52 protein-coding genes, 1 tRNA gene and 1 pseudogene (1 of these 54 only partly in view) are annotated in these 55,881 nt (G+C 72.9%); 10 read left to right on the top strand and 44 right to left on the bottom strand.

The genetic code is table 11. From position 1 onward, the window contains the following. From ACFWP2_RS26135 to arc, 23 genes and pseudogenes are all read right to left on the bottom strand, one after another. Positions 1–87: the 5' end (the start) of a proline racemase family protein gene (locus tag ACFWP2_RS26135; protein WP_380455552.1), read on the bottom strand. It extends 942 nt beyond the left edge of the window; the window shows 87 of its 1,029 coding nt (coding positions 1–87); its start codon is at positions 85–87; the stop codon falls past the left edge of the window. Continuing rightward, positions 87–1,445, bottom strand: coding sequence for an aldehyde dehydrogenase family protein (locus tag ACFWP2_RS26130; protein ID WP_380455550.1), 1,359 nt, complete (start codon positions 1,443–1,445; stop codon positions 87–89). The genes ACFWP2_RS26135 and ACFWP2_RS26130 overlap by 1 nt, the downstream gene beginning before the upstream one ends. A 50-nt stretch (positions 1,446–1,495) precedes the next feature. Beyond that, complete coding sequence (locus tag ACFWP2_RS26125; RefSeq protein WP_380455548.1) at positions 1,496–2,500, bottom strand: proline racemase family protein; 1,005 nt, start codon at positions 2,498–2,500, stop codon at positions 1,496–1,498. A 92-nt stretch (positions 2,501–2,592) separates the two neighbouring features. Continuing rightward, a complete protein-coding gene (locus tag ACFWP2_RS26120) occupies positions 2,593–3,456 on the bottom strand; it encodes a dihydrodipicolinate synthase family protein (protein WP_380455668.1) in 864 nt (287 codons plus the stop codon). A 190-nt stretch (positions 3,457–3,646) separates the two neighbouring features. Further along, positions 3,647–5,047 carry an NAD(P)/FAD-dependent oxidoreductase gene (locus ACFWP2_RS26115; RefSeq protein WP_380455546.1) on the bottom strand — a complete coding sequence of 467 codons (1,401 nt, stop codon included), beginning with the start codon at positions 5,045–5,047 and terminating at the stop codon, positions 3,647–3,649. Further along, positions 5,028–5,345, bottom strand: coding sequence for a (2Fe-2S)-binding protein (locus ACFWP2_RS26110; protein WP_355250421.1), 318 nt, complete (start codon positions 5,343–5,345; stop codon positions 5,028–5,030). The genes ACFWP2_RS26115 and ACFWP2_RS26110 overlap by 20 nt, the downstream gene beginning before the upstream one ends. A 56-nt stretch (positions 5,346–5,401) precedes the next feature. Next, the gene (locus ACFWP2_RS26105; RefSeq protein WP_380455543.1) at positions 5,402–6,577 is read right to left on the bottom strand and encodes an NAD(P)/FAD-dependent oxidoreductase; all 1,176 of its coding nucleotides are present in this window, start codon (positions 6,575–6,577) and stop codon (positions 5,402–5,404) included. A gap of 150 nt (positions 6,578–6,727) precedes the next feature. Next, positions 6,728–7,621 carry a twin-arginine translocase subunit TatC gene (gene tatC, locus ACFWP2_RS26100; protein ID WP_380455666.1) on the bottom strand — a complete coding sequence of 298 codons (894 nt, stop codon included), beginning with the start codon at positions 7,619–7,621 and terminating at the stop codon, positions 6,728–6,730. A 163-nt stretch (positions 7,622–7,784) separates the two neighbouring features. Next, positions 7,785–8,084, bottom strand: a complete 300-nt coding sequence (tatA, locus tag ACFWP2_RS26095) for a Sec-independent protein translocase subunit TatA (RefSeq protein WP_380455541.1) — start codon at positions 8,082–8,084, stop codon at positions 7,785–7,787. A 208-nt stretch (positions 8,085–8,292) separates the two neighbouring features. After that, positions 8,293–8,505 carry a hypothetical protein gene (locus ACFWP2_RS26090; protein ID WP_380455539.1) on the bottom strand — a complete coding sequence of 71 codons (213 nt, stop codon included), beginning with the start codon at positions 8,503–8,505 and terminating at the stop codon, positions 8,293–8,295. Between the two features lie 21 nt (positions 8,506–8,526). Continuing rightward, the gene (locus ACFWP2_RS26085; RefSeq protein ID WP_380455537.1) at positions 8,527–8,757 is read right to left on the bottom strand and encodes a hypothetical protein; all 231 of its coding nucleotides are present in this window, start codon (positions 8,755–8,757) and stop codon (positions 8,527–8,529) included. 2 nt (positions 8,758–8,759) lie between these two features. Then, positions 8,760–9,686, bottom strand: coding sequence for a helix-turn-helix transcriptional regulator (locus ACFWP2_RS26080; RefSeq protein ID WP_380455664.1), 927 nt, complete (start codon positions 9,684–9,686; stop codon positions 8,760–8,762). A gap of 26 nt (positions 9,687–9,712) precedes the next feature. Next, positions 9,713–10,687, bottom strand: coding sequence for a helix-turn-helix transcriptional regulator (locus ACFWP2_RS26075; RefSeq protein ID WP_380455535.1), 975 nt, complete (start codon positions 10,685–10,687; stop codon positions 9,713–9,715). Between the two features lie 177 nt (positions 10,688–10,864). After that, on the bottom strand, positions 10,865–11,281 hold the full coding sequence (locus ACFWP2_RS26070) for an FKBP-type peptidyl-prolyl cis-trans isomerase (RefSeq protein ID WP_380455533.1): 417 nt from the start codon (positions 11,279–11,281) through the stop codon (positions 10,865–10,867). 145 nt (positions 11,282–11,426) lie between these two features. After that, complete coding sequence (locus tag ACFWP2_RS26065; protein WP_380455531.1) at positions 11,427–12,740, bottom strand: FKBP-type peptidyl-prolyl cis-trans isomerase; 1,314 nt, start codon at positions 12,738–12,740, stop codon at positions 11,427–11,429. 202 nt (positions 12,741–12,942) lie between these two features. Continuing rightward, positions 12,943–13,932 carry an FKBP-type peptidyl-prolyl cis-trans isomerase gene (locus tag ACFWP2_RS26060; RefSeq protein ID WP_380455529.1) on the bottom strand — a complete coding sequence of 330 codons (990 nt, stop codon included), beginning with the start codon at positions 13,930–13,932 and terminating at the stop codon, positions 12,943–12,945. A gap of 169 nt (positions 13,933–14,101) precedes the next feature. Next, the gene (gene pafA, locus ACFWP2_RS26055) at positions 14,102–15,463 is read right to left on the bottom strand and encodes a Pup--protein ligase (RefSeq protein WP_380455527.1); all 1,362 of its coding nucleotides are present in this window, start codon (positions 15,461–15,463) and stop codon (positions 14,102–14,104) included. Between the two features lie 121 nt (positions 15,464–15,584). Beyond that, positions 15,585–16,340, bottom strand: coding sequence for a proteasome subunit alpha (gene prcA / locus ACFWP2_RS26050; RefSeq protein WP_380455525.1), 756 nt, complete (start codon positions 16,338–16,340; stop codon positions 15,585–15,587). Positions 16,341–16,371: 31 nt separating this feature from the next. Continuing rightward, on the bottom strand, positions 16,372–17,169 hold the full coding sequence (gene prcB, locus ACFWP2_RS26045; RefSeq protein ID WP_380455662.1) for a proteasome subunit beta: 798 nt from the start codon (positions 17,167–17,169) through the stop codon (positions 16,372–16,374). Further along, positions 17,166–17,243 (bottom strand): annotated as a pseudogene (locus tag ACFWP2_RS26040) (recombination endonuclease VII); the annotation flags it as partial. The gene prcB and the pseudogene ACFWP2_RS26040, both read right to left, overlap by 4 nt. Before the next feature lie 132 nt (positions 17,244–17,375). Beyond that, on the bottom strand, positions 17,376–17,594 hold the full coding sequence (locus ACFWP2_RS26035; RefSeq protein ID WP_049652012.1) for a ubiquitin-like protein Pup: 219 nt from the start codon (positions 17,592–17,594) through the stop codon (positions 17,376–17,378). A 174-nt stretch (positions 17,595–17,768) separates the two neighbouring features. Then, positions 17,769–19,280, bottom strand: coding sequence for a depupylase/deamidase Dop (gene dop, locus ACFWP2_RS26030; RefSeq protein WP_380455522.1), 1,512 nt, complete (start codon positions 19,278–19,280; stop codon positions 17,769–17,771). A gap of 228 nt (positions 19,281–19,508) precedes the next feature. Then, positions 19,509–21,275, bottom strand: coding sequence for a proteasome ATPase (gene arc, locus ACFWP2_RS26025; protein WP_380455519.1), 1,767 nt, complete (start codon positions 21,273–21,275; stop codon positions 19,509–19,511). Positions 21,276–21,561: 286 nt separating this feature from the next. On the opposite strand from arc, the gene ACFWP2_RS26020 reads away from it, so the two are divergent. Continuing rightward, a complete protein-coding gene (locus ACFWP2_RS26020) occupies positions 21,562–21,867 on the top strand; it encodes a ferredoxin (RefSeq protein ID WP_380455517.1) in 306 nt (101 codons plus the stop codon). A 22-nt stretch (positions 21,868–21,889) separates the two neighbouring features. On the opposite strand, the gene ACFWP2_RS26015 is transcribed toward ACFWP2_RS26020, so the two are convergent. The 3 genes from ACFWP2_RS26015 to ACFWP2_RS26005 all read right to left on the bottom strand — a co-directional run bounded on the left by ACFWP2_RS26015 (position 21,890) and on the right by ACFWP2_RS26005 (position 24,864). Next, positions 21,890–22,558: a hypothetical protein gene (locus ACFWP2_RS26015; protein ID WP_380455515.1), complete on the bottom strand. Its 669-nt coding sequence runs from the start codon at positions 22,556–22,558 to the stop codon at positions 21,890–21,892. Positions 22,559–22,640: 82 nt separating this feature from the next. Continuing rightward, entirely contained in the window at positions 22,641–23,600 is a 960-nt protein-coding gene (locus ACFWP2_RS26010; protein WP_380455513.1) for a tRNA (adenine-N1)-methyltransferase, read from the bottom strand. Between the two features lie 46 nt (positions 23,601–23,646). Continuing rightward, positions 23,647–24,864, bottom strand: a complete 1,218-nt coding sequence (locus ACFWP2_RS26005; protein ID WP_380455511.1) for a site-2 protease family protein — start codon at positions 24,862–24,864, stop codon at positions 23,647–23,649. 165 nt (positions 24,865–25,029) lie between these two features. Here ACFWP2_RS26005 and ACFWP2_RS26000 point away from each other — a divergent pair, with 165 nt between their 5' ends. Together ACFWP2_RS26000 and ACFWP2_RS25995 are read left to right on the top strand one after the other, a co-directional pair. After that, on the top strand, positions 25,030–25,929 hold the full coding sequence (locus tag ACFWP2_RS26000; RefSeq protein WP_380455509.1) for a RecB family exonuclease: 900 nt from the start codon (positions 25,030–25,032) through the stop codon (positions 25,927–25,929). Beyond that, positions 25,930–26,601: a response regulator transcription factor gene (locus ACFWP2_RS25995; protein WP_188299078.1), complete on the top strand. Its 672-nt coding sequence runs from the start codon at positions 25,930–25,932 to the stop codon at positions 26,599–26,601. It abuts the gene before it with no gap. Between the two features lie 117 nt (positions 26,602–26,718). Here the strand turns inward: ACFWP2_RS25995 and ACFWP2_RS25990 are convergent, their stop codons facing one another. The 3 genes from ACFWP2_RS25990 to metH all read right to left on the bottom strand — a co-directional run bounded on the left by ACFWP2_RS25990 (position 26,719) and on the right by metH (position 32,901). Next, the gene (locus ACFWP2_RS25990) at positions 26,719–28,323 is read right to left on the bottom strand and encodes an ABC transporter substrate-binding protein (RefSeq protein WP_380455506.1); all 1,605 of its coding nucleotides are present in this window, start codon (positions 28,321–28,323) and stop codon (positions 26,719–26,721) included. A 221-nt stretch (positions 28,324–28,544) separates the two neighbouring features. Continuing rightward, positions 28,545–29,249 carry an HAD family hydrolase gene (locus ACFWP2_RS25985; RefSeq protein ID WP_380455504.1) on the bottom strand — a complete coding sequence of 235 codons (705 nt, stop codon included), beginning with the start codon at positions 29,247–29,249 and terminating at the stop codon, positions 28,545–28,547. A gap of 139 nt (positions 29,250–29,388) precedes the next feature. Continuing rightward, positions 29,389–32,901: a methionine synthase gene (gene metH / locus ACFWP2_RS25980; RefSeq protein ID WP_380455502.1), complete on the bottom strand. Its 3,513-nt coding sequence runs from the start codon at positions 32,899–32,901 to the stop codon at positions 29,389–29,391. 143 nt (positions 32,902–33,044) lie between these two features. Between metH and ACFWP2_RS25975 the strand changes: the two genes are divergently transcribed. After that, entirely contained in the window at positions 33,045–34,139 is a 1,095-nt protein-coding gene (locus tag ACFWP2_RS25975; protein ID WP_380455500.1) for a hypothetical protein, read from the top strand. A gap of 341 nt (positions 34,140–34,480) precedes the next feature. Continuing rightward, complete coding sequence (locus ACFWP2_RS25970) at positions 34,481–35,434, top strand: PAC2 family protein (protein WP_380455498.1); 954 nt, start codon at positions 34,481–34,483, stop codon at positions 35,432–35,434. An 86-nt stretch (positions 35,435–35,520) separates the two neighbouring features. On the opposite strand, the gene mshC is transcribed toward ACFWP2_RS25970, so the two are convergent. From mshC to ACFWP2_RS25940, 6 genes are all read right to left on the bottom strand, one after another. Further along, on the bottom strand, positions 35,521–36,750 hold the full coding sequence (gene mshC / locus ACFWP2_RS25965; protein ID WP_380455496.1) for a cysteine--1-D-myo-inosityl 2-amino-2-deoxy-alpha-D-glucopyranoside ligase: 1,230 nt from the start codon (positions 36,748–36,750) through the stop codon (positions 35,521–35,523). A 295-nt stretch (positions 36,751–37,045) separates the two neighbouring features. After that, the gene (locus tag ACFWP2_RS25960) at positions 37,046–37,876 is read right to left on the bottom strand and encodes a carbohydrate-binding protein (RefSeq protein ID WP_380455494.1); all 831 of its coding nucleotides are present in this window, start codon (positions 37,874–37,876) and stop codon (positions 37,046–37,048) included. Positions 37,877–38,003: 127 nt separating this feature from the next. Then, positions 38,004–38,933: an AraC family transcriptional regulator gene (locus ACFWP2_RS25955; RefSeq protein ID WP_380455491.1), complete on the bottom strand. Its 930-nt coding sequence runs from the start codon at positions 38,931–38,933 to the stop codon at positions 38,004–38,006. Between the two features lie 177 nt (positions 38,934–39,110). Further along, on the bottom strand, positions 39,111–39,983 hold the full coding sequence (locus ACFWP2_RS25950) for an SCO1664 family protein (RefSeq protein ID WP_380455489.1): 873 nt from the start codon (positions 39,981–39,983) through the stop codon (positions 39,111–39,113). Then, positions 39,953–40,528, bottom strand: coding sequence for a DUF3090 domain-containing protein (locus tag ACFWP2_RS25945; protein WP_380455660.1), 576 nt, complete (start codon positions 40,526–40,528; stop codon positions 39,953–39,955). The genes ACFWP2_RS25950 and ACFWP2_RS25945 overlap by 31 nt, the downstream gene beginning before the upstream one ends. Before the next feature lie 182 nt (positions 40,529–40,710). Then, entirely contained in the window at positions 40,711–41,403 is a 693-nt protein-coding gene (locus ACFWP2_RS25940; protein WP_380455487.1) for a histidine phosphatase family protein, read from the bottom strand. 195 nt (positions 41,404–41,598) lie between these two features. On the opposite strand from ACFWP2_RS25940, the gene ACFWP2_RS25935 reads away from it, so the two are divergent. Next, on the top strand, positions 41,599–42,579 hold the full coding sequence (locus ACFWP2_RS25935) for a magnesium and cobalt transport protein CorA (RefSeq protein ID WP_380455485.1): 981 nt from the start codon (positions 41,599–41,601) through the stop codon (positions 42,577–42,579). Between the two features lie 66 nt (positions 42,580–42,645). Here the strand turns inward: ACFWP2_RS25935 and ACFWP2_RS25930 are convergent, their stop codons facing one another. Then, positions 42,646–43,692 (bottom strand): LLM class F420-dependent oxidoreductase, encoded by a 1,047-nt coding sequence (locus tag ACFWP2_RS25930; protein WP_380455483.1) that lies wholly within the window; start codon positions 43,690–43,692, stop codon positions 42,646–42,648. A 241-nt stretch (positions 43,693–43,933) separates the two neighbouring features. Between ACFWP2_RS25930 and ACFWP2_RS25925 the strand changes: the two genes are divergently transcribed. Together ACFWP2_RS25925 and ACFWP2_RS25920 are read left to right on the top strand one after the other, a co-directional pair. Next, positions 43,934–44,914 (top strand): aldo/keto reductase, encoded by a 981-nt coding sequence (locus ACFWP2_RS25925; protein ID WP_380455481.1) that lies wholly within the window; start codon positions 43,934–43,936, stop codon positions 44,912–44,914. A gap of 58 nt (positions 44,915–44,972) precedes the next feature. Next, a complete protein-coding gene (locus tag ACFWP2_RS25920; RefSeq protein WP_380455479.1) occupies positions 44,973–47,174 on the top strand; it encodes an ATP-binding domain-containing protein in 2,202 nt (733 codons plus the stop codon). Between the two features lie 102 nt (positions 47,175–47,276). On the opposite strand, the gene ACFWP2_RS25915 is transcribed toward ACFWP2_RS25920, so the two are convergent. Next, positions 47,277–47,882, bottom strand: coding sequence for a hypothetical protein (locus ACFWP2_RS25915; RefSeq protein ID WP_359829833.1), 606 nt, complete (start codon positions 47,880–47,882; stop codon positions 47,277–47,279). Between the two features lie 364 nt (positions 47,883–48,246). Here ACFWP2_RS25915 and ACFWP2_RS25910 point away from each other — a divergent pair, with 364 nt between their 5' ends. Next, the gene (locus tag ACFWP2_RS25910) at positions 48,247–48,456 is read left to right on the top strand and encodes a DUF5703 family protein (RefSeq protein ID WP_224285495.1); all 210 of its coding nucleotides are present in this window, start codon (positions 48,247–48,249) and stop codon (positions 48,454–48,456) included. 148 nt (positions 48,457–48,604) lie between these two features. Here ACFWP2_RS25910 and ACFWP2_RS25905 read toward each other — a convergent pair whose 3' ends face one another. From ACFWP2_RS25905 to ACFWP2_RS25895, 3 genes are all read right to left on the bottom strand, one after another. After that, the gene (locus ACFWP2_RS25905; RefSeq protein ID WP_380455472.1) at positions 48,605–49,510 is read right to left on the bottom strand and encodes a chaplin family protein; all 906 of its coding nucleotides are present in this window, start codon (positions 49,508–49,510) and stop codon (positions 48,605–48,607) included. 420 nt (positions 49,511–49,930) lie between these two features. Continuing rightward, complete coding sequence (locus tag ACFWP2_RS25900; protein WP_380455470.1) at positions 49,931–50,170, bottom strand: chaplin; 240 nt, start codon at positions 50,168–50,170, stop codon at positions 49,931–49,933. 256 nt (positions 50,171–50,426) lie between these two features. Then, positions 50,427–51,758 carry a M20/M25/M40 family metallo-hydrolase gene (locus ACFWP2_RS25895; RefSeq protein ID WP_380455468.1) on the bottom strand — a complete coding sequence of 444 codons (1,332 nt, stop codon included), beginning with the start codon at positions 51,756–51,758 and terminating at the stop codon, positions 50,427–50,429. A 291-nt stretch (positions 51,759–52,049) separates the two neighbouring features. Between ACFWP2_RS25895 and ACFWP2_RS25890 the strand changes: the two genes are divergently transcribed. Beyond that, positions 52,050–52,134: transfer RNA gene (locus ACFWP2_RS25890), tRNA-Leu, on the top strand. A gap of 132 nt (positions 52,135–52,266) precedes the next feature. Here the strand turns inward: ACFWP2_RS25890 and ACFWP2_RS25885 are convergent. From ACFWP2_RS25885 to ACFWP2_RS25870, 4 genes are all read right to left on the bottom strand, one after another. Further along, positions 52,267–52,818, bottom strand: coding sequence for a hypothetical protein (locus ACFWP2_RS25885; protein WP_380455466.1), 552 nt, complete (start codon positions 52,816–52,818; stop codon positions 52,267–52,269). Positions 52,819–53,356: 538 nt separating this feature from the next. Then, on the bottom strand, positions 53,357–54,718 hold the full coding sequence (locus tag ACFWP2_RS25880) for a chloride channel protein (RefSeq protein WP_380455464.1): 1,362 nt from the start codon (positions 54,716–54,718) through the stop codon (positions 53,357–53,359). A 255-nt stretch (positions 54,719–54,973) separates the two neighbouring features. Continuing rightward, positions 54,974–55,711: a TetR family transcriptional regulator gene (locus tag ACFWP2_RS25875; RefSeq protein WP_380455461.1), complete on the bottom strand. Its 738-nt coding sequence runs from the start codon at positions 55,709–55,711 to the stop codon at positions 54,974–54,976. A gap of 87 nt (positions 55,712–55,798) precedes the next feature. Next, positions 55,799–55,881 (bottom strand): acyl-CoA dehydrogenase family protein (locus ACFWP2_RS25870; protein WP_157882129.1); only part of this gene is annotated, 83 nt, incomplete at its 5' end.

Here is a 55,881-nt window from a genome sequence, read left to right as displayed (position 1 = left end):
GGTGTCGCCGGGGATCGGCGGCACGCCGTCCAGCACGATCCGGAACGGCTCGCCGGCCGTGTGGTAGTCGACCGTCCGCACGAACATCAGAGCGCACCTCCGCCCGGCAGCACGCTGACGGTCCGGCTGACGGTGTAGAAGTCCAGCGCGGCCTGGCCCTGTTCGCGCTCGCCGTGGCTCGCGCCCTTGGCCCCGCCGAAGGGCAGGTGGAAGTCGACGCCGCTGGAGGGGGCGTTGACCCGGATCATGCCCGCGTCCAGCCGGTCGGCGGCGGCCAGCGCCACGTCCAGGCTGCGGGTGTGCACGGAGGTGGAGAGGCTGTGCGGGGTGTCGTTGGCGAGCGCGATGGCCTCGTCCAGGTCGGCCGCGGCGTGCAGCACCGCGATCGGGCCGAAGAACTCCTCGCGGGCCAGCGGGTGTTCGGCCGACACCTCGGTGAGCAGGGTCGGTTCGACGTACCAGCCGACCCGCTCGGGCACCCGGCCGCCCGCCAGGACGACGGCCCCGGTCTCGACCGCCGAGGAGACGGCGCCGGTCAGCCGGTCCCGGGCGGCGGCGTTGATGACCGGCCCGCAGACCGCGTCGTCGACCGCCGCCAGCGCCTTGACCAGTGCCTCGCGCAGCGGCTCGTACGCGGCGCCGACCGCGATCACCCGGCTGGTGGCGGTGCACTTCTGCCCGGCGTACCCGGCGATCGCCGCGGCGATGTGCCCGGCGGCCTGCGCGATGTCGGCGTCCGGCAGCACCAGCGCGGCGTTCAGCCCGCCGAGTTCGGCCTGCACCGGCACCCCGCGCTCGGTCGCCGCCCGCACCACGGCCCGGCCGACGCCGGTCGAGCCGGTGAAGGAGATCACGTCCGCGGTCTCCACCAGCGCGGCGCCCTCCTCGGCCCCGCCGGGCAGCACCGTGAACACGTCCTCGGGCAGCCCGGCCAGCTCCGCCAGCCGCAACGCGCAGGCCGTCGCCTCGGGCGCCGGCTTCAGCACCACCGCGTTGCCGACGGCGAGGGCCGGTGCGGCCTTCCAGGTCGGGATCGCCAGCGGGAAGTTCCACGGCGCGATCAGCCCGGCGACCCCGTACGGGCGGCGCCGGGTGAGCAGCAGCCCGGGACCGGCGGCGGTCTCGTGCACCGCCCCGGAGGGCGCGTACGGCGCCTGCGCGTAGTAGCGCCAGATCGCCGCCGTGCGGGCGACCTCGCCGAGCGCCTCGGCCAGCGGCTTGCCGACCTCGCGCACGATCAGCGCGGCCAGCTCGTGGGCGTGCGCCTCCACGGCGTCCGCGATCCGGCCGAGCGCCGCCGAGCGGGCGCCCGCCCCGGCGGCGAGCCAGTCGCCCTGCGCCGCCCGGGCCCGCCCGACGGCGGCCCGCACGGCCTCGGCGCCGGGCTCCTCGACGGCGACCACGAGGTCGTCGGGGTCGGCGGGGTTGTACGAGGTGATGGTCACAGCCAGCAGCCCTTCGAGGGAGGTACGGGGAACGAAGGAGGAAGGAGGGGTCAGAGCAGGAAGCCCGCCGGGAACGGGTCGCTCGGGTCGAGGAAGTACTGGGCGGTGCCGGTGACCCAGGCCCGCCCGGTGACGGTGGGCACCACCGCGGGCCGTCCGGCCACCTCGGTCTCCTCGACCAGCCGCCCGGTGAAGGTGGTCCCGATGAAGGAGTCGTTGCGGAAGTCCCGGCCGAGGGGCAGTTCGCCGCGCGCGTGCAGCTGGGCCATCCGCGCCGAGGTGCCGGTGCCGCAGGGCGAGCGGTCGAACCAGCCGGGGTGAATGGCCATCGCGTGCCGGGAGTGCTCGGCGGTGGAGCCGGGGGCGAGCAGCTGGACGTGGTGGCAGCTGTGGATGGACGGGTTCTCCGGGTGCACCGGCCGGTCCGGGCTCGCGTTGATCGCGTCCATCATCGCCAGGCCGGCGTCCAGGATCTCCTGCTTGCGCTCGCGCTCGAAGGGCAGCCCGAACTCGGCGAGCGGCAGGATGGCGTAGAAGTTGCCGCCGTACGCGAGGTCGTAGGTGACCGTGCCGTAGCCGGGCACCTCGATCTTGCGGTCCAGGGCGACGGAGTAGGAGGGCACGTTGCGGATGGTCACCGCCTTGGCGGCACCGTCCTCGACGCGCACCTCGGCGACCACCAGTCCGGCCGGGGTGTCCAGCCGTACGGTGGTGACCGGCTCGACCACCGGGACCATCCCGGTCTCGACCAGCACGGTGGCGACCCCGATGGTGCCGTGCCCGCACATCGGCAGCAGTCCGGAGACCTCGATGTAGAGCACGCCGAAGTCGGCGTCCGGCCGGGTCGGCGGCTGGAGGATCGCGCCGCTCATGGCCGCGTGGCCGCGCGGCTCGTACATCAGCAGGGTGCGGAAGTGGTCCAGGTGCTCCTGGAAGTGCACCCGGCGCTCGGCCATGGTGGCGCCGGGGATGACGCCGAAGCCGCCGGTGATCACCCGGGTCGGCATGCCCTCGGTGTGCGAGTCGACGGCGTGGAACACGTGGCGGCTGCGCATGGGTCACAAACTCCCGTACAGGTTCGGATGGTGGGGGTGGGCCGGGCCGACTGCCGCCGCAGCCGGCCCGGAGGCCCGGAGTCGCGCGGCTGTCAGACCAGGCCGTCGGCCAGCGCCTTCTCGGTGGCCGCGCGGACGGCCGCCTCGATCTCCGGGGTGAGCGGCTGGCGCGGGGCGCGCACCGGGCCGCCGGGGCGCCCGGCGATGTCCATGGAGAGCTTGATGGCCTGGACGAACTCGGTCTTGGAGTCCCAGCGCAGCAGCGAGTGCAGCGACTTGTACAGCGGCAGCGCGGTCTCCAGGTCCTTGGAGACGGCGGCGTCGTAGAGCGCCACCGAGGCGGCCGGCAGGGCGTTCGGGTAGCCGGCGATCCAGCCGACCGCGCCCGCGAGCGCCAGCTCCAGCAGCACGTCGTCGGCGCCGATCAGCAGGTCCAGCCCGGGGGCCAGCTCGGCGATCTCGTACGCCCGGCGGACGTCGCCGCTGAACTCCTTGACCGCGACGATCGAGCCCTCGGCGTGCAGCTGGGCGAGCAGCGCGGGGACGAGGTCGACCTTGGTGTCGATCGGGTTGTTGTACGCCACGATCGGCAGGCCGGCCTTGGCGACCTCGGCGTAGTGGGCGCGCACCGAGGCGTGGTCGGCCCGGTAGGCGTTCGGCGGCAGCAGCAGGACGGAGCCGGCGCCGGCCTCGGCGGCCTGCTCGGCCCAGCGGCGGGACTCGCCGCTGCCGTAGGCGGCCACGCCGGGCATGACCCGGGAGCCGTCGCCGGCCGCCTCGACGGCGACCTCGACGACCTTGGCGCGCTCCTCGGCGGTCAGCGTCTGGTACTCGCCCAGCGAGCCGTTGGGGACGACGCCCTCGCAGCCGGAGTCGATCAGCCAGCGGACGTGCTCGGCGTAGGCGTCGTAGTCGACGGAGTGGTCCGCGCGCAGCGGAAGCGTGGTGGCGACCATGATGCCGCGCCAGGGACGGGTGGTGTCGTGCTGGGTGATGGACACATGAACTCCTTGATGAGGTGTGACATTTTATTAGAGCGGGCAGGCCGGAGACAAGGTCCCCGGCCCACCGTTCGACGACGGGCGTCCTGCTAGGGCGTGTCTGACGATTCGCGCCGGGTGCGCGACGCGAATCGTCAGACACGCCCTAGGACTCCGCGGTGGGCCCCGCCGCCAGCTGGGAGAGCGGCACCGGGCACCCCAGCGGGCGCCGGTCGGGCCCAGGCTCACCCGAGCCGGCCAGGCAGGCCACGGCCGGACCGCACATCCGGCCCTGGCACCAGCCCATCCCGGCCCGGGTGAGCAGCTTGACGGTGCGCGGATCGCCCGCGCCCAGCTCGTCGACGGCCTCCCGGATCGCCGCGACCGGCACCTCCTCGCACCGGCAGACGTCGGTGTCCGGGCGCAGCCAGCCGGTCCAGCCGGGGCCCGGCCGGTGGGCGGCGGCCATCAGGTCGGCGAAGGCCCGCAGCCGCGAGCGGCGGCGCAGCAGCGCGGCCGCGGGCCGCTGCCCGGCCACCGCATGCGCGGCCAGCTCGCCCTCGGCGAGCGCGAGGTCCGCGCCGCCGACGCCGTTGGTCTCCCCCGCGGACCACAGGCCGGGCACGCTGGTGCGCAGCCGGGCGTCGACCTCCAGCGCGACCGCGCCGTCCGGCCCGGTCACGGTCCTCGCCCCCAGTTCGGTGGCCAGGTCGATCTGCGGCAGCAGGCCGTGGCCGACGGCGAGCGCGTCGCAGTCGATCCGCCGCTCCGTGCCGGGCACCGGCCGCCAGTCGGCGTCCAGCCGGGCCACCGTGACGCCGGTGACCCGGTCCGTCCCGTGCGCCTCGACCACCGCGCTGCGCGGGCGCAGCCGCACGCCGTGGCGCAGCAGCGCGCCGCCGTGCCCGGCACCCTCGACCAGCTTGCCGGGCACGCCCGCCAGCACGCCGGGGCGCCGCGCGTACCCGAGGTAGGCGGTGGCCTCGACGACGGCGGGCACCTCGGCCCCGGCGGTGACCAGCGAGGAGGCCGCCGCGAGCAGCAGCGGGCCGCTGCCGGCCACCACGATCCGCTTCCCGGGCAGCACCAGCCCGGCCTTGAGCATGGCCTGGGCGCCGCCCGCGGTGACCACGCCGGGCAGGGTCCAGCCGGGGAACGGCAGCTGCCGCTCGTACGCGCCGGTGGCCAGCAGCACCGACCGGGACCGGACGGTGGCCCGGTCGGTGCTCTCCGGCCCGCGGGTGACGTGCACCGCGAAGCCGTCGTCGGTGCGCTCCAGCGCCCAGACCTGGTACCCGGCCCGGAAGGCGGCCCGCCCGGCGCGCTCGTGCGCGTCGAGCCGGCCGGCCAGCCCGGTGTAGGCGGACCAGTGGTGGTGCAGCCGGTCCGGCCGGGCCGCGCCGAGGCCGGGCGCCGGGTGCCGGTAGTACTGCCCGCCGGTGTGCTGTCCGCCGTCCAGCAGGGCGCAGCTCAGCCCGAGGTCGGCGGCGGTGACGGCGGCGGCCAGCCCGGCCGGGCCGGCGCCGACCACCACGAGGTCGAAGGTCTCAGACGGCGAGGTCGGCACGGCCGTGGCCCTCCTGGGTGGTGACGGTGGTCCCGGGCTCCGCGGGGAGCAGGCAGGTGCGCTGGTTGGGGCGGCCGTCGACGGTGGCCAGGCAGTCGAAGCAGGCGCCGATCCCGCAGAACGCCCCGCGCGGCCTGCCGCCGACCCGGGTGGTGCGCCAGGCGAGCACGCCGTCGGCCCAGAGCGCGGCGGCGATCGACTGCCCGGGCAGCGCGGGGACGGGCCGCCCGTCGAACTCGATGTGGTGGGCGGGCCCTGGCTCGGCCTCGACCAGCCCGGCGGGGGTGCGGCGGCGCATCGGCGGCTTCTCCAATCCTGGACGGAATCTCGGGTGTGGCGGTCGCGGGCGGGGGCTCACCGGGCCGGGCTGTCACTCGAAGGGAACCGGTCCGCCCGGAACGGCGCGAGGTCCAGCTCCGGCTGCTTGCCGGTGAGCTGCTCGCTGATCAGCAGTCCGGTCGCCGGGGCCAGCCCGATGCCGGCCCCCTCGTGCCCGCAGGCGTGGTACAGCCCGGGCACCCGGGGGTCCGCGCCGATGGCCGGCAGGTGGTCCGGCAGGTACGGGCGGAAGCCCCGGTAGGTGCGCATCACGGTGACGCCGGCGAGTACCGGGAACAGCGCGGCGGCCTGGCCGGCGAGCCGGCGCAGCACCTCCTGGGAGAGCGTGCGGTCGAAGCCGACCCGCTCCCGGCTGGCGCCGATCAGCACCGGCCCGCCCGGGGTGCCCTCGATCACGGCGGAGGTCTCCAGCCCGGCCGATCCGCTGGCCACGTTGGCCACGTAGTCGGCGGCGTAGACCTTGTGCCGCACGACCCGCGGCAGGGGTTCGGTGACCAGCACGAAGCCGCGCCGGGGCAGCACCGGCAGGTGCACTCCGGCCAGCGCGGCGATCTCGCCGCCCCAGGTGCCCGCCGCGTTCACCACGGCGGCGGCGGCCAGGTGCCGCCGGTCGGTCCGCACCCCGCGCACGGCGCCGTCCGGGCCCCGGTCGACGGCGGTGACGCTCTCCCCGGTGATCAGCTCGGCGCCCATCCGGCGGGCCTCGCGCAGCAGGTGGGCGGCGGCGAGGGCGGGCTGGACCTGGGCGTCCTGCGGGTAGTGGAAGCCGCCGGCCAGGCCGTCGGCCAGGTGCGGCTCCAGCTCGCGCAGCCGCTCGCCGGGCACCTCCTCGGCCTCGACCCCGACGGCCCGCTGCCCGGCGGCGAAGGCCCGCAGCGCGTCCTGCCCGGCGGCGGTGGAGGCGACCACCACGCCGCCCTTGGGCTCGTACTCCATCGCCGGGCCGAGCCGCTCGGCGAGTTCGCGCCAGAGCCGGGTGCTGAGCAGGGCGAGGTCGAGTTCGGGGCCGGGCTCCTTGTCGGAGACCAGCAGGTTGCCCTCGCCCGCGCCGGTGGTGCCGCCGGCCACCGGCCCGCGGTCCACGACGGCGACGGCGAGCCCGGCGCGGGCGGCGTAGTAGGCGCAGGCGGCGCCGACCACACCGGCGCCGACCACGACGACGTCCAGGGGAGGTCTCTCGGTCTTCAGCACGCCAGTAATATGTCACATGCCATGAGCTCTGCCAAGACCGCCCCACCGAAACCGACCGGCCCCCACCAGCGGAAAGGCCGCGAACGGCGAGGAGCCCCGGCCCACCGCTCGGCAGAGCGGCGGACCGGGGCTCCCTCAAGCCCTACCGGCTCAGGTGATGTCGTCCATCTCCTCGCGGCGGGACGCCGGCACCGCCGCGCCGGCCGCCGGGGCCGCCGAGGCCTGGACGGACTCCGCACCGGCCACCGGCTGCACCGAGAGGTCCACGTGCGAGGCCTCCTCGTCGTCCAGCCCGGCGTCCGGGTTGCGGCGCGCCTTCCGCTTGTCGTTGAAGAGCGCGATCGCCACCGCGATGAAGTACAGCGCCCAGATCGGCGCGGCCAGCGCCAGCATGCTCAGCGGGTCGGCGCTCGGCGTGGCGAAGGCCGCGAACACCGTGATGCCCATGACCATGCCGCGCCACCAGCCCAGCAGCCGCTTGCCGGTGACCATGCCGATGACGTTCAGCATCACCAGCAGCAGCGGGAACTCGAAGGCCAGGCCGAAGACCAGCACCATCCGGGTGGCGATGTCGAAGTAGTCCTCGGGCGGCAGGATCGGCGTGGTGTTGTTCGGGGTGAACGAGATCAGCACGTCGACCGTGGTCGGCAGCACCAGGATGGCCACACCCACACCGGCCAGGAACAGCGGCGTCCCGCAGAGGAGGAAGACGACCGTGTACTTCTTCTCGTGCCTGTGCAGACCGGGCGCCACGAAGGCCCAGACCTGGTAGAGCCAGATCGGCACCGTCGCGACCACACCGGCCGTCAGCGCCACCTTCAGCATCCAGGTGAAACCGGCGGTCAGACCGATGTTGGAGACCTGGGCGCACTTGCCGTGGTACTGCTTGGCCAGCTCCAGGGTGTCGCACCGCGGCAGCGGCTTGAGGAGGAAGTCCTCCAGCTGCTTGTGGTAGATCGCCGCCACGATGGTGATCAGCACGATCGCCAGGACCGACTTGACCACGCGGTTGCGCAGTTCCCGCAGGTGGTCGGCGAGGGCCATCCGCCCCTCAGGATCCTTTGACGCCTTCGGCGCCTTGGAGAGCTTGCTCAACCCCGGTCCTCAACTCGTGCGTCGGGGCCCGCCGGTCGGCGGGCCTCCGTGGTCGCGCGCGTCCCGCACGTCGGGTGCGCGGCGCGCGTCAGGTGCCTCACGTACGCCGCGCTCAGTGCGGGCGGTCGCCGTCGGGCGCGGAGGCCCCGGCGGCGGGCTCGTTCACCGGACGGGCCGTGGCCGACGCACCCGGAGCGGACTGGACGGTCCTGCCCGCACCGCCGTCCACCGGAGCCGGAGCGGGCCGGGCCGGCTCCTCGGACCCGCCGTCCGAACGCATCGCCCGGGCCTCGCTCTTGAGGATCCGCATCGACTTGCCCAGTGAGCGCGCCAGGTCCGGCAGCCGCTTGGCTCCGAACAGCACGATGGCGAGTACCACGATCACCACGATCGCGGTCATCGAGATGCGCATGCGCGACCACCTTCAGTCATGGCAGCCCGACCGGCCGTCCGCTGCGGATGGTAACCGCTGCGGATGACGTCACGACGACGGCCGCCCGAACAGGACAGCGGCCCCCGGTACGCGGTTCAGGAGCCAACTGAGAGCGTAACCCGCCCCTACCCCCGCGCAGCAGCCCCCGTACCACCGCGGGCCCGACCGTGCTACGAGCCCCGCTCCGCTAGGAGACGGTGACGCCCCGCTCCTCGGCCGCGTCACCCGAGGCGGGCATCGCCTCCGCCAGGTCCTCGGCGGCCGCGGCCAGCGCCCGCGAGGCCCGGTCCACGCCCTTGGCCAGCGCCCGCACGTCCAGCCAGAGCCGGATCGCGAGGACCCCGAGGACCAGCAGGCCCGCGGTGGCGAGCAGGACGGCGGCGACGAGCATCCAGGACATGCGCCCCACCCTATACGCGGCCTAACCCTCCGCCGGGACGAGCCGCATGGTACGCACCCCGGCCCGGGTGAGCGCCTCGACGATCTTCTCCCCGGCCGGCTTGCGCACCGCCGCCCCGCACCGCGGGCAGCCGAAGCTGTAGTGCGCCTGGGCCGGGGTGCGGCCGAGGGTCAGCCGGAAGTCCTCGGCCGGGAGCTCCACCTTCTCCCGGCACTCGGAGCAGTAGACCTTGAATCTCGTCCCGGGTTCCACCCTCAGACCTGCCCCTCCCCGTAGGCGGCCAGCGCCTCCCGCGCGGCCGAACGCGCCTGCTCGGCCAGCTCGGGCGGCGAGACGATCCGGCCGTCCCGGCCCAGCCGCAGCGCCAGCGGGCGCAGCTGGGAGGGGTCGGCGCTGCGCAGGGTGATCCGCAGCCCGCCGTCGGGCAGTTCCTCGGCCCGGTCGTGGGTGTAGTACTCGGCCACCCAGCGTCCGCCGGAGGAGACCTCGACGACCACCTCGGGGTCGTCCGCCGCCGGGTTGACCAGCCCGCCGCTCAGGTCGCGCGGCTCGCGCCGGGGCGGGTCGGCCGGGGTGTCCAGGACGCGGATCTCGGCGACCCGGTCGAGCCGGAACATCCGGTGGTCCTCGGAGGTGCGGCACCAGGCCTCGAGGTAGGTGTGGCCCTCGGTGAGCAGCCGGATCGGGTCGACCTCGCGCTCGGTCATCCCGCCGCGCCCGTGCGAGTAGTAGCGCAGCCAGAGCCGGCGGCCCTCGCTGAGCGCCCGGTCGATGTCGGCGAACACGTGGCTCTCCGCCTCGAAGGTCACGCCGACCCGGGCGCTGCCCTCGGCGCTCTCCCCGGCCGCGTTCTCGATCTTGGCGACGGCCCGGGTGAGCGCCTCGCGGTCCCCGGCCCGCAGGCCGGGCAGCCCGGCCACCGCGCGGGCGGCCACCAGCAGCGCGGTCGCCTCGTCGGCGGCCAGCCGCAGCGGCTGGGCCACGTCGTCGACGTTGTGCCACCAGATCCGCTCGCCGTCGGTGTCGATGTCGAGCAGGTCGCCGCCGCGGAAGCTGGTGCCGCACATCGGCAGCACGTTGAGGTCCGCGATCAGCTCGCGCTCGCTGATCCCGAACGCCCGGGCCACCTCGGCGACCTCGGCCCCGGGCCGCTCACGCAGGTAGGTGACCAGCGACAGCATCCGTCGCGTCTGGTCGATGGCATTGCTCACGGACGCTCTCCCTCGATACCCGCGACCGCCCGCAGCCGGTCGACCACATCCGCCCGCAGCTCCTCCGGCCCGAGCACCAGCACGTCCGGCCCGAACTCGGCCAGGTCGGCGCCCAGCCCGTTGCCGTACGGGATCTCCAGCTCGTCCCAGGCCTCGTCCACCCGGGTGCTGCCCAGCGCCTTGGTGCGCAGCGGGAAGCCGGCGCCCCGGCGGACCCGGACGGTCGCGGTGGCGGTGGCCCCCTCCCCCGCGAACTTGGCCACGGTGGCCCGGACGTCCACGTGCTCGGGCACGGTGCCGAGGAAGGCCCCGGACCTGGCCTTCACCCTGCCGGTGATCCGGCTGAGCCGGAACACCCGGGCGTCGCCGCGGTCGCGGTCGTACCCGGCCAGGTACCAGTGCCCGCGCCAGCACTCCAGCGCCCACGGCTCGACGCTGCGCTGCTCGACGGCGGCGGCCCCGGCCTTGCGGTACTCGAAGGTGACCGGACGGCGGTCCCGGGCGGCGGTGAGCAGCGGCTCGAACGCGGCCTCCCGGGCGGGGATGCGCGGCTCCAGGGCGGTGCGGCCCTCGGCCTCGGCGAACGGCACCCCGGCCGCGCGCAGCTTCTGCAGCGCGCCGCTGGCCGCGCCGGACATCTTGGCCTGCTGCCAGACCCGGGCGGCCAGGGTCAGCGCGGCCGCCTCCTCGGCGTCGAGGGCGATCTCCGGCAGCCGGTTGCGGTCGGCGCGGGCCAGGTAGCCGAGCTCTCCGTCCAGGGTGCTCTCGTCGACGTCGATCACCAGGCCGAGCTCGCGCAGGTCGTCCTTGTCCCGCTCGAACATCCGGTTGAAGGCGTCCTCGCTGCTGTTCTGCCACGCCTCGCGGTATGCCTCGATGGATTCCCGCAGCTCCTTCTTGGAGAGCGGACGTCTGGTGTTCATCAGGCACAGGGCGAGATTCATCAGCCGCTCTGCCTTGGCGATCGCCATCGCTGACCCTTCCGGTGTGCCGCGCCGCGCGCGGGGTGCGCCAACCGGGTTGTCACCACCCGGCGGGACCGACCGTACCGGTAGCGGTACGCACGGCAAAAGCGGCGTCCGTGAACGCCCCCGGACACGCCCGTGGGCCGGGCCCCCGGAGGGGTCCGGCCCACGGTCACGGCGGGCTCAGACGGCCAGCAGGTCGACCACGAAGATCAGGGTCGAGCCCTTCGGGATGGCCGGGGTCGGCGACTGGTCGCCGTACGCCAGGTGCGCCGGGATGGTCAGCTCGCGGCGGCCGCCGACCTTCATGCCGACGACGCCCTGGTCCCAGCCCTTGATGACGCGGCCGCCGCCCAGCGGGAAGCGGAACTCGTTGGGGCTCCGGTTCCAGCTCGCATCGAACTCCTCGCCGGTCTCGAAGGTCACACCGACGTAGCGGACGCTGACGTTCTGGCCCTTCTTGGCCTCCACGCCGTCACCCACGACGATGTCGCGGATCTGCAGCTCCGTCGGGGCGTCGCCGATCGGGAAGTCGATCTCGGGCTTCTCGTTGAGGTTGACGCTCACAGTCCCTGTCCCTCTTCTCACATTCGCTGGCATTCACGACCAAGCGGCGGGCGCCCGCACCGGTCGGCCCGGACAACAGTCCGGACGAACCACCGTACGCGCGCCCGCCGCCCGTCCGGGTCCGGCCACGCGGCCGGACCCGAAGGTCACACGTGCACCATTGTCACCCGAAAGTGGATCAGCCCTGACCGGCGTCGAGGATGTCCACCACGAAGACCAGCGTCGCGCCGGGCGGGATGTCGCCCTGGCCCTTGTCGCCGTAGCCCAGCGAGGCGGGGATCACCAGCTCGACCCGGCTGCCGACGGTCTGGCCCTCCAGGCCCTGGTCCCAGCCCTGGATGACCTGGCCGCCGCCGACCGGGAAGGTGAACGCCTGGCCCTTGCTGAGCGAGGAGTCGAACACCTTGCCGCTGGAGAACAGCGCGCCGGTGTACTGGACGACGACCTTCTCGCCCTTCTCCACCTTCGGCCCGGTGCCCTTGATCAGGACGTGCGACTTCAGCTCCGTCGGGTCCTTCGCGCCGGCCACCGGGGTGATCTCGGCCGGCTTCTTGCCGTTGTCCTTGACCTGCGGGAAGTCCGCCGGCGGCGGGGTGACGGTTCCGCTCACCACCGCGTCGGGCGCGTTGGCGTTGCGGATGTCGATCACGAAGATCAGGTCGTCCTTGGGGCCGATCGACATGTCGGCCTTGCCCTGGGCGCCGAAGGCGGCGGCCGGCGGGGCCACCACCAGCAGCCGGCTGCCGGCCTTCTTGCCGATCACGGCCTGGTCCAGGGCCGGGATCAGCGCGTCGGTGCCGGCCTGGAAGATCTGCGGCTTCCCCTCGGCGTCGTACGAGCTCGGGATGTCCTTGCCGGTGTTCCAGTCCTTGGCGGTGTAGTCCACCGAGGTCCAGGAGTTCTTCTCCACCTTGGCGCCGGTGCCCTCGGTGAGGACCTTGACGACGAAGGAGCCGTCGGAGGCCTCGCCCGGCACCTGGATCTCGGCCTTCTTGCCGAAGTCGCCGGCGACCGTCGGCAGCACCTTGGCGCCGTCCTTGATCGGCGGCACCGGGTCGGCGGTCGGCGTGGGCGGCGCGGTCTTGGCCGCGTCCGGCTTGGCCGCCGCGCTGTCCTTGGAGTCGTCCTTGTTCACCATGTAGAGCGTGATGGCGCTGCCGACCAGCAGCACGGCCAGGACCGTGCCGAGGATCACACCCAGCTTGCCGACGCCGGGCGGGTTCTCGTCGTACCCGGCCTCCGAACTGTCGCTCTTGCGCACGTTGGAGGCGAAGATCTGCGGGGCGTCGTCCGTCTTGGTCGCGCCCGCGGCGCGCGGCGCTTCGCCGGGCTGCGCCCAGCCGGCCTGCTGCGCCAGGATCGCCGGGGGGACGACGATCGACTCGCGGTCCCCGCCGACCGGACCGCCGGGACGGGAGTCGGCCGGGTCACCCGCAGAGCCGTCGTTCGCCGCGGTGCCGGCCCCGCCCGGGCTCGGCGTCTTCTCAGTCATGACTCCCCATCCATCTCGCCACGAGGTCTTCCAGGTCTGCGCCCGGCGTGGGCACGCCGGCCTGCGGTCGCACCGCCCGCCCGGACCTCGGCGCCGGGCGGCGCCTGCCACAGTGCGTGGGCAGTATGACAGCTCAGGATGAGGGCGGACGCTTCGCTGTACGAGCGTCCGCCCAAGCGTACGGAATCCCCCCGGTGACTTCCTAGACCGCTTCGAGAATGTCGATCACGAAGACCAGGGTCGAGTTCGCCGGCACCGAGCCCTGCGCCTTGTCCTGGTAGCCGAGCGCCGGCGGCACCACCAGCAGGACCCGGCTGCCGACGTTCTGCCCGACCAGGCCCTTGTCCCAGCCCTCGATCACGCTGCCGGTGCCGATCTGCACCGCCTGCGCGCCACCGTGCGTCCAGGAGGAGTCGAACTGCTGGCCGTTGGCCCACAGCACCCCGGTGTACTGCACCACCAGGGTCTGCCCGCTCTTGACCTGCTTGCCCTCGCCCTTGATCAGCACGGCCTGCTGGAGGTCGGTGGGCGCGGCCTGCCCCTCCGGGATCGTGATCGTCACCGGCGCCTTGCCGTTGTCCTTGACCTGCGGCAGCGTCGCGGGCGCCTGGGTCATCGTGCCGCTGAGCGTGGAGTCCGGGGGCAGGCTCTCCATGATGTCCAGCACGAACACCACGGTGTCCCCCTTGTTGACGCCCAGCTGGCTGGAACCCTGCTCGCCGAAGGCCGCCTCCGGCGGCGCCACCACCAGCAGCCGGCTGCCCACCTTCTTGCCGATCACGCTCTGGTCCAGCGCGGGCACCAGCTGTCCGCTGCCGGCCTGGTAGAGCTGCGGCTTGCCGTTGGCGTCGTAGGAGCTGGGCAGGTCCTTGCCGGTGGTCCAGTCCTTGGCGGTGTAGTTGACCGTCACCCAGTCGCCCTTGTTGACGGTCGCCCGCTCGCCCTCGGTGACCGTGTTCACCACGAACTGGCCGCTGGGCTGCTGGCCCTCGGGAATGGTGATGGTGGCCTTGCTGCCGTATCCGCCACCCGAAAGAGTGGGCATCGGTGACGCCTCGGCGACCGGCGAGGGCACCGTCGGGGCTGCGCTCGCCGGGGAGGGCGTCGCCGGACCGGCCGCCTTGGGGGAACTGCTGCAGGCGACCGCGAGCAGCAGCGGCAGGGTGAGAAGCAAACCGGCGGTGCGGCGCACGGTGGTCCTAACTGTCGGTCGAAGTCGGCTCTCCTGACTCGACGGACAGCGTATGCCCGGCACGCGTCCGGCCCCGGTAGACACCACCGGGGCCGGTTCCAGCGTCCTGATCTTGGGCGCCCCGATCACGGCGCCCTGATCACGGCGGCCCGATCCGGCCGCCCCGGGGCTACATCCCCGCGATCAGCTTCTCCACCCGCTCGTCCACCGAGCGGAACGGGTCCTTGCACAGCACCGTGCGCTGCGCCTGGTCGTTGAGCTTCAGGTGCACCCAGTCCACCGTGAAGTCCCGGCGCTGCTCCTGCGCCCGGCGGATGAAGTCCCCGCGCAGCCGGGCCCGGGTGGTCTGCGGCGGGATCGACTTGGCCTCGAAGGTCTTGAGGTCGGTGGTCACCCGCTGCGCCTGGCCCTTGCCCTGGAGCAGGTAGAACAGGCCGCGGCGGCGGTGGATGTCGTGGTACGCGAGGTCGATCTGGGCCACCCGCGGGTTGGACATGCTCATCTGGTGCTTCTCGCGGTAGCGCTCGATGAGCTTGTACTTCATGATCCAGTCGATCTCCTGGGCCACCCCGTCCAGCCGCTCGGTGCGGACGGCCTCCAGGGTGCGGCCCCACAGGTCGAGCACCCGGGCGACGGTGCCGGTGTTGATGCCCTTGCGCTCGGCGAACTCCAGGGCCTTGGTGTAGTACTCCTCCTGGATGTCCAGCGCGCTGGCCTCCCGGCCGTTGGCGAGCCGGACCTGGTGGGTGCCGGTGAGGTCGTGGCTGACCTCGCGGATCGCCCGGATCGGGTTCTCCAGGGTGAGGTCGCGCATCACCACGCCGGCCTCGATCAGCCGCAGCACCAGGTCGGTGCTGCCGACCTTGAGCAGCGTCGTGGTCTCGGACATGTTGGAGTCGCCGACGATCACGTGCAGCCGGCGGTAGCGCTCGGCGTCCGCGTGCGGCTCGTCCCGGGTGTTGATGATCGGGCGCGAGCGGGTGGTGGCGGAGCTGACGCCCTCCCAGATGTGCTCGGCCCGCTGGCTGACGCAGTACACCGCCCCGCGCGGGGTCTGGAGCACCTTGCCGGCGCCGCAGATCAGCTGCCGGGTGACCAGGAACGGGATCAGCACGTCGGCGAGCCGGGAGAACTCGCCGTGCCGGGCCACCAGGTAGTTCTCGTGGCAGCCGTAGGAGTTGCCGGCCGAGTCGGTGTTGTTCTTGAAGAGGTAGACGTCCCCCGCGATGCCTTCCTCGTGCAGCCGCCGCTCGGCGTCCACCAGGAGCCCTTCGAGGATCCGCTCACCGGCCTTGTCGTGCGTCACCAGCTCGACGACGTCGTCGCACTCGGGGGTGGCGTACTCGGGGTGGGAGCCGACGTCGAGGTAGAGGCGGGCGCCGTTGCGCAGGAAGACGTTGCTGCTGCGGCCCCAGGAGACGACCCGGCGGAACAGGTACCGCGCGACCTCGTCCGGCGACAGCCGTCGCTGCCCGCGGAACGTGCAGGTCACGCCGTACTCGTTCTCCAGCCCGAAAATCCGGCGGTCCATGAGCACTCCATTCTCTGTCGGAGCTGTCCGAAACCGCCTCCACGACGACTGGGCCGCCGCAGGGGCACCGGAGTCCCGTACGACGGCGGTGGGGCCGCCGTACGGGACTCCCCAGGTACTGCTACACCGGCGTGCCGTCCGCCGGATTGTCCTCGTCGTCCGCCTCGGCGGACTGGTCCCCGTCGAGCAGCCGGCCCAGCTGGTTGCCCAGGATCCGCTTGAACTTGCGCTGCTGGAACCGCTGGCGGTCGAGGACCGCGACCTCCAGTTGTTCCGGCGTGAGGCTGCGCGGGCTGCCGCCGTTGGGGTCCCGGGCGAGCGAGTCCACGGCGACCTTCACGGCCTCGGTGAGGCTCATGCCGGCCCGGTGGCGCTGGCCCAGGTAGTTGCCGATCGAGTCGGCGTTGCCGCCGACCACCACGTAGTTCTTCTCGTCCACGACCGAGCCGTCCGGCGTGAGCCGGTAGATCTGGTCGTTGTCGGCCGTGCGGCCGACCTCTGCCACGACCAGTTCGACCTCGTACGGCTTCTCGCCGACCGACGAGAAGATGGTGCCCAGGGTCTGGGCGTACACGTTGGCCAGGCCCCGGGCCGTGACGTCGGCCCGGTCGTAGGAGTAGCCGCGCAGGTCGGCGTAGCGGACGCCGCCGATGCGCAGGTTCTCGAACTCGTTGTAGCGGCCGACCGCCGCGAAGGCGATCTTGTCGTAGATCTCGGAGACCTTGTGGAGCGCCCTGGAGGTGTTCTCCGCGACGAAGACGATGCCGTCGGCGTAGGTGAGCACGACCACGCTGCGGCCGCGAGCGATGCCCTTGCGGGCGTACTCCGCGCGGTCCGCCATGGCCTGCTGGGGCGAGACGTAGAACGGTGTCGACACCGGCGGTCGTCCCTTTCCTGTGAGGTGGAAGCTAGATCAGCGGGGCCTGCGGGCCGTTGGGCCGGGCCAGGCGCTCGTCGGTGATGGCGACGGCGACCTCCGTGACCTCCGCCTCGGAGAGCCGGCGGAAGCCGTCCTCGGTGATCAGCGAGACGATCGGGAAGATCTTGCGGGCGAGGTCCGGGCCGCCGGTGGCGGAGTCGTCGTCCGCCGCGTCGTACAGCGCCTGGACGACCATGGTGACGGCCTGGTCGGCCGTCAGGTCCTCGCGGTAGAGCTTCTTCATCGAGCCACGGGCGAAGACCGAGCCCGAGCCGGTCGCCGTGAAGCCGCGCTCCTCGGACCGCCCGCCGGTGACGTCGTAGTTGAAGATCCGCCCGCGGCCGAGGTCGAGGTCGTAGCCGGCGAACAGCGGCACCACGGCGAGGCCCTGCATCGCCATGGCCAGGTTGCCCCGGATCATGGTGGTGAGCCGGTTGGCCTTGCCCTCCAGGGAGAGCGTGGTGCCCTCGATCTTCTCGTAGTGCTCCAGCTCCAGCTGGAACAGCCGGACCATCTCGATCGCGAGGCCCGCGGTGCCGGCCACGCCGACCGCGCTGAACTCGTCGGCCGGGAAGACCTTCTCCATGTCGCGCTGGGCGATCACGTTGCCCATCGTCGCCCGGCGGTCACCCGCGATCACCACGCCGCCGTCGAAGACCGCGGCCACGATCGTGGTCCCGTGCGGGGCCTCGACCACGGCCCCCTCGGGGAGCCCGCGGTGACCGGGGACCAGCTCCGGCCGGTGCTCGGCGAGGAAGTCGATGAACGAGGACGACCCCGGGGTCAGGAAGGCAGCCGGTAGACGCCCGGTGCCACGAGTGTTGGCTTCCACACGATTCCTTCCAGGTAGCTTGAAGCGCGCGCTGCCCGCACCCTACCCGCCCGACGATCACTGTCCACGGGTGGAGGGGCCGGTGCCGGACGGCCGGGCGGTGCTCGCCGCCCGGCCGCCCAGGACGGTCGCGACCGTGAATTCGGAATGCCCGGTGCGGACTATTGCCCGCCCTTCTGGACGAATCCGCGCACGAAATCCTCGGCATTCGACTCGAGGACCTCGTCGATTTCGTCCAGCACCGCGTCGACGTCGTCGCTCAGCTTTTCCTGGCGCTCCTTGAGGTCCTCGGAATTCTGGCTTTCCGCGGCCTGCTCCTCGACCTCCTCGGAGGAACGGTTTGCCCGCTGCTGGCCGCCGCCGGTGTCCTTGCTCGCCATTTCCCTCACCCCGCTCGATTCGTCTGGCACGGTTCGGTCGTTGCTTGCTGCACCGACCCTATACACAAGGTGCGACTGCCGCTCCCGGTTTGCCGGTGGCGCTTCCTGTCCAACACCCGCTGCCACCCCGGATGATTCCCATTCGGCGGACGTTCACCCATGGTGATCGAAAAGTTACCCGCCGGACAGCACCCGGAGCAGGTCCTCAGCCGTACGGCAGCGGTCCAGCAGCTCCTTGACGTGGTTGCGGGTGCCGCGCAGCGGTTCCAGGGTGGGAACGCGCTGCAGGGAGTCCCGGCCCGGCAGGTCGAAGATCACCGAGTCCCAGGAGGCCGCCGCGACGTGGTCCGCGTACTGCTCCAGGCAGCGGCCGCGGAAGTACGCCCTGGTGTCCTCCGGCGGCTTGGAGACGGCCCGCTCGACCTCCTCCTCGGTGACCAGCCGCTCGAACCGCCCGCGGGCCACCAGACGGTTGTAGAGGCCCTTCTCGGGCCGTACGTCGCCGTACTGGAGGTCGACCAGGTGCAGCCGGGGGTTGTCCCACTCCAGGGCGTCCCGGGTGCGGTAGCCCTCCAGGAGCTCCCGCTTGGCGATCCAGTCCAGCTGCCGGGACAGCGACATCGGGTCGCGTTCCAGCCGGCCCAGGACGTCCTCCCAGCGCGCCAGCACGTCCACCGTCTGCTCGTCCGCGTCGGTGCCGAAGCGGTCCTCGACGTACTTGCGGGCCAGCTCGAAGTACTCCAGCTGGAGCTGGACGGCGGTGAGCCGGCGCCCGTTGCGCAGGGTGATCAGGTGCTTGAGCGTCGGGTCGTGGGAGACCCGGTGCAGGGTGCGCACCGGCTGGTCGACGGCGAGGTCGGCGGCGATGAAGGAGTCCTCGATCATCGACAGGACCAGCGAGGTGGTGCCCAGCTTGAGGTAGGTGGAGATCTCGGAGAGGTTGGCGTCCCCGATGATCACGTGCAGCCGGCGGTACTTCTCGGCGTCGGCGTGCGGCTCGTCCCGGGTGTTGATGATCGGGCGCTTGAGCGTCGTCTCCAGGCCCACCTCGACCTCGAAGTAGTCCGCCCGCTGGCTGATCTGGAAGCCGTTCGCCGAGCCGTCCTGGCCGATGCCGACCCGGCCGGCGCCGGTGACCACCTGGCGGGAGACGAAGAACGGGGTGAGGTGGCGGACGATGTCGGCGAACGGTGTCGCCCGCTTCATGAGGTAGTTCTCGTGGGTGCCGTAGGAGGCGCCCTTGTTGTCGGTGTTGTTCTTGTACAGGTGGATGTTCTGCCCGTTGGGCAGCTCCAGCGCGCGTTGCGCGGCGGCCGCCATGATCCGCTCGCCGGCCTTGTCCCAGAGCACCGCGTCGCGCGGGTTGGTCACCTCGGGCGAGCTGTACTCGGGGTGCGCGTGGTCCACGTAGAACCGGGCCCCGTTGGTGAGGATGACGTTGGCGAGGCCGATGTCCTCGTCGGTCAGCTGGCTGGCGTCCGCGACCTCGCGGGCCAGGTCGAACCCCCGTGCGTCGCGCAGCGGATTCTCCTCCTCGAAGTCCCAGCGGGCCCGCCGTGCCCGGTGCATCGCCGCCGCGTACGCGTTGACGATCTGGGACGAGGTGAGCATGGCGTTGGCGTTGGGGTGCCCGGGCACGGAGATCCCGTACTCGGTCTCGATGCCCATCACGCGCCGTACGGTCATGCGGCCCTCCTTGCCCGGTGCGCCGCCCCCGACGGGCGGAGCACGCTGACGTACCGCCGAACAACACCGACGCCGGGCCTCTGCCCGCGGACGGTGGGTCGAGCCTAGAACCCGGCGCCGAGCGGCGGGCCCGGAGACGCGCCGTCCGGCTGCGGGGCCGCGAGGCGCCACAGCCGGACGGTGTGCGTACAGCTCCGGGGACCGCAGCCGGCCCGGACAACCGCGTGCTTACAGGTACTGCCCCGTGTTGGCGACAGTGTCGATCGAGCGGCCGGACTCGGCGCCCTGCTTGCCGGTGACGAGCGTGCGGATGAAGACGATCCGCTCGCCCTTCTTGCCGGAGATGCGGGCCCAGTCGTCCGGGTTGGTGGTGTTCGGGAGGTCCTCGTTCTCCTTGAACTCGTCCACGCAGGCGGCGAGCAGGTGGGAGACCCGAAGACCGCGCTGACCGTGGTCGAGGAAGTCCTTGATGGCCATCTTCTTCGCGCGGTCGACGATGTTCTGGATCATCGCGCCGGAGTTGAAGTCCTTGAAGTACAGGACCTCCTTGTCACCGTTGGCGTAGGTGACCTCCAGGAAGCGGTTCTCCTCGGTCTCGGAGTACATCCGCTCCACCACGGACTGGATCATCGCGGCCACCGTGGCCTCGAGGGAGCCGTCGTGCTCCTTGAGGTCGTCCGGGTGGAACGGCAGCGAGTCCTTGAGGTACTTGGAGAAGATGTCCTTCGCGGCCTCGGCGTCCGGGCGCTCGATCTTGATCTTGACGTCCAGGCGGCCGGGCCGCAGGATCGCCGGGTCGATCATGTCCTCGCGGTTCGAGGCGCCGATGACGATGACGTTCTCCAGGCCCTCCACGCCGTCGATCTCGGCGAGCAGCTGCGGGACGATGGTGTTCTCCACGTCCGAGCTGACGCCCGAGCCGCGGGTGCGGAAGAGCGACTCCATCTCGTCGAAGAAGACGATGACGGGCGTGCCCTCGCCCGCCTTCTCCCGGGCCCGCTGGAAGACCAGGCGGATCTGCCGCTCGGTCTCGCCCACGTACTTGTTGAGCAGCTCGGGGCCCTTGATGTTGAGGAAGTAGCTCTTCCCCTGGGGGCGGCCGGTGACCTCGGCGACCTTCTTGGCCAGCGAGTTGGCGACCGCCTTGGCGATCAGCGTCTTGCCGCAGCCGGGCGGGCCGTAGAGCAGCACCCCCTTGGGCGGGCGCAGCTCGTACTCCTTGAAGAGGTCGGCGTGCAGGTAGGGCAGCTCGACCGCGTCGCGGATCAGCTCGATCTGGTTGCTCAGGCCGCCGATCTGGCGGTAGTCGATGTCCGGGACCTCCTCGAGGACCAGCTCCTCGACCTCGGCCTTCGGCACGACCTCGAACACGTAGCCGGAGCGGGGCTCCAGCAGCAGGGCGTCCCCGGCCCGGATGGTCAGCCCGCGCAGCGGCTCGGCGAGCCGCACCACGCGCTCCTCGTCGGTGTGGCCCAGGACGAGGGCGCGCTCGCCGTCCTCCAGGACCTCCTTGAGGGTGACGATCTCGCCGATGTTCTCGAAGGCCATCGCGTCCACGATGTTGAGGGCCTCGTTGAGCATCACTTCCTGGCCGCGCCGCACCTGGTCGAGGGCGACACCGGGGCTGACGTTCACGCGGAGCTTGCGCCCCCCGGTGAAGATGTCGGCGGTGCCGTCCTCGTTCGCGTCGAGGAAGGTGCCGAAGCCCGCCGGGGGCTGTGCCAGCCGGTCCACTTCCTCCTTGAGGGCCACGATCTGGTCGCGGGCCTCGCGCAGGGTGGAGGCGAGCCGTTCGTTCTGGGCGGTCACGCCCGCCAGGTTGGTCTGGAGCTCGACGATCCGCTCTTCGAGGATCCTCGAATTGCGCGGCGAGTCGGCGAGCTTGCGGCGCAACACGGCGATTTCCTGCTCAAGGTACGAGACCTGAGCGGCCTCGTCGGAACCACGAGCGGGCCTGCCGGTGCTGCGGTTGTAGTCGTCATCGTGGGCTGCCACGGTCCTCACCTCCTCCGGGGAGCTGGACGCTTCCAGACCCTACCTGGGACCAGGGGTCCGTAAACCCCTAGATCAAGAAAGATGGAACGGGCGTGTCCGATCTTCGCCCCAGCGTGCTTCCCCTCTGCTAAGGGGGATACCCACCGCGCACGGCCCAAAGCGGGCCAGATGTATCGTCGAGCGAAGTGATATCCGATCGCGACCACAACTCGAGGTCCGATCGTTGTACGAATGGCGGGATTGCTCCAGGAATAGGGGCGACCCGGGACAGAAACGGCAGGGGACCATGTCGGTGACCGAGCAGACGGCGGCAGCGGCCGATGAGCTGGAGGTGTGGATCGACCAGGATCTCTGCACCGGCGACGGCATCTGCGTGCAGTACGCACCCGAGGTCTTCGAGCTCGACATCGACGGGCTGGCCTATGTGAAGGGGCCGGACGACGAGCTGCGCCAGCAGCCCGGGGAGACGGCCCCGGTACCGCTGACGATCCTTCAGGACGTGGTGGACTCGGCGAAGGAGTGCCCCGGCGACTGCATCCACGTGCGCCGGGTCGCCGACCGGGTCGAGGTGTACGGGCCGGACGCCGAGTAGGCGGCGCGCGGTAGTCGGTCCGTCACACGGCGGAGACCGGGGCGGCGGCCTGGGATCGTTCCCAGCCGCCGCCCTTGTGCGTCCAGGTGAGGTCGACCGAGATGTCGGGCCGGAACCGCGGCACGTCCTCGCTCGAATACCCCTGCGCGTGGCCGGTGATGGCGCCGTCCGAACGCACCGCGATCCGGCTCACGGTGAGGTTCTCGCGCTCGGGCAGCAGCGTGGCCACCACCTCCGGGCGTCCGCCCGGGCCGAAGCCGAGCAGCAGGACGGCGTCCGGCGGGGTGCCGGTCTCGGTGGCGCAGTGCGCGGCGACCACCGTGGCGGCGCGCCCGTCGCCGAGCCGCGCGGGCACGCTGAGCGCCGTCTTGACCGGGAACGGGCCGCAGTCCAGCGGGAGTTGGACCTGGGCCGGGTCGGGGCCGGCGCTCGCGGCGAGGGACGTGGCCGTGGGGTGCGCGGACACCGGGCTGCCGGTCGCCGGGGAGGCGGCCAGCGCGGCCCCCACCACCGCGGCGCAGCCGGCCAGGGCGAGGGCCCAGTGCCACGGTGCGGTGCGCGCGTGCCCGGGCCCGGGCCCGGAGCGGCCCCGCGGTGCCGGCTGTCCAACCGTCGCCGTCGTCGTCCCGACCGCGGTCTCCACCAGGCGTCCCCTCCAGAGCTCCAGGAGCTGGTCTGCGTGAGCGAGCATCGTCCCACACCGGGTTCGGCGGAATGCCGAAGGGGTGGTACGAGCGGATCGCTCGTACCACCCCTTCTCGGTGGTTCGGGGCTCAGCCCAGGTCGGGCTGGTCCGCCTCGGTGGTGCGGGCGGCCTTGCGGGCGGCGGCACGCTCCTGGAGGGAGAGCTCGGGGGAGCCGTTGTCGTAGTCCTCGCCGTACGCGCCCTTGGCCGGGCGGCGGCGGCGCAGCGGCGGCTCCACACCGTCCGCCAGGCGGCGGGCGGTGAGCAGGAAGCCGGTGTGGCCGATCATCCGGTGGTCCGGGCGGACCGCCAGGCCCTCCAGGTGCCAGGTGCGGACCATGGTCTCCCAGGCCTGCGGCTCGGTGAAGGTGCCGTGCTCGCGCAGCGCCTCGACGGTCTTGGACATCTGCGTGGTGGTGGCCACGTAGCAGCAGATGAGGCCGCCGGGGACGAGCGCCTTGGAGGCGACGTCCAGGCACTCCCAGGGGGCCAGCATGTCGAGGAGGACGCGGTCGACGTCGGCCTCGACCAGGTTGTCCTGGAGGTCGCCGACGGTGAGCTTCCACGCCGGGTGCGGGCCGCCGAAGTAGCGCTCGACGTTCCCCTGGGCGATGTCGGCGAAGTCCTGCCGGCGCTCGTAGGAGGCCAGCATGCCGTGCTCGCCGACGGCGCGCAGCAGGTACATGCTGAGCGCGCCCGAGCCGACACCGGCCTCGACCACGCGGGCGCCGGCGAAGATGTCGGCCATGGCCAGGATCTGCCCCGCGTCCTTGGGGTAGATCACGGCGGCGCCGCGCGGCATGGACAGGACGTAGTCGGGGAGCAGGGGGCGCAGCGCGAGGTACGGGACGTTCCCCGTGGTGCGCACGACCGTGCCCTCGGGAGCGCCGATCAGCTCGTCGTGCGGGAACGCACCCTTGTGGGTGTGGAACTGGTTCCCGGCCTGGAGCGTGAACGTGTAGTGGCGACCCTTGGGATCGGTCAGCTGGACCTGGTCCCCGACCTGGAAGGGCCCGCGTCGGCGGGCGGCACCGGTCGGTTCGGACATGCCGACAATCCTAAGGGAAGCGGAGCCTCCCGCCCTACCACCATGATCAGCGGCCGGTGACGGCCGCGGTCAGCCGCTGCTCGATGTCGCTGAGCGAGGCGACGCCGTACACCCGGCCGTCCGCCTCGACCACCAGGTACTCCCCCGCCGGGGTGGCCTGGACGGCCCGCAGCAGGTCCTCGCCGCCGAGGTCGGCGCTCAGCCGCAGCCCGGGTTCGAGGTCGCGGGCGAGCGCGCCGACGGCCACCCAGGGGCGGCGGTGCTCGGGCACCGACCGGACGGCGGCCTCGCGCACGAGGGCGATCGGCTCGCCCCGGCCGTCCACCACGATCACCGCGCCGGCCCGGGCCTCGCGGGCGCGGCGCAGCGCCTCGCCGAGCGGGGTGTCGGCGGTGACCTCGACGGCCCGCCGGGCCAGCTCGCGCAGCCGCAGGCCCGGCAGCACCTCCTTGAGCCGGGCGTTGCGCAGGCTGCCGGTGGCGCCGTTCCAGATGATCGCGGCGAGCACCGCGGCCAGCAGCGCGTCCACCAGGGTGTCGGTGGTGGTGCGCTCGACCCCGCGGGCGGCGCTCAGCAGCGGCAGGCCGATCAGCACGGCGACGGCCAGCGCGCGGCCGACCCAGGCGGCGGCCACCGTGCCGGTCATCGGCTTGCCGGTGATCGCCCAGACGACCGCGCGCAGCATCCGGCCGCCGTCCAGCGGCAGGCCGGGCAGCAGGTTGAAGGCGGCGACCACCAGGTTGGAGACCATCAGGCCGGTGAGCAGCACCCCGGGCACGGTGGACAGGTCCACCGCCCGCACCCCGAGGTAGAACACGCCGCCGAGCAGCAGCGAGAGCAGCGGGCCGACGAAGGCCAGCCAGAACTCCCGCCAGGGGCTCTGCGCCTCGTTCTCGATCTCGGAGACCCCGCCGAAGAACTGGAGCTGGATCCGCCGCACCCCGAGCCGGTAGCGCAACGCGACCAGGGTGTGGGCGAGCTCGTGGACCAGGACGGAGCCGTAGAAGGCGACCGCGAAGAAGAACGCGACCAGGTAGCGGGCAGCGCCGAGGTCGGGCAGCACGTCGCCCAGCTGTCCGCCGAACACCCAGGTGATCAGCGCGGCGATCACGAACCAGGACGGGGTGACGTAGACGGGCACGCCGAAGGGCCGGCCCATCAGGATGCCGCCGCGGCGCCGGGGCTCGGGCGGCGGCCCGGCCGGACGTCCCTCGCCCGCCTGCGGTGGCTGGTCGGAGGGCTGCTGCCCCCTGCTGTCGCTCACCGTGATCCCTTCGGTCGTCTCCCCCGTCGTGCCCGGTGCGCCCACGCTACGTGATCGCGGCCCTCCGGCGCTGCGCGGCCCTCCTTCCGGCTTCATACCCACTCGCCGCGTGCCTGGCAGCACCGTGGCAGCGGGATGACAGCGAAGGGCAATAGGGTCGTAGCCATGCAGCACACCGAGACCAGCAGTGCCGCCGTGCGTCCGGCGGCACCCCCGACCGGGCTCTCCCCGTCCCGAGCGGGGGACTTCCTCACCTGTCCCCTGCTGTACCGGCTGCGGGTGATCGACCGGCTGCCCGAGCCGCCGAGCTCGGCGGCGACCCGGGGCACCCTGGTGCACGCGGTGCTGGAGCGGCTGTTCGACAGCCCGGCGGCCGAGCGGACGCCGGAGCGGGCGCTGGGCCTGCTGCGCCCGCAGTGGGAGCGGCTGCTGGGCGAGCGCCCGGAGCTGGGCACGCTGTTCCCGGACGACCCGGACGGCGCGGCGCTCACCCGCTGGCTGGCGGACGCCGAGAAGCTGGTCGGCCAGTGGTTCCGGCTGGAGGACCCGACCCGGCTGCACCCGGTGGAGCGGGAGCTCTACGTGGAGACGGCCCTGGACTCGGGGCTGCTGCTGCGCGGCTACATCGACCGGGTGGACGTCGCCCCGACCGGCGAGGTCCGGCTGGTGGACTACAAGACCGGCCGGGCGCCCTCGCGGGACTTCGAGGGCAAGGCGATGTTCCAGATGAAGTTCTACGCCCTGGTGGTGTGGCGCTGGAAGGGCGTGATCCCCAAGCGCCTCCAGCTGGTCTACCTCGGCGGCGGCGGGGACGTGGTCAGCTACGACCCGGACCAGGCCGACCTGCTCGCGGTGGAGCGCAAGCTCCGGGCGCTGTGGGAGCGGATCGGCCAGGCGGTGGCCACCGGGGACTTCCCGGCCACCCGCAACCGCCTCTGCGACTGGTGCGACCACCAGGCCAGCTGCCCGGAGTTCGGCGGCACCCCGCCGCCGTACCCGCTGCCGCTGACCCGTACGTCGGATGAGAGCGATCCCACGGGGGATCCGATGAGCAAGGAGTCCTAGGTGACGATCCGAGTGCTGCTGGTCGACGACCAGCCGCTGCTGCGCACCGGTTTCCGGATGATCCTGGAGGCCGAGTCCGACCTCGTGGTGGTCGGCGAGGCCGGCGACGGCCAGCAGGCGCTGGACCAGGTGCGGGCGCTGCAGCCCGACGTGGTGCTGATGGACATCCGGATGCCCCGGATGGACGGCGTCGAGGCGACCCGCCGGATCGCCGGCCCGGGGCGGGACGGCCCGGCCAAGGTGCTGGTGCTGACCACCTTCGACCTGGACGAGTACGTGGTGGAGGCGCTGCGCGCGGGCGCCAGCGGCTTCCTGCTGAAGGACGTCCCGGCCGAGGAGCTGGTGCAGGCGATCCGGGTGGTCGCGGACGGCGCGGCGATGCTGGCGCCGAGCATCACCCGCCGGCTGCTGGACATGTACGCCACCAAGCTGCCTTCGGGCGACGAGGCGCCGCCGCAGGCGCTGAGCGCGCTGACCGAGCGCGAGCTGGAGGTGCTGAAGCTGGTGGCGCGCGGGCTGTCGAACGCGGAGATCGCGGCCGAGCTGTTCGTCAGCGAGACCACCGTGAAGACGCACGTGGGCCATGTGCTGACCAAGCTGCAGCTGCGCGACCGGGTGCAGGCGGCCGTGTACGCCTACGAGAGCGGGCTGGTGCGCCCGGGCGCCCTGTAGGGGCCCCGCGGCCCCGCACGGCGGTCACCGCGGCCGTCAGGGCCGCGGAAACGCCACGGCGGCCCGCCTGCTCCCCCGTACCGACGGGGAAGCGGGCGGGCCGCCGTCCTGCGGGCGCTACTTGTTGGTCCGGCTGATCTCCCAGAAGCGGAAGTAGCCGGTGGTGTCGACGGTGGACTCGACGCCGGTGACGTACGAGCGGGCCGCGAAGAAGGACTTGTTCTGGTACAGCGGGATCAGCGGCACGTTCTCGGCCTCGATCTGCTGGATCTGCGCGTAGGTGGCGGCCGCGGCGCTGCGGTCGGTCTGCTTGAGGCCCTCCGGCACCAGCTTCCCGCTGATCCGCGGGTCGTCCCAACCGTGGTGGTAGGCACCGCCGTTGATCAGCAGCGGGGCCAGGTAGTTGTCCGGGTCCGGGTAGTCGGCGAACCAACCGATGACGTAGGCCTGGTACTTGCCCTCGTTCCAGCCCTTGCGGTACGTGTCCCAGTCCGGCTCCTGGGCGAGCGTCACCTGGAAGAGGCCGCCGGTCTCCAGCTGCTTCTTCAGCGTCTCGGCCTCGTTGCTGCCGGCCCGCGAACGGGACCAGGTGAGGGTGAACTTGACCGGGGTCTGGATCTTGGCGTCGGCCAGGATCTTCTTGGCCTTGTTGACGTCCTGGTCGCCGTAGCGGTCGAAGAAGGCCGTGGTGTGGCCGGGCAGGCCGGCCGGGACCATGGAGTAGAGCGCCTGGACGGTGCGGGCGAAGACGTCGCGGGCCAGCGCCTTGCGGTCCATCATCTGGGCGACGGCCTGGCGCACGGCGACGTTGCTCATCAGCTGGTCCTTGGTGTTGAGGACCAGCGAACGGGTGTCGTTGCTGTCGCCCTCGGTCACCTGGAGGTCGGTCTTGCCGCCCTGCTGGTCGGAGCGGACCTGGGCGGCGGTGTTGGGCTCCAGGCTGTTGTCGGTGAGGTCGACCTCACCGCGGTCCAGCGCGGCCTTCAGGTCCTCCGACTTGTCGAAGTACCGCACGGTGAACTTGCTGTTGCGCAGCTTGGCCTCGCCGCCGTACTTGTCGTTGGCCGACAGCACGACCTTGCCCAGCTGCTTGCTGCCGCTCAGGTTCTCGACCGCGTCCATGCGGTACGGGCCGGAGCCGATCAGCTTGTCGTTGGCGACGACCTTGTCGGCGGGGTAGGCCTGGTGGTCCACGATGGCGCCGGCCGGGCTCGCCAGCTTGGCCGGCAGGGTGGCGTCGGGCGCGGAGAGGTGGAAGAGCACCTCGTTGTCGCCCTTGGCCTCGACGGACTTGATCGAGTCGAGCAGTTCGACCGGGCCGTTCGGGTCGTTGATCTTCTTGGTGCGCTCGATCGAGAAGACCACGTCCTGGGCCGTCAGCGGGTGGCCGTTGGAGAACTTCTGGCCGGGCTTCAGGGTGCAGTGGTACTCGGTGGCCTCGCCGTTGGTGAACTCGCAGGCCTGCGCGGCGTCCGGGGAGGGCGAGCTGGCCGCGGCCTGGAAGGTGAGCAGCGACTGGAAGGTGTTGCGCAGCAGCAGCCAGGAACCGGAGTCGTAGGCGGCCGCCGGGTCCAGGACACCGGTCAGCTGACTGGTGCCCATGGTGATCGACTTGCCGCCGTCCCCCTTGACCACGTCGGTCACCGATCCGCAGCCCGCCACCGACACGGCGACCAGGCCGGCGCAACCGAGTACTGCCAGGCGTTCAGCTGAAGTCTTCACGAGGCGCGTCCTTTTGGGTGGCACGAACGGGAGTAGCGTGCCATATCGAACACGTACGACCGATACCCGCGCAGATGACGTTTGGGACACGGCGGTTCGGGGCATGGCGGCACGACCGACGAGTTGTCAGTCAATGCCCGTTTTCTCCCCCGGCGACTTCGGCCCAGGGGCCCGCCGGGCCGTTTACCGGCGAGTAAGGCGGGCTCGCAATGAGACGACAATCACACTCGCGAAGCGACCAGGGAGCGCAGCAGGTCGAGGTCGACCCGCTCCAGCGACGGCAGCACCAGCCGCCCCGGAGCCGGTTCGACCGCCGCCACCGAGGGCACCGCGATCACCGGGCAGCCGGCCGCCTCGCCCGCCCGCACGCCGGTCGGGGTGTCCTCGATCACCACGCAGCGGGCCGGCTCCGCGCCCAGCCGCCGGGCCGCCTCCAGGTACGGGTCCGGGAACGGCTTGGTGCGCGGCACCTCGTCCCCGCCGACGGTGAAGGCGAAGTGGTGGGCGCCCAGCGAGCGCAGCACGATGTCGATCACGTGCCGGTGCGAGGCGGACACCAGGGCGGCCGGAACGCCGTGCGCGGCAAGGGTGTTGAGCAGCCGCTCGGCGCCCGGCATGAGCGGCACGCCGCCGGCCAGCAGGTCGACGAAGCGCTGGTTCACCAGCACGCCGAGGTCGGCCGGCGCGATGTCAGCCCCGGTCCGGGCGACCAGGTACTCCATCACCCTGGTCATCGGGCCGCCGACCACGTGGGCGCGGTCCGCCTCGTCCAGCTCGTGGCCCAGCTCGGCGAAGAGCGAGGCCTCGGCCTGCCACCAGAAGTCCTCGGTGTCCACCAGCGTCCCGTCCATGTCCAGCAGCACCGCCTGGAGCCCGCGGTCGTCCCCGTGGTCGAGGATGCGCGTGGCGGTGGGGCTGGTGGTCATGGCAGGGGTCCTTCCGGCAGGCCCGGGCGGCCCCGGGGAAGGCACGGGCCGGCCCGCAGGTGAGCGGACCGGCCCGTTCAGGATCATCAAGGATACGCCCGCTTCGTCCGGAAAGAGCGAACGCGGTGGGAACCGGGAGTTACCGGGCGTTGAAGTACTTCGCCTCCGGGTGGTGGATCACGATCGCGTCGGTGGACTGCTCCGGGTGGAGCTGGAACTCCTCGGAGAGCACCACGCCGATCCGCTCCGGCTTCAGCAGCTCGGCGATCTTGGCCCGGTCCTCCAGCTCGGGGCAGGCCCCGTAGCCGAGCGAGAAGCGGGCGCCGCGGTACTTGAGCGCGAACATGTCCTTGACGTCCTGCGGGTCCTCGCCGGAGAAGCCCAGCTCGTAGCGGACCCGCGCGTGCCAGAACTCGGCCAGCGCCTCGGCCAGCTGCACCGAGAGGCCGTGCAGCTCCAGGTAGTCCCGGTAGGAGTTGCCGGCGAACAGCTCGTTGGCCGCCTCCGAGATCCGGTTGCCCATGGTGACCACCTGGAGGCCCACGACGTCCCGCACCCCGGACTCCTCCGGGCGGAAGAAGTCGGCCAGGCAGAGCCGGCGCCCGCGGCGCTGGCGCGGGAAGGTGAAGCGGGTGCGCTCGGTGCCGTCCTCGTGGAAGACGATCAGGTCGTCGCCCTTGGAGTTCGCCGGGTAGTAGCCGTAGACCACGGCGGCCTCCAGCCAGCCCTCGGTCTGCAGGCGGTCCAGCCAGGCCCGCAGCCGCGGCCGGCCCTCGGTCTCCACCAGTTCCTCGTACGAGGGGCCGTCCCCGGCGCGGGAGGCCTTCAGGCCCCACTGCCCCTTGAACAGCGCGTCCTCGTCCAGCCAGGAGGCGTAGTCCGCGAACGGGATGCCCTTGACGATCCGGTCGCCCCAGAACGGCGGGGTGGGCACGGTGTTGTCGACGGCGACGTCGGAGCGGATCTGGCCGAGGTTGACCTCGGGCTCCGGCTCCTCCACCTCGACCCGGGCGTGCCGGCGCTGCTTGAGCTCCGGCAGGGTCGCGCCGGGCACCCCGCGCTTGACCGCGACCAGCGCGTCCATCAGCCGCAGGCCCTCGAAGGCGTCCCGGGCGTAGCGGACCTCGCCCTCGTAGATCTCGTGCAGGTCCTGCTCGACGTAGGCCCGGGTCAGCGCGGCGCCGCCGAGGATCACCGGGTAGCTCGCGGCCAGCTTGCGCTGGTTCAGCTCCTCCAGGTTCTCCTTCATGATCACGGTGGACTTCACCAGCAGGCCGGACATCCCGATCACGTCCGCGTTGTGCTCCTGCGCGGCGTCCAGGATCGCCGAGACCGGCTGCTTGATGCCCAGGTTGACCACGTTGTAGCCGTTGTTGGACAGGATGATGTCGACCAGGTTCTTGCCGATGTCGTGGACGTCGCCCTTGACGGTGGCCAGCACGATGGTGCCCTTGCCCTCGCTGTCGGACTTCTCCATGTACGGCTCCAGGTGGGCCACCGCGGTCTTCATCACCTCGGCGGACTGGAGCACGAACGGCAGCTGCATCTGGCCGGAGCCGAAGAGCTCGCCGACCACCTTCATGCCGGCCAGCAGGGTGTCGTTGATGATCTCCAGCGCCGGGCGCGCGGCCAGCGCCTCGTCCAGGTCGGCCTCCAGGCCGCCCCGCTCGCCGTCGATGATCCGGCGCTGCAGCCGCTCCTCCAGCGGGAGCGCGGCCAGTTCCTCGGCCTTGGTGGCCCTCACCGAGGCGGCGGAGACGTTGGCGAACAGCTCCAGCAGGCGCTGCAGCGGGTCGTAGCCGTCCCGGCGGCGGTCGTAGACCAGGTCGAGGGCGGCCTCGCGCTGGTCCTCGGGGATGCGGGAGATCGGCAGGATCTTGGAGGCGTGCACGATCGCCGAGTCCAGGCCGGCCTCCACGCACTCGTGCAGGAAGACCGAGTTGAGCACCACCCGGGCGGCCGGGTTGAGGCCGAAGGAGATGTTGGACAGCCCGAGGGTGGTCTGCACCCCGGGGCGGCGGCGCTTGAGCTCGCGGATCGCCTCGATGGTCTCGATGCCGTCCCGGCGGGACTCCTCCTGGCCGGTGGCCAGCGTGAAGGTGAGGCAGTCGACCAGGATCGAGCCCTCGTCGATGCCGTAGTCGGCGGTGAGTTCGGCGATCAGCCGCTCGGCGATCGCGACCTTCGTCTCGGCGGTGCGGGCCTGGCCCTGCTCGTCGATGGTCAGGGCGATCAGGCCGGCGCCGTGCTCGCGGGCCAGCGAGGCGATCCTCCCGAAGCGCGAGTCGGGGGCGTTGCCGTCCTCGTAGTTCACGGAGTTGAGCACCGCGCGGCCGCCGAGCGCCTCCAGGCCGGCCTGCAGCACGGGCGGCTCGGTGGAGTCCAGCACGATCGGCAGGGTGGAGGCGGTGGCCAGCCGGCCGGCGATCTCCTTCATGTCGGCGACGCCGTCGCGGCCGACGTAGTCCACGCAGAGGTCGAGCAGGTGGGAGCCGTCCCGGATCTGGTCACGGGCGATCTCCACGCAGGCCTGCCAGTCGCCGGCCAGCATCGACTCGCGGAACTTCTTCGAGCCGTTGGCGTTGGTGCGCTCGCCGATGGCCAGGTACGAGGTGTCCTGCCGGAACGGCACCGCCTGGTACAGCGAGGCCGCCGAGGGCTCGGGCCGGGGGTCGCGCGGGGCGATCGGGCGGCCCTGGACCCGCTCGACCACCTGGCGCAGGTGCTCGGGGGTGGTGCCGCAGCAGCCGCCGACCAGCGAGAGGCCGTACTCGCGGGTGAACACGTCGTGGGCGTCGGCCAGTTCGGCCGGGGAGAGCGGGTAGTGGGCGCCGTCCTTGCCGAGCACCGGCAGGCCCGCGTTCGGCATGCAGGACAGGCCGATCCGGGCGTTCTTGGCCAGGTAGCGCAGGTGCTCGCTCATCTCGGCCGGGCCGGTGGCGCAGTTGAGGCCGATGTAGTCCACGCCCAGCGGCTCCAGCGCGGTGAGCGCGGCGCCGATCTCCGAGCCGAGCAGCATGGTGCCGGTGGTCTCCACCGTCACCTGCACGAGCACCGGCAGGTCCAGCCCGGCCTCGGCCAGGGCCCGCTTGGAGCCCAGGATGGCGGCCTTGGTCTGCAGCAGGTCCTGGCTGGTCTCGACCAGCAGCGCGTCGGCGCCGCCGGCGATCAGGCCGGCCGCGTTCTGCCGGAAGCCGTCGCGCAGCGTCTCGTACGGGGCGTGGCCGAGGGTCGGCAGCTTGGTGCCGGGGCCGATCGAGCCGAGCACCCAGCGGGTGCGGCCGTCGGCGGCGGCGTGGGCGTCGGCCACCTCGCGGGCGATCCGGGCGCCGGCCTCGGACAGCTCGAAGATCCGCTCGGCGATCTCGTACTCGCCGAGCGCGCTGAAGTTGGCGCCGAAGGTGTTGGTCTCCACGCAGTCCACGCCCACCCCGAAGTAGGCCTCGTGGACGGACCGGACGATGTCCGGGCGGGTGATGTTGAGGACCTCGTTGCAGCCTTCGAGGTTCTGGAAGTCCTCCAGCGTCGGGTCCTGCGCCTGGAGCATGGTGCCCATGGCACCGTCGGCGACCACCACCCGGGTGGCGAGCGCTTCACGCAGCGCGTTCGCGCGGCTCTGCTGGGTGACGGACGGGGTGGCTGCTGTGGCCATGGGTCTTCTCCCTGGTGCGACGGCTGTCGGCTTTGCGAACCCGCTTGCTCGGGCACGCACGTGGCCAGGGTATCCGGCCCACGGGTCCGCCCGCCGTCCCATTCCGTATCCTGAGCGCTCGACCGCAAGGGGGGAGCAAGCGCGTGGCCCGTTTCCGGACCTCCGCGCAGCGTGCCGGTCGGGCCCTGAGGGCCCCGTTCCGCGCGCTGCGCGACCGCTGGCGAGCATGGTCCCGGTGGCGCCGGGCACTGCTGGTCCTGGTGCTGGTGGCGGCCGTGCCGGCCACCGCGCTGGGCTCGGCGTTCGTGATGTTCCGGCTGCACTACACCGGCGAACCCGCCGCCGACGCCCGCACCCGCGGCCGGGACGCGCTCTGGCTCGGCCACGCCTGGGTGGACGGCCGCAAGACCGAGGCCGATGTGGCCGCGCTGCTCCGGCAGCTGGCCGGCACCGGCATCCGGGACCTCTACGTGCACACCGGCCCGCTGGAGCACGACGGCTCGCTGCCGCCCGCCGTCCACCCGCGGGGCCGCTGGTTCACCGACACCGTGCACCGGGCGCTGCCCGGCGTGCGGCTGCAGAGCTGGCTGGGCGACGAGGTCAAGCCGGAGAAGGATGCCCTGGACCTGGAGGACGGCCCCACCCGGGACCGGGTCACCGCCTCCGCCCGCCAGGTGCTGGACCTCGGCTTCGACGGCGTGCACTTCGACATGGAGCCGATCCGCCCCGGTTCGCCGGGCTGGCTGGCACTGCTCGACCAGGTCCGCCCGGTCACCGCGGCGCGCGGCGCCAAACTGTCGGTGGCGGCACCGCAGATCGACCCCGTCCCGGGCCTGCACACGGCCGGCATCCTGCTCACCGACCACGGCAAGTGGTGGGACCGGGCGTACTTCACCGAGACCGCCCGCCGGGTCGACCAGATCGCGGTGATGAGCTACGACACCTCGATGCCCACCGAGCCGCTGTACGGCGGCTACGTCGCCCGGCAGACCGAACTCGCCCTGCGGTCCACCCCGGCCGACGTGGACCTGCTGATGGGCCTGCCCTTCTTCTGGGACGACAAGTGGGGCCACTGGGGCGACGCCGAGACCGTCCGGGCCGCCGTCCGGGGCGTCCGGCTGGGCCTGGGCCGGGAGGACCGGCGGCGGGCCAACTTCGGCGTCGCGCTGTACGTGGACTTCGCCGCGCTGCCCGAGCACTGGGCGGCGTACCGCGGCGGCTGGGTGGACGCCGGGTAGCGGGCCCGGCTGGCCGTCCGGCGGGGCCGCGGGCCCGGCGGCACCGGCCGGCCGTCACCTACCGTCGCGACTCGAACACCCTTCGCCCCCACCGGACGTCTGACGGCCCGTCAGCCCGGGACCCGTCGATATCCGGTGGATCGCGGCGGCCCGCTCCCCCAGACTGTCCCGGTGCCCGGCCGCGGTGCGCATCAAAGCCCGTAGGCTGGGCAGGTAGGGACCACGGGGCGAGACGCTCCGTGGGAGACGAGAGGTTCGACAGTCGGCAGCCGGCCCGTCGGCGCCCCGGCAGGCCAGCCGGGGCGGCGCAGGACCGACCGCCGACCGGAGGGAGACGCTGGGTGATCGAGCTGGAAGATGTTCCCGAGTTGATCGACCCGGTGATGGTCTGCGCCTTCGAAGGCTGGAACGACGCCGGCGACGCCGCCTCCGCGGCCCTGGCGCATCTGGACGAGACCTGGGGCGGCAAGGTGTTCGCCGCCCTGGACGCGGAGGACTACTACGACTTCCAGGTCAACCGGCCCACGGTCTGGATGGACGGCGGCATCCGCCGGATCACCTGGCCGACCACCCGGCTCTCGGTGATCCGGGTGACGCAACCGTCGCCCCGGGACGTCGTGCTGGTCCGCGGCATCGAGCCGAGCATGCGCTGGCGCTCGTTCTGCAACGAGCTGCTGGGCTTCGCGCACGAGCTGGGCGTCGAGCTGGTGGTGATCCTGGGCGCGCTGCTCGGCGACACCCCGCACAGCCGCCCGGTGCCGGTCAGCGGGGTCACCTCCGACCCGGAGCTGGCCCGCCGGCTGGACCTGGAGGAGAGCCGCTACGAGGGCCCCACGGGCATCGTCGGGGTGCTCCAGGAGGCCTGCACCCACGCCGGGGTGCCGGCCGTGACGCTCTGGGCGGCGGTGCCGCACTACGTCTCGCAGCCGCCGAACCCCAAGGCCACGCTGGCCCTGGTCAACAAACTGGAGGACCTGCTCGACCTGCGCATCCCGCCGGGCGAGCTGGCCGAGGACGCCCGGGCCTGGCAGCTCGGCGTGGACCAGCTCGCCGCCGAGGACAGCGAGGTGGCCGAGTACGTCCAGCAGCTGGAGGAGGCCCAGGACACCGCGGAGCTGCCGGAGGCCTCCGGCGACGCCATCGCCCGCGAGTTCGAGCGCTACCTGCGCCGCCGGGAGAACGTCGGGCCGACCGGCGAGAAGCCGGTGTCCGGGCACGCCACGGCGGAGCGGCCGGCCGATCCGGAGCCGCCGGGCGGCGCCCGGGAGAGCCAGGACGGCGCCGAGGAGGAGTAGCCGCACCGGCCGGGTGCCGCGGAACATGCCGAAGGGGCGTCAGGACCAGGTGTCCCGACGCCCCTTCGGCGTGTGTGGTGCGGGGACTACAGCGCGACGCCGAGCAGGGCGTCCACGGTGCGGGTCACCAGGCCGGGCGCACCGGTGTCGGTGCCGCCCTCGGCCGCCTGCCGGTCCGCCCAGCGGTCGACGGCGGCCAGCGCGGCGGGCGCGTCCAGGTCGTTCGCGATCGCCTCGCGCACCTCGGCGAGCAGCTGCTCGGCCGCCGGGCCGTCCGGGCGGGAGACCGCGGCGCGCCAGCGGGCGAGGCGCTCGACGGCCTCGTCCAGGGTGCTCTTGGTCCACTCCCAGTCCGCGCGGTAGTGGTGCGAGAGCAGCGCCAGGCGGATCGCCGCCGGGTCGACGCCCTCGCGGCGCAGCGCCGAGACGAAGACCAGGTTGCCGCGGGACTTGGACATCTTGTGGCCGTCCAGGGCGACCATGCCGGCGTGCACGTACGCCTTGGCGTACGGGTGGGTGCCGGTGGCGACCTGGGCGTGCGCGGCGCCCATCTCGTGGTGCGGGAAGGAGAGGTCGCTGCCGCCGCCCTGGATGTCGAAGGACATCCCGAGGTACTGCAGCGCGATGGCGACGCACTCGATGTGCCAGCCGGGGCGGCCGTGGCCGAGCTCGGTGTCCCAGGCGGGCTCGCCCGGGCGGGCGGCCAGCCAGAGCAGGGCGTCCAGCGGGTTGCGCTTGCCGGGGCGGTCCGGGTCGCCGCCGCGCTCGGCGAAGACCGGGCGCATGGCCTCGCGGGTGAGGCCGGAGACCTCGCCGAAGTGCGGGTCGGCGTCGACCGAGAAGTAGATGTCGCCGTCCACCTGGTAGGCGGCACCGGAAGCCAGCAGCTTCTGGACGATCGGGACGATCCACGGGATCGACTCGACGGCGCCGATGTAGTGGGCCGGCGGGAGCATCCGCAGCGCGGTCATGTCCTCGCGGAACAGGGCCGTCTCGCGCTCGGCCAGGGCGGTCCAGTCCTGGCCGGTCTCGACCGCGCGGGCGAGCAGCGGGTCGTCGACGTCGGTGACGTTCTGGATGTACAGGACGTCGTGGCCGGCGTCCTTCCAGACGCGCTGCACCAGGTCGAACGCGTTGTAGGTGGCGGCGTGGCCCATGTGGGTCGCGTCGTAGGGCGTGATGCCGCAGACGTAGATCCGGGCGGTGCCGTCCTGCGGCACCACCTCGCGGACCGTGCCCGCAGCGGTGTCGTGGATACGGAGGGGGAGCCCCTGACCAGGCAGGGCGGGAACCTCGGAGGCGGGCCAGGCATGCATGGAAACAACTTTAACCTTGCGAACATTTGAAAGCCTAACCAGTACGAAAGATCGACTGGATTCGCTTCCTGCCGTTGCCGGACAGTTTCCCGACTGGTAATGAACGGGACTGGCGGTGCGTGGCGCCCGGTCCCGGTTCCGGATCCGGCCCTGTTCCGGCCCCGGTTTCCGGCCCGGGTGCCGGCCCCGGTTCCGGACCCTGGCTTCGGACCCTGGCTTCGGACATGGGTGAGCGCCCGGCCGGCCCTGCCGCCGACCGGGCGCCCGGCGCCCCCGGGGGACGCGGTCGGAGCCGCTACGACCGCTGCCAGAGGGCCGGCACGTTCGGCGGCTCCCAGCCGACCATGGCGGTGTGCGCCTGGAGGCAGGTGTAGGAGACGCCGGAGTAGGTGACGCGGTCGCCCGCCTTGTACGAGGTGCCCGCGGCCCAGGTGCCGCCCGGCGGCGTGCTGGGGCCCCCGGTCGGGGTGGCGGTGGGCGACGGGCTCGGCGTGCCGGGGGTCTGCGGAACGTCCAGCACGAAGTCGAAGCTCGCCTCGCGGGTCTGGCCGTTCTGGCGGACGTTCATCAGCAGCCGGGGGTCGTAGATGGTGTCCGTGCTGTTGCGCGGCTCGCCCGGGAAGTACAGCTGGGTGGTGACGATCGAGCGGCCGGGGGCCTGCAGCTTGACGTGCAGGTGCCGGGTGCGGCCCGGGTAGAGGCCGGGCACGATGGTGTCCAGCCGGTACGCGCCGTTGGCGTCGGTGAACTGGTGGCCGCGGAAGGTGTAGGTGACGTTGTCGTAGTTGCCGCCGTTGTCCGCCTGCCAGAAGTCCAGCAGCACACCGGAGATGGGCCGGCAGGCGCGGCCGAAGACGTAGCCGCTGACCACCAGGTGGGTGCCGGGCCCGTCGTTGACCATCGAGCTGCGCAGCGGGGAGTTGGGCTTGAAGTACGGGCCCTCGATCTGCTCGACGGTGGGGGCGTCCCCGTCGTGGCACTCGGGGGTGAAGCCGATGGGTTCGCCGCTGCCGATCCGGTCCCGGGCCAGTGCGACACCGCCGCCGACCAGCAGCGGGGCGGCCCCGAGCGCGGCGGCGGCCTTCAGGACGGTCTTGCGGCTGATCATGCCGTCGGGCGTGGGCATGCGCCGTCTCCATTCTCGTGAGGCGGGGGGTGTGGGGGCGGCCCTTGCCATGGTGGGGGCATGACAAGGGCCGGACCGGTCGCCCGGCCGCGCGCGCCGGACCGGCCACCGGTGGCCAGCAGCAAAGTTACGGGCCGTCCGGCGCGACCGCGATGGACATGATCCGGGGATCGTGGTGATTTCCGTCGACCCCGGCCCGGAACTCCCCCGGGGTCATCCCGGTCTCCCGGCGGAAGAAGCGGCAGAAGTACGCCGGGTCGACGAATCCGGCCTCCTTGGCGACCTGACGAATCGTCAAATCCGTGCAGGCGAGCAGTCGTTTGGCCTCCAGCGTCTGCTGCCGGCGGATCAGGCCACCGGGGGTCCGACCGGTGGCCTGCTTCACCAGGGTCTGCAAGTGCCCCGGGGAGACGCCGAGTTCCTGCGCGGTGGAGGCCACCGAGTGCCGCACTCCGCCGGGCCGGGCGATCAACCGGGTGAAGGCCGCGGCCACTTCGGCCGGGCGGCTGGGCACCACCGGACGGTCCGTCGGAGCGGAGGCGCGCAGCGCCCGGACGATCAGGATGTGCAGGCTGGCCCGCAGCACCCCCTGGAAGCCGGGCGCCCTGGTCCGGTACTCGTGCTCCATGTCGGCGAGCAGCGCGGCGATCGCGTCGGCCTGTTCGCCGAGCGCCAGGGCCGGGCGGGTGGCCAGGGCCCGCAGGGCGGCGAGGTCCTGGGGATGGCCGAGCAGGAAGTCCTCGTTGAACAGGACGACCTGTCCGGTCAGTTCCTCGGCGTCCGCCCAGTAGTGCACCTGGCCGGGGGTGATCACGCACAACTGCGGTGGCGCCAGCGGCCGGTGGACGAGGTCCAGGACGTGGGCGCCGTGGCCGCCGGTGACGTGGACGATCTCGTAGAACGAGTGCCGGTGGGGGAAGCCGGCCCGCGAGAGCGGGCCGATCGCGTCGAAGCTGCCGACGGCGAAGGGGAGCAGATGGGGCAGCGGGACCTGTAACCGGTGCAACGGCAGGTCCGGCGTGGTTCGGGGGGTGGGGGTGGTCCGTCGCACATCCATCGGAGCAGTGTGCGACCTATTCAGGGGACAGGTCCAGACCATCTGTCGCCGTTTTCCCGGACCGGAACGGTTCCCGGACGGTTTCCCGGGCCGGTTTCCCGAGCCGGGCCGGTTTCCCGAGCCGGGCCGGTTTCCCGAGCCGGGCCGGCCCCGTCGTCGCCCCGCCTACACCGGCGGCTACACCGGCGGCCAGGGGATCGCCGGCCAGTCCTCGGGCGGCAGCGGGTGCCGGCCGGAGCCGCGCAGCCCGGCCACCCGGGCCCGGGTGGCGTCCAGTTCGGCCGCCGTCAGGTGCGGGGCGAGCCGCTCGGCGAGCTCCCCGTCCAGCTGCTCGGCCAGCCGGGCCAGCACCTCCAGCGCCTCGGTGGGCAGCGGGTCCCCGGCCCAGCCCCAGAGCAGGGTGCGCAGCTTGTCCTCGGTGTTGAAGGTGACCCCGTGGTCGATGCCGTACACCCGGCCGTCGGCGGCCGGAATCAGGTGCCCGCCCTTGCGGTCGGCGTTGTTGAGCACCGCGTCCAGGACGGCGAGCCGGCGCAGTCGCCGGTCGTCGTGGTGCACCAGCAGGGCCGTCCGCCCGCCCTCGACCTCGGCCCGGACGATCGGCAGCCAGCCCTCCTCCGGGCCGCGCGGGTCCTGGAGCGCGAGCAGCGGCTCGGCCCCCGGGTCCGGCTCCACCCACAGCTGCACCATGCCGGGCCCGTGCGGGCCGTCGCGCAGCACGGTGGGCGGGATCAGCGCCCAGCCGGTCGCGGCGGACAGCTCGTACGCGGCGACCTCGCGGCCGGCCAGCGTGCCGTCCGGGAAGTCCCACAGCGGGCGCTCGCCGGCCACCGGCTTGTAGACGGCCTGCGCGCTCAGCGAGCCGTGCGCGACCGTGCAGTACAGCGCGGCGTTGGAGGCCTCGGTGAGGCGGCCGTGCACGGTCAGCTCGCCCTGGCGCAGCAGCGCGAGGGCGGTGGGCACGTCGGCGGCGAGCGCGGCGGCGGCCGTCGGGTCGGCCTGCGGCGGGGTGTCGGTGTTCAGCGCCGGTAGCCGTTCGCGCGCGGGCACAGGTGGCCCTCCGGGTCGAGCGGCAGGTTGCAGAACGGGCAGGGCTTGCGGCCCGCCGCCACCAGGTCCAGCGCGCGCTTGGCGAAGACCCGGGCCATCGCGCCGGACAGCCGCACCCGGAGCATGTCCGGGCCGGTCTCGTCGTCGACGAACACCGCCTCGGCGGCGTCCTCCTCGTCCTCGTCCTCGTCCTCGATCAGCGCCTGCGCCTCGACCACCAGGCAGCTCTCCACGCTGTCCCAGGCCAGGGCCATGGTGCCGACCCGGAACTCCTGCTCCAGCGGGAGGTCCAGCGGGGCGGTGTCGAGCAGGTCCTTCGGGGCGGCGGCCGGGATGGCGGCGTCGCCGCCGCTGCGCCGCAGCGCCTCGTCCAGGACCTCCTCGATGCGCTCGGCGAGCGCCGCGACCTGGGTCTTCTCCAGCAGCACGCTGGTGATCCGGCCCCGGGCACTGGCCTGAAGGTAGAACGCCCGGGCGCCGGGCTGGCCGACGGTGCCGGCCACGAACCGTTCGGGCTGGTCGTAGAAGAAGACCTGACGGGGCACGCTCTCGCTCCGGATCGTGTCGGTCGGCGCGGTACCGCCGGGGGCGGTCCGCGGCCGGATGGACTCGTAAGTCACCCTACGACCTTCGGGCTCCGGCCGGGGAGCCGAGCCGACGGCCGCGGGCGGGGTGGCACCCGGGGAACCCGAAGGTGCCTCCCCGGACGGCCCGTCGGCGGCGCGCCTCAGGCGGTGCCGCCGACCACCGCGTCACCGGCCGGGGTGGCGGCGGCCGGGTGGGGCTTGGGGGCGAGCGGGGCGAGGTCGCCGGTGTCGCCCATCCTCAGGACGAAGGGCCGCTGCGGGGTGTAGCGGATCGCGGTGACCGAACAGGGCTCCACGCTGATCCGCTGGAAGTGGTCCAGGTGCAGCCCGAGCGCGTCGGCCACCACGGCCTTGATGACGTCGCCGTGCGAGCAGGCGATCCAGACCGCGTCCTCGCCGTGCTCGGCGGCGATCTTCCGGTTCCACTCGCGCACCGCGTCCACCGTGCGGTGGCTCAGCTCGCGCAGCGACTCCCCGCCGGGGAAGGCGGCTCCGGCGGCGTGGTCCTGCACGGTGCGCCAGAGCGGCTCCTTGGCCAGCTCGGCCAGCGGGCGGCCGGTCCACTCGCCGTAGTGACACTCCCCCAGCCGGTCGTCCTCGGTCGGCGGACCCAGCTCGGGCCGGGCCGCCAGCAGCGGCTCCAGCGTCTGCCGGCAGCGCTCCAGCGGGCTGCTGACCGCCCGCACCAACGGGATGTCGGCCAGCCGGCCGGCCAGCGCGGCGGCCTGGGCGCGCCCGGTGTCGTCGAGCTCCACGCCCGGGGTCCAACCGGCCAGGATTCCGGCGGTGTTCGCGGTGGATCGGCCGTGACGGACCAGCAGCAGGGTGGGCATGGGGTCAGCCTACGGCCTCCGGGCCCGGCCGTGGGCCCCGGTTTTCCGTCCGGTCCCGCCCCGGTCCCGCTCCTGCCCCAGCCCGGCTTGCCCCGGCCCTCCCCGGCCTGCCCCGGCCCGGCCCGGCGGGAGCCTGAGGGACCGGTACCACCCGGGTCCGTGCCGAACGGCCCCGCTCGGGTGACAATGGCCCGCATGATCGTCCACTGCGCCGCCTATCACGACGGCCGCCGGATCGAGGCCCCCGCGGACCTGGCCGGTGCGCTCGCCGCCGCCCGCGCGGCCGGTCCGGACGGCTTCGTCTGGATAGGCCTGTTCGAGCCCACCACCGAGGAACTCGACCACGTCGGCAAGGAGTTCGCGCTGCACCCGCTGGCCGTCGAGGACGCCGTCAGCGCCCACCAGCGCCCCAAGGTGGAGGCCTACCAGGGCTCGCTGTTCGTCGCACTGAAGACCCTCGGCTACCACCCCGGCGGTCACGTCGTGACGGTCGGCGAGGTGATGGTCTTCCTCGGCCCGGACTTCGTGATGACCGTCCGGCACGGGGAGGACAGCCCGCTCAGCGGCCTGCGGGCCGCCCTGGAACAGGACCCCGAGCAACTGCGCTACGGGCCCAGCTCGGTGCTGCACTCGGTCTGCGACACCATCGTGGACGGCTACATGGACGTGGCCACCGCGCTCCAGAGCGACCTGGACGAACTGGAGGCGGACATCTTCTCGCCCAGCCGGGTCGGCCGCGACACCGCCGGCCGGATCTACGGCTACAAGCGCCAGGTGATGTCCGTGCGCAGGGCCACCGGCCCGCTGCTGGAGCCGATGCTGGCCCTGGAGCGCGGCGCCCGCTTCGTCCGCCCCGAGGTCGCGCCCTACCTGCGGGACGTCGCCGACCACGTGGCCCGGGTGAACGACCAGGTGGACGGCATGGACCGGCTGCTGTCCGACATCCTGAGCGCCAACCTGGCGCAGGTCAGCGTCCAGCAGAACAACGACATGCGGAAGATCTCGGCCTGGGCGGCACTGGCCGCCGTACCGACGATGATCGCGGGCATCTACGGGATGAACTTCGACGACATGCCCGAGCTGCACCAGGTCTGGGGGTACCCGGCGGTGCTGGTGCTGATGGCGGTGGTCTGCGTGGTGCTGCACCGGGTGTTCAAGCGGCACGACTGGCTGTAGTGCCGCTTGCCCACCGGCTGCCCGGTCCGTTCAGCCCTCCCGGCCCGTCAGGCCGGTCCGGCCCGGTCAGGCCAGTCCGGCCCGCTCCAGCGCCTCGACGCCGGTCCGCAGCGCCAGGATCCGCTCGTCCAGGGTGAACCCGGAGGGGGCCAGGGTGAGCGTGGTGACGCCCGCGTCGGCGTAGGCCTGCATCCGGTCGGCGATCCGGGCGGTGTCGCCGATCAGCGAGGTGGCGTCGATCAGGTCGTGCGGGACGGCGGCCGCGGCACCCGCGTAGTCCTTGGCGAGGTACTTCTCCTGGATCTCGTCGGCGGCCTGCTCGTAGCCCATCCGCCGGGCGAGCTGGTTGTAGAAGTTCTTCTCCTTGCTGCCCATGCCGCCGATGTAGAGCGCGGCGTACGAGCGCAGGCCGTCCACGGCGGCCTTGATGTCCTCGCCGACCGCGATGTTCACGGTCGGGCAGAGGTCGAAGCCCTCCAGCGTCTTCCCGGCCTTGGCGCGGCCGGCCGTCAGCGGGTCGAGGGAGAGCGCGGCGTGCTCGGGCGAGAAGAAGATGCCGAGCCAGCCGTCCGCGATCTCACCGGTCAGCTCCAGGTTCTTCGGGCCGATCGCGGCGATGTACAGCGGGATGTGCTCGCGCACCGGGTGCACGGTGAGCTTGATCGGCTTGCCGGGGCCACCGGGCAGCGGCAGCGTCCAGTGCGCGCCCTCGTGCACCAGGCGCTCGCGGGACATCGCCTTGCGGATGATCTCCACGTACTCGCGGGTGCGGGCGAGCGGCTTGTCGAACTTCACGCCGTACCAGCCCTCGGACACCTGCGGGCCGGAGACGCCGAGGCCGAGCCGGAAGCGGCCGCCGGACAGGGTGTCCAGGGTCGCGGCGGTCATCGCGGTCATGGCCGGGGTGCGGGCCGGGATCTGGAAGATGGCCGAGCCCACGTCGATCCGCTCGGTCTTCGCGGCGACGTAGCTGAGCACCGTCGCCGCGTCCGAGCCGTACGCCTCCGCCGCCCAGCAGACCGAGTAGCCGAGCCGGTCCGCCTCCTGGGCGACGGCGATGTTGTCGGCGTCCATGCCGAGTCCCCAGTAGCCGAGGTTGATCCCGAGTCGCATCTGCCGCACCTTCCAGTGGGTTGGGGTTGCGGGCGAGGGTAGCCGCGCCCGCGCCGACATGCTACTGACGGGTAGGCGTGGCTTGGGTCACACCGGCGCCGTTGATCGTTCTGCGGGTCTGCGCTCCTGTCCGCGCACCGGCCGCTACGCTCAGCCGACGTGGGGAGCGCTCTCCCCCACCTGCGCGTTTACAGGGCCGCCGGGGCTCCCGGCGCCACCGGCCAGTGAAGGGCCCCGTCCGATGGAAAAGCGTCACCTCGGCCGTACCGGCCTCCAGGTCTCCCGGCTCGGCCTCGGCACCATGACCTGGGGCCGCGACACCGACGAGCACGAGGCCGCGGAGCAGCTCAAGGAGTTCGTCGACGCCGGCGGCAACCTGGTCGACACCGCCGACGTGTACGCCGACGGCGGCGCCGAGTACCTGATCTCCCGGCTCACCGACAGCCTGATCCCCCGCTCCGAGCTCGTCATCGCCACCAAGGCCGGCAGCGTCCCGGAGTCCGCCCGCCGCTTCGACGGCTCCCGCGGCCACCTGCTCGCCGCCCTGGACGCCTCGCTGCGCCGGCTCGGCACCGACCACGTCGACCTCTGGCAGGTGCACTCCTTCGACCCCGCGACCCCGGTCGAGGAGACGCTCAGCGCCCTCGACATCGCCGTCTCCTCCGGGCGCGCCCGCTACGTCGGGGTCTGCGACTTCAGCGGCTGGCAGCTCGCCAAGGCCGCCACCTGGCAGCACGCCCACCACGGGCGGGCGCCGCTCGCCGGGGCGCAGCTGGAGTACTCGCTGCTGCAGCGCGGCATCGAGCGGGAGGCGCTGCCCGCCGCGCTGGACGCCGGGGTCGGGGTGCTGGCCGGCTCGCCGCTCGGGCGCGGGGTGCTCACCGGCAAGTACCGGCACGGCATCCCGCAGGACTCGCGCGGCGCCTCGCCGTACCTGACCGGGTTCGTCCAGCCGTACCTCGGGGAGCGCTCCCGGCGGATCGTGGACGCCCTCGCCACCGCCGCCGACGGGCTCGCCAGCAGCCCGCTGGCCGTCGCGCTGGCCTGGGTCCGGGACCGGCCCGGGGTGGCGAGCGCCCTGGTCGGGGCCCGGACGGTGGCCCAGCTGCAGGCGGCGCTGTCGGTGGAGGCGCTTACGCTTCCGGATGAGATCCGTGGTGCGCTGGACGACATCTCGTCGCCGGTGCACCACTACCCGGACCAGGGGTGGACCGAGCTGTGACCCCCGGCCCGGGTTGTCGAGCAGAACCTGCAGTGGAGTGACCTTGGAGCGGACGACGATGACGGACACGGGCAACGGCGCTCCGGAGGTGACCGCCGGGGCCCAGCTGACCCCGGAGCAGAAGGCGGCGAAGTTCGCGGAGCTGGCCCAGCGGATCCGCGGCATGCAGCCGGAGGACGCCGCGGCGAACGCCGCGCGGGCGGGTGCCGCCCGCGCGGAGGCCTCGATGGCGGAGGCCCCGGCCGAGGAGGTCCCGAACGCGGAAGCCCCTAACGCGGAAGCCCCGGCCGAGGAGACCCCGAGCGGGGAGGCTCCGGCTGCGGAGGCTCCCGAGCCCAGGGGGTCGGAGCCGGCTGCCCCGGCCGCTCCCGCTCCTGCCCCGGCCGCCCCGGCCGCAACCGTTCCCGCCCCGGCGGTGTCCGACGAGCAGCGCGCCGAGGCGCTCCGCGCCACCGCCGAGGTGCTGACCGCCGGCGGTGCCCCGGCCGAGCTGGCGGCGGCCGCGGTGGCCGCGCTCGGCGAGGAGGCACCCGTACGGCTGCGCGAGGACCCGTGGACGGTGCTGGGCCTGCCGGGCGTCCGGCCCGAGCACGCCGACGGCTTCGCCCGGCAGCTGCTCGGCCCCGAGGCCGGCCCGGGCGACGAGCGCCGCGCCCGGGCGCTGGTGCCGTGGCTGCTGGAGCAGGCGGCGCTGCGCGGGCACTCCGCCCAGGAGCTGGCCGAGGTGGCGGCCGGGCTCGAGCGGCTCCGGATGCCCGAGCCGGCCGGCGCGATCCAGGCGGCCGTCGAGGACGGGCGGGTGCTGTCCTTCCAGGAGGAGCTGACCGGCGCCGAGGCGCACGCGGCGGGAGGCGACGAGGAGGACGAGGCACCGACCCGGACGCTGCTCGGGCTCGCCGGGCTGGCGATGGCGGAGGACAGCCTCGCCGAGAAGCTGCTCCAGCTGATGGCCACCTTCACCCCGGCTGAGGACCCCGAGGACGCCGGGGCCGAGGACGCCGGGGCCGAAGAGTCCGAGGCCGGCGGCTCCGCCGAGCAGCCCGCCGCCGCCCCCGGCCCGACCGCCTGGGCGGCCGCCGCCGAGGCCGCGCCCTCCTCCTCCTCGACCGCCCTGGTCAAGGCGGTCGCCGAACACGCCCTGGTGCTGCACACCGGCGGCGAGGCGGCCCGCGCCGAGCCGGCCGTACTGGTCGCCGCCGCCCGGGGCCTCGGGCTGCGGGCCTGGGCCACCACCTGGACCGACCAGGGCCGGGACTCCTTCGCCGCTCTCGCGGGGAACGGCGCCGGCACCGCCGCCGAGGCCTGCGTGGTCACCCTCGCCGACCTGCTCTCCGGTGCCGCCGGCCCCGGCCGGGCCCCGGACGGCACGCTCGCCCTGGACCTGCTGATCGTGCTGGACGCCCCGTTGCTGGACGTCGAACTGGCCGCCACCGTCCTGGAGTCGCTGGCCGACGGCACCCGGCTGGTGCTCAGCGGCGACCCGGGCCAGCTCTGGTCGGCCGGCCCCGGCCGGTTCTTCGCCGACCTGCTGGCCGCCAAGGTCTGCCCGGCGGTCGCCTCCCGCACCCCGGACTTCGGCCCGATCGGCGAGCTGGTCTCCGGCATCGGCATCGGCGAGCTCCAGCCGGTGGAGGCGCCGGACAAGGAGGTGGTCATCCTGACCGCCAAGGACGCCGGCGAGGCCGTCCACCGCGCCGTCCAGCTGCTCACCGACTCCATTCCGCGCGCGCTGGGCATCCCGGTCGAGCAGGTGGTGCTGCTCACCCCGGGTCACGGCGGCCCGGCCGGCACCCGCGCGCTGAACGCCGCGGCCAAGGCCCGGCTCAACCCCGGCCCCGGCCGGTTCGGCGGCTTCGACCCGGGCGACCGGGTGGTCGACTCCCCCGCCCCCGGCGTCACCCGCCCGGCCCGGGTGCTGGACGGCGACGCCACCGGTCTGCACCTGGAGTACGCGGACGGCGCGCGCCGGACCGTCCCGCCGGCCGAGGCCACCCGGCTGCGGCACGGCTGGGCGCTGACCGTCCACCAGGCGCTCGGTCGGCGTTGGCCCGGCGCGGTCGTGGTGCTCCCGCAGGAGGCCGCCCCGGCGCTCACCCGGCAGTGGGTCTACACCGCCTTCGGCCGCGGCGAGCGGCACCTGTCCGTGGTGCACGCGGCGGGCCCGGCGCTGGCCCAGGCCGTCGCCGAGCGCCCGGCGCAGCCGCGCACCACGCGGCTGCGGGGGGTCCTCGCCGAGAACGCCGCCGCCTCGGCGTTCTGACCGGCGTTCCGACCGGCCCCGCTCCGGCGGGCCGCCGGCCGGAACGCACGACGGGCGGGCCCCGGTGATATCGGGCCCGCCCGTCGGCCGTCCTGCACGGCGTCAGTCGTCCGGGTCCTCGTCGTCGTAGACCTCGCTCACGTCGAACCGGCAGATCAGCAGCTGCGGATCGGCGTGCTCGAAGGGTTCGGGCAGCCATTCGCCCGGCTCGGTCGGCTCGGTGGCCGCGACCCAGAGCGTCGAGTCGGCCTCCTCCAGGCCGAACTCCTCGCTGCGGGCGGCGATCTCGTCGGGCTCGTACTCGCCGAACAGCACGCCGATCGCGGCGTTCACCCCGCCCGCCCCGGCTCCGCCCGGGGTCAGCGAGTCGTCCAGCCGCTCGGCCTGGGCGCGCAGTCGCTCGGGGTCGACGACGTGGTAGTCGCGGCGGATCAACACACTGATCGCCTCGGGCTGTTCGGGGCCGTGGTAGCCGCCGGGACCCTCGTCCCCGGGGATCTCGAAGGGCGTCACCTCGTCGTACGCCTCGTACAGGAGCTGGTCGTAGGCGATGGCCGCCGTGGCGAGCTGCTCGTAGGCGGCGGAGACGGCGGGATCATCGGCTGCGTTGGGGCTTGACACCGCTTCCAGATGACGGTCGATGGCGGCCTTGACCGCCTCAGCGGCGGCGCGTACCTCGGCAATGGTGGGCTGCGCGGCATCAGACATGGTGCAGACGCTATCTCCCCGCGGTGCCGGTACGCACAGCGGTTGTCACCTACACCCGCGATTTCACCGCAACTTCCCCCCTGATGTCCGATCCGTGCCGCTTCGTCCCCGCGCGGCACCGGCGCGAAACGGGCGCGGAGGGCGCGCACCGGACCCGACGGGGCCGTCCGGATGCGGCATCGCGCGCCGGGATCGGGGTATTCCTTCCACAGTGGCAACAGGACTGATGCACTGTCAGTCGACGGCCCGGATCCCGCCTCTTCCGGCCGCCGCCTCCGCACCGGAGGGACGGCCGGAAATACCCGGGCCGACTGTCCGGGGCAGGCCGTAGGCTTGCCCGAAGGTGATCCCCAGGAGGAGCGTTTTGACCCCACGGAAGCCGGTCCGGCAGCCGGAGTACGAGTACCAGTCCCTGCGCATGCCGCGCGGCACCACGCGCAACGCGGCCCGCCAACTGCTCACCGAGCACGCCGAGTACGGGCACTGGGAGCTCGACCGGCTCAGGCTGTTCCCCGACGGCAGCCGGACGGTCCGGCTGAAGCGGCGGATCATCCGGCAGGTCCGGAGCTGGTGACGGGCGGGGCACCGCCACCCCGGACGGGTTTCGAGTAGGACGGCAACGCACCCGCGGCCGCCCGTTCACTCGGCGGCCGCGGGTGCGTCGTTCCCACGAAGGTGCGCGGGTCCGGTTCAGTGCCCGCCCCGGCTCCCGCGCGGCCGGATCAGCGGACGCCGGCCCGGGACCGGCGGTAGAGCACGCCACCGCCGAGCATCAGCGCGAGGCCGGCGCCACCGAGCAGCTCGACGCCGCCGGCGCCGGTCTGGGCCAGCTGGGGGCCGGGGCCGGGAGGCGGAGTCTTGGCGGCCTTGGCGGGCGCCACGACGGCCGTCTCGGCCATGACGGGCGGAGTGCCGTTGCGGGAGACGTTCGTCACCTCCTCGGAGGAGACCTTCGGCGGGGTCGGGCAGACCTCGACGCAGCCCTCGACCGGCTTCGGGTTGGGCTTCGGGGCGGGCGGCGGAACGACCTTCTCCACGTTGGCGCAGTCGTTGCCGAAGGCCGGGTTCCCGACGCCGGCCACGTTCACCGAGTTGCCGCAGGCGTTGACCGGGACGTCCACCGGCGCCTGGACACTGTTGCCGGAGAGCACGCCCGGCGAGTTGGCCGCGACGCCCGAGGCGCTTGCGCCCGGCACCGCGGCACCCGGCACGGCGGCCGCCGGCAGAGTGGTGGCGCCCGGCACCGCGGAACCCGGCCCGTTGCCGCCCTGACGCCCGTCGACCGCGGAACCGTCGACGCGGCTGTCGCGGCCGTCGTGGCCGACGCCGGTGGCGCCCGAGCCACCGCCGTGCTGGCCGCCCTGGGCACTGCTGTGGCCGCCCTGGACGGGCTTGGACGCATGCTGGCCCCCGCCGCCGTTGACGTTGGCGCAGCGGTTGCCGAAGGACGGGTTCAGCAAGCCGATCACGTCGACGGTGTTGCCGCAGGCGTTGATCGGCACCTGGACCGGTACCTGGACCGAGTTGCCCGAGACGACGCCGGCCGAACCGGCCGCCACCCCCTGCGCCTCGGCTCCACCCGCATAGGCGTAGCCGGCGGTCGTGGCCAGCACACTGCCGGTGGCCACGGCCGTGAGGATCCCCTTCTTGGCTACTTTCCTCATCTTTTCCCCTGACATTATCGAGACGACGTGTCGACCTTGGCATGAACCTTTAAAAAAGTCGGAATTTCCGTATATCCGTAAATCACGCAAGGGCTTCGGCTGCACACGGGTTAACGAGGGGCCAACGGGGAGGTTGAGCCGAACGTATCGGCTTCACCCGATCGAGCGATCGTGTCGGACCTCGTGTATCCGGCGGCCGACGGAGCTCCGGACCGGGTCCGGACCGCCCGGGAACGGACCGGCCCGCCCCGGACCGGCGAGAGCGCCGGTAGCGCCGGGAGCGCCGGGAGCGCCGGGAAGGCGAACGCCCCCGGCGCGGCGCGTCCGCCGCCCGGGGGCCGGTTGCGAGTCGGCTCAACAGGCCTCCGCGGCCCGGAGGTTGACTCAGACGTTGGCGCAGTGGTTGCCGAACGCCGGGTTCAGCACACCGATGACGCTCACGGTGTTGCCGCAGAAGTTGACCGGGATGTGCACCGGAACCTGGATCTGGTTGCCGGAGAGCACACCCGGGGAGCCGGCGGCCACACCCTCGGCGCCCGCGTATGCGGACGCGACACCGGCGGCGGCGAGCACCAGGCCACCGGTGGTGGCGGCGACAGCGGCGATCTTCTTGACCTTCATCATTCCTCCTGTATGGACAACGCAACCCGTTCGGCGGGCTGCACAGGGATGAACGACGCTGCGGCAAACGGGGTACGGAGTGGATCTCCCATTCACCCGCAACGGTGAGGTCTCGCACACATGATCAGCTTGGAATTGCGAGCAGAATCGCTTCTGTCGATCTTCTTCTTCCCGTCCCACAATCATCAGCTCCGACAATGCGGTCGGCCCGCCCCCGGCACTCCGGGAACGGGCCGACCCAGTCGACTGATCAGGGGTTTCAGCAGGCGTCGATGAACCGGTCCAGCACCCGGACGCCGAACTTCAGGCCGTCCACCGGCACCCGCTCGTCCACGCCGTGGAACATCCCGGCGAAGTCCAGCTCCGGCGGCAGCTGGAGCGGCGCGAAGCCGAAGCAGCGGATGCCGAGGTCCTGGAAGGACTTGGCGTCCGTCCCGCCCGACAGGCAGTACGGCACCGCGCGGGCGATCGGGTCCTCCGCGCGCAGCGCGGTCTGCATCGCCTCGACCAGGGCGCCGTCGAAGCCGGTCTCGATCGCCTTGTCCGAGTGCAGGCTCTCGCGCTTCACGCGCGGGCCGAGCACGCTGTCCAGCTCGGCCAGGAACTCCTCCTCGTAGCCGGGCAGGAAGCGCCCGTCCACATGCGCGGTGGCCTGACCGGGGATCACGTTCACCTTGTAGCCGGCGCCGAGCATGGTCGGCTGGGCGGTGTTGCGGAGCGTGGTGCCGATCATCTTGGCGATGCCGCCGAGCACCCGCAGCGTCTCGTCCATGTTCTCCGGGTCCAGCTCGACCCCGAGCGCGTCCGAAAGCTCGTCCAGGAAGGCCCGGACGGTCTTGGTGATCCGCAGCGGGAACTGGTGCCGGCCGAGCCTGGCGACCGCCTCGCACAGCTCGGTGATCGCGTTGTCGTCGTTCTCCATCGAGCCGTGGCCGGCCCGGCCCTCGACCGTCAGGCGCATCCAGTGCATGCCCTTCTCGGCCGTCTCCACCAGGTAGAGGCGCACCTGGTCGTTGACCGTGAAGGAGAAGCCGCCGACCTCGCCGATCGCCTCGGTCACGCCCTCGAACAGCCCCGGGTGCTTGTCCACCAGGAAGCGCGCCCCGTAGGTGCCGCCGGCCTCCTCGTCGGCGAGGAAGGCCAGCACGATGTCGCGCGGGGGCTTGCGCCCGGTGCGCAGCCGGTCCCGGATGACCGCCAGGGTCATCGCGTCCATGTCCTTCATGTCGACCGCGCCGCGCCCCCAGACGCAGCCGTCCGTGATCTCGCCGCCGAACGGGTCGTGGGTCCAGTCCGCGGCGTTGGCCGGCACCACGTCGGTGTGGCCGTGGATCAGCAGGCCCGGACGGGAGCGGTCCTCGCCCTCGATCCGGACCACGGTCGAGGCCCGGCCCTTGGCCGACTCGAAGATCTTCGGTTCGAGCCCGAACTCGGCGAGCTGCTCGGCGACGTACTCGGCCGCCTTCCGCTCGCCCGGGCCGGAGCCGTCCCCGTAGTTGCTGGTGTCGATCCGGATCAGATCGCGACAGATCTCCGCGACCTCGGACTCCGCCGTCACCTTCGGTGCCGCCGACTCGCTCCGCTCGCTCACGGTCACTCCTCGTCTTGGGCCCGCACCGACGCACCAGCGCGCCACCCCCAGGACCTGCACCCGGGCCGTACGAGCACGTCCGCCCATCCTCTCCCAGCCCCGGACCCCGATCCACCCCCCACGCACTCCCGAAACCCCCTGGTCACGCCCCCGCCACACGGCGCCCCTTGCCGCCGACACCGGCCGTGGGGGCCGGCCGGGAACCGTTTTGGGACCCCAAGCCGATCTTTGCTACAGTTACATCTGTCAGCGCGACGGACGAGAGATCGGAAGCCGCGAGGACGACACCCGGTCCGGGTGGCGGAATGGCAGACGCGCTAGCTTGAGGTGCTAGTGCCCTTTATCGGGCGTGGGGGTTCAAGTCCCCCCTCGGACACAAAAAGAAGGGCCCCAGTTGATCTGGGGCCCTTCTGCTTTTCGGCTACGCTTTTCGGCCGCGGTCCTCCGTCGCGGCGCGACCGGCCCTACGGGACGGTGCCGAGGTCACGCCAGGAGCGGTGGGGTTCGGTCACTCCTCGCTGGCGGCGGGCTGAGTGGCCTCGGGGGCAGCGGCGGCGGGCTCGGTCGCGACGGGGGCAGTGGCGGCGGGCTCGGTGGCCGCGGGGGTGGTGGCCTCGGGGGTGGTGGTCTCGGGGGCGGCGGCCGGGGTGGTGGCGGCCGGGGCAGCGGCCTCGTGGGACGCAGCCGGGGTGGTGGCCACGGGGGCGGCAACCGGGGCGGCGGCCTCGTGGGTGGCAACCGGGGTGGTGGCGGCCGGGGCGGCAACCGGGGCAGCGGCGGGGGCGTCCGTCGAGTGGTCGCCGAAGCTGGCACCCGAACCCGTGAAGGAGCCGGAGACGCCGTTGTCGTCCGCCCAGATCCAGAAGTCGGCGTGCGAGACACTGCCGTCGCCGACGTGGGACTCGACAGCAGCGACGCCGGCGCCGTTCTGGTTGGCGATGAAGAAGCCCTTGCCGTAGTCCGCCTCCAGGCCTTCGTGAGCCGAGGCCAGGCCGGCGCAGCCGAGCACGAGCGGGACGGTGAGAGCGCCGACGGCCACGACTCGCTTGAGAGCACGCATGAAAATCTCCTCCACGGAGTTTCTGGTTTGGGTGGCGGTTCCGTTCAGTACCGCCGCGATTTCAGAGAGCCACGCGCCACATCCCGCCGCAACCGGCACCGCGACCCGTCCGGCCTCACGTCCCGTCAGAAACGCCGCCCCCACCAGCGGAAATACCGTTCGTATGCCTATATGACAGCTTCAGTCGGCTGGAGCACTCTGCGTCACCCTCCCCCGCCCCAGGGGCTCCCGCCGCGAGCCGTCCCGGCGGGCCCGGCCCCTCGATGGCGTCATGCGAACAGCCCGATACAAGGGCCCTCCGCACGGGAACAGTTGGCCGGGACCGTCGAACGCCGGTCCGCGGCCACGGAAGAGTCGACGTCCGCGGCACCGACCCCCGCACCACCGGCACCGGCACCGGCACCGGCACCCGCGCCGACTCCGACTCCGACTGACGGACCGTCGGGCTCACCGCCTCGACGCCGGCCGTGGGCGAGTCGCCCGGACTCGGCGGGGTGGGCCCGCGCAGCGCGACCGGGAGGGACCGGCCGCACTGAGGTCAGCCGGCCCCGGCGGCCTCCGTCCGGCCGGAAGGGGAGGCGCCCCGCTTCGGCCGGCCGCGCAGCGACTGCGCGGTGATGAAGGCCGTCACCGTGGACACGATCAGCAGCGGCATCGAGTCGGCCGCCTGGCCGCCGAGCAGGGCCGCGGCCAGGACGGTACTGGTGACGGGCAGGCCGGTGACGGCGGCGCCGGCGGCCGCGAGGCCGACCGCCAGGGCGGGCGCGGTACCGAAGCCGGGCAGCGGCGCACAGGCCATGCTCAGGGCCGTACCGAGCAGGAGCGCCGGGAAGATCGGGCCGCCGCGCAGGCTGCCGAGGGCGATCGACCAGCCCAGCCCCTTGCAGAGCGCGAGGGCGAGCAGCGCGCCGACCGGCCAGTCGGCCGGATCGGCGGCGAGCGCGCCCAGCGTGGCCTGTCCGGAGAGCGCGACCTGCTCCGGGGAGCGGCCGGTGATCAGGGCGTACGCGGCGAGGCAGCAGCCGACGGCGACCGCGCACAGCACGGTGCGCAGGGCGGTCTGTCGCGCGGTGGCGGTCGTGGTGAAGGCCTTCACCCCGCGGCCGACGGTCTGCCCGGCCACGCAGACCACGGCGATCGCGGCGGCCAGCGGGACGCCCCAGAGGAAGTCCCCCGGGTCGGGCACCCCGCTCGTCGGCACGCTCGGCAGCGAGAGCGCACCGATCGACAGGCCGGTCCAGTGGCCGAAGCCGGTGAAGACCAGCGCCCCGACCCCGCCGGACAGCAGGCTGGGCAGGATCAGCGCGATCAGCTGCGGACCGCCCAGCCCGGCCGCCTCGATCAGCATGACGGCGGCCACCAGCGGGCTGCCGAAGATGGTGGAGATCGCCGCCGCCGAACCCGCCGTGCCCAACACCGCCACCAGCTGCGGCTGTTCGGCCCGTTTGGCGGACCGGACGGCGAGCAGGGCGAGGCCGCCACCGAGCGCCATCAGCGGGGACTCCGGGCCGAGCACCACGCCGAGCGGCAGACAGGCGAGCGCGGCCAGTACCACACCGGGGACGTCGACGGGCCGCGGGGGCGGGCCGCCGAACCCGTCGACCGGGACGTGGCCGCCGTGCCCGGGCAACCGGGTCACGATCGGGGCGAGCAGCAGGCCGGCCAGCAGCAGCGCGGGCAACGGCCACCACCAGGGGGCCCGGTGGTACCCGGCCGTCTCCGGCAGGGTCTCCCAGACCCACTGCTGGAGTTCGTGCTCCAGGCTGACGAAGCCGAAGGCCGCCAGCGAGACGGGTATGCCGACCAGTCCCGAGACCAGCAACAGGCGGAGGTAGCCCTTGTGCAGCAGCACCTCGCGCAGGGTCGGGCCGCTGCTCCGCTGCTGGGACGTCGCCGGCATCGCCGCTCCCTCGCACTCCCGGGCCGCCCGACGTCGGGGAGGGCCCCTCCTGGGACCGAGTCTCGCCCGGAGCCCGGAGCTTCGCACGGCGCGCGGGTGGCCGACCGGCGCCGGGCCGGGAGCGGTTGCGCCGCACGGGTGAGGCGAGCCCCGGTGGGGCCGACGGTCCGACAGGGCGGCGGGGCCCGGGCGGCACGGTGCGCCCGGGGCAGCACGGTGGGCCCGGGCGGCACGGTGGGCCCGGCGGTCGGTCCGTCAGACCTGGCGGGTGTCGGTGCCCAGCGCGCTCTCGATGCCCTGGACCATCCGCCACAGCGGCGCCCGGCGGCTGGCGACCAGGACCACGACGTCGTCGGACTCGCCCTCGGCGGCCTCGGCCGGGCGGTCGCTCCAGGTGCCGGTGACGAAGGCCATCGCCGCGTCCACCTCGGCCACCCAGTCGCTCTCCCCGCCCGAGCGCAGCCAGGTGCGCAGGGCGTGGTTGTGCGCGGAGACGACGGCCGCGGCGATCACGTCCGCGCGCAGCGGGCCGTCGGCGCGGTCGGCGAAGCGGCCGCGCAGGTAGGCCGCCAGGGTGTGCTCGTAGCGCCAGACCACGGACAGCTCGTACGCGCGCAGGCCGGGCACCTTGCGGGTCAGCCGGTAGCGCTGGACGGAGAAGGAGGGCTGCTCGGCGTACATCCGCAGGACCAGGCGGGCGGCGTCGCAGGCGTGCTTGACCGGGTCCTCCTCGCCGGTGCCGGACTCCAGGAACTCCGTCATCTCGGCGAGGCTGCGCTCGTGGTCGGGGAAGACCACGTCCTCCTTCGCCGGGAAGTAGCGGAAGAAGGAGCGCCGGCCGACGCCGGCCAGCGAGACGATGTCGTCGACGGTCGTCTGTTCGAAGCCGCGCTCCAGGAAGAGCTCGAAGGCCGCGGCCACCAGCGCCTCGCGCATCGCCGGCTTCGAGGGCCCGTCGTTCATGGGCTGGTCCTGCTCTTCCTTGTCGCTCATTCACCGGAACTTAGCATCGGGACGATGCCGTGGCACCGACGGTCGGTTCGGCCTGCCGAACCGACCGTCGGTGCTGGTCGGGGCGGGTTACGGCAGGTTGCGGGCCATCACGATCCGCTGGACCTGGTTGGTGCCCTCGTAGATCTGCGTGATCTTCGCGTCCCGCATCA

The organism is Kitasatospora sp. NPDC058444, from assembly GCF_042721415.1.
Lineage (GTDB): Bacteria > Actinomycetota > Actinomycetes > Streptomycetales > Streptomycetaceae > Kitasatospora.
The sequence above is the reverse complement of the archived record's forward strand: the minus strand, read 5'-3'. Positions and strand labels throughout refer to the sequence as shown.

Bases quoted from the DNA above. Each gene is read 5' to 3' on its own strand.
- ACFWP2_RS26125 (WP_380455548.1), bottom strand. From the start codon at position 2,500: ATGCGCAGCCGCCACGTGTTCCACGCCGTCGACTCGCACACCGAGGGC.
- ACFWP2_RS26120 (WP_380455668.1), bottom strand. From the start codon at position 3,456: ATGGTCGCCACCACGCTTCCGCTGCGCGCGGACCACTCCGTCGACTAC.
- ACFWP2_RS26110 (WP_355250421.1), bottom strand. From the start codon at position 5,345: ATGCGCCGCCGCACCCCCGCCGGGCTGGTCGAGGCCGAGCCAGGGCCC.
- tatC (WP_380455666.1), bottom strand. From the start codon at position 7,621: ATGGCCCTCGCCGACCACCTGCGGGAACTGCGCAACCGCGTGGTCAAG.
- tatA (WP_380455541.1), bottom strand. From the start codon at position 8,084: ATGCGCATCTCGATGACCGCGATCGTGGTGATCGTGGTACTCGCCATC.
- ACFWP2_RS26090 (WP_380455539.1), bottom strand. From the start codon at position 8,505: ATGTCCTGGATGCTCGTCGCCGCCGTCCTGCTCGCCACCGCGGGCCTG.
- ACFWP2_RS26080 (WP_380455664.1), bottom strand. From the start codon at position 9,686: ATGCTGTCGCTGGTCACCTACCTGCGTGAGCGGCCCGGGGCCGAGGTC.
- ACFWP2_RS26075 (WP_380455535.1), bottom strand. From the start codon at position 10,687: ATGGCGATCGCCAAGGCAGAGCGGCTGATGAATCTCGCCCTGTGCCTG.
- ACFWP2_RS26070 (WP_380455533.1), bottom strand. From the start codon at position 11,281: ATGCCAGCGAATGTGAGAAGAGGGACAGGGACTGTGAGCGTCAACCTC.
- ACFWP2_RS26065 (WP_380455531.1), bottom strand. From the start codon at position 12,740: ATGACTGAGAAGACGCCGAGCCCGGGCGGGGCCGGCACCGCGGCGAAC.
- pafA (WP_380455527.1), bottom strand. From the start codon at position 15,463: ATGGACCGCCGGATTTTCGGGCTGGAGAACGAGTACGGCGTGACCTGC.
- ACFWP2_RS26035 (WP_049652012.1), bottom strand. From the start codon at position 17,594: ATGGCGAGCAAGGACACCGGCGGCGGCCAGCAGCGGGCAAACCGTTCC.
- dop (WP_380455522.1), bottom strand. From the start codon at position 19,280: ATGACCGTACGGCGCGTGATGGGCATCGAGACCGAGTACGGGATCTCC.
- ACFWP2_RS26020 (WP_380455517.1), top strand. From the start codon at position 21,562: ATGTCGGTGACCGAGCAGACGGCGGCAGCGGCCGATGAGCTGGAGGTG.
- ACFWP2_RS26015 (WP_380455515.1), bottom strand. From the start codon at position 22,558: ATGCTCGCTCACGCAGACCAGCTCCTGGAGCTCTGGAGGGGACGCCTG.
- ACFWP2_RS26010 (WP_380455513.1), bottom strand. From the start codon at position 23,600: ATGTCCGAACCGACCGGTGCCGCCCGCCGACGCGGGCCCTTCCAGGTC.
- ACFWP2_RS26000 (WP_380455509.1), top strand. From the start codon at position 25,030: ATGCAGCACACCGAGACCAGCAGTGCCGCCGTGCGTCCGGCGGCACCC.
- ACFWP2_RS25985 (WP_380455504.1), bottom strand. From the start codon at position 29,249: ATGACCACCAGCCCCACCGCCACGCGCATCCTCGACCACGGGGACGAC.
- metH (WP_380455502.1), bottom strand. From the start codon at position 32,901: ATGGCCACAGCAGCCACCCCGTCCGTCACCCAGCAGAGCCGCGCGAAC.
- mshC (WP_380455496.1), bottom strand. From the start codon at position 36,750: ATGCATGCCTGGCCCGCCTCCGAGGTTCCCGCCCTGCCTGGTCAGGGG.
- ACFWP2_RS25960 (WP_380455494.1), bottom strand. From the start codon at position 37,876: ATGCCCACGCCCGACGGCATGATCAGCCGCAAGACCGTCCTGAAGGCC.
- ACFWP2_RS25955 (WP_380455491.1), bottom strand. From the start codon at position 38,933: ATGGATGTGCGACGGACCACCCCCACCCCCCGAACCACGCCGGACCTG.
- ACFWP2_RS25940 (WP_380455487.1), bottom strand. From the start codon at position 41,403: ATGCCCACCCTGCTGCTGGTCCGTCACGGCCGATCCACCGCGAACACC.
- ACFWP2_RS25935 (WP_380455485.1), top strand. From the start codon at position 41,599: ATGATCGTCCACTGCGCCGCCTATCACGACGGCCGCCGGATCGAGGCC.
- ACFWP2_RS25930 (WP_380455483.1), bottom strand. From the start codon at position 43,692: ATGCGACTCGGGATCAACCTCGGCTACTGGGGACTCGGCATGGACGCC.
- ACFWP2_RS25925 (WP_380455481.1), top strand. From the start codon at position 43,934: ATGGAAAAGCGTCACCTCGGCCGTACCGGCCTCCAGGTCTCCCGGCTC.
- ACFWP2_RS25920 (WP_380455479.1), top strand. From the start codon at position 44,973: ATGACGGACACGGGCAACGGCGCTCCGGAGGTGACCGCCGGGGCCCAG.
- ACFWP2_RS25915 (WP_359829833.1), bottom strand. From the start codon at position 47,882: ATGTCTGATGCCGCGCAGCCCACCATTGCCGAGGTACGCGCCGCCGCT.
- ACFWP2_RS25900 (WP_380455470.1), bottom strand. From the start codon at position 50,170: ATGATGAAGGTCAAGAAGATCGCCGCTGTCGCCGCCACCACCGGTGGC.
- ACFWP2_RS25885 (WP_380455466.1), bottom strand. From the start codon at position 52,818: ATGCGTGCTCTCAAGCGAGTCGTGGCCGTCGGCGCTCTCACCGTCCCG.
- ACFWP2_RS25880 (WP_380455464.1), bottom strand. From the start codon at position 54,718: ATGCCGGCGACGTCCCAGCAGCGGAGCAGCGGCCCGACCCTGCGCGAG.
- ACFWP2_RS25875 (WP_380455461.1), bottom strand. From the start codon at position 55,711: ATGAGCGACAAGGAAGAGCAGGACCAGCCCATGAACGACGGGCCCTCG.